The 55251-nt window shown below is 67.9% G+C and carries 58 protein-coding genes and 1 pseudogene (2 of these 59 cut by a window edge); 24 read left to right on the plus strand and 35 right to left on the minus strand.

The window, feature by feature from the left end; all coding sequences use genetic code 11:
- The 3 genes and pseudogenes from MOQ72_RS01285 to MOQ72_RS01295 all read left to right on the plus strand — a co-directional run.
- A protein-coding gene (locus tag MOQ72_RS01285) for an NAD(P)/FAD-dependent oxidoreductase (RefSeq protein WP_242179898.1) crosses the window boundary here: on the plus strand, window positions 1-324 show its final stretch. The gene continues 1071 nt to the left of window position 1, outside the view; 324 of the gene's 1395 nt are visible here — the last part of the coding sequence; its start codon lies beyond the left edge, outside the window; the stop codon is at window positions 322-324.
- 24 nt (window positions 325-348) lie between these two features.
- Window positions 349-1575, plus strand: coding sequence for a cytochrome P450 (locus tag MOQ72_RS01290; RefSeq protein WP_242179899.1), 1227 nt, complete (start codon window positions 349-351; stop codon window positions 1573-1575).
- Window positions 1576-1721: 146 nt separating this feature from the next.
- A pseudogene (locus tag MOQ72_RS01295) lies at window positions 1722-2468 on the plus strand (RibD family protein); the annotation flags it as partial.
- A 21-nt stretch (window positions 2469-2489) separates the two neighbouring features.
- Here MOQ72_RS01295 and MOQ72_RS01300 read toward each other — a convergent pair.
- From MOQ72_RS01300 to MOQ72_RS01320, 5 genes are all read right to left on the minus strand, one after another.
- The gene (locus MOQ72_RS01300; protein WP_242179964.1) at window positions 2490-3521 is read right to left on the minus strand and encodes a lysylphosphatidylglycerol synthase transmembrane domain-containing protein; all 1032 of its coding nucleotides are present in this window, start codon (window positions 3519-3521) and stop codon (window positions 2490-2492) included.
- Window positions 3522-3686: 165 nt separating this feature from the next.
- Window positions 3687-4499 (minus strand): class I SAM-dependent methyltransferase, encoded by an 813-nt coding sequence (locus tag MOQ72_RS01305; RefSeq protein ID WP_242179900.1) that lies wholly within the window; start codon window positions 4497-4499, stop codon window positions 3687-3689.
- Window positions 4496-5572 carry a glycosyltransferase family 4 protein gene (locus MOQ72_RS01310; RefSeq protein ID WP_242179901.1) on the minus strand — a complete coding sequence of 359 codons (1077 nt, stop codon included), beginning with the start codon at window positions 5570-5572 and terminating at the stop codon, window positions 4496-4498. Before MOQ72_RS01310 ends, MOQ72_RS01305 begins: the two co-directional genes overlap by 4 nt.
- The gene (locus MOQ72_RS01315) at window positions 5569-5967 is read right to left on the minus strand and encodes a 6-pyruvoyl trahydropterin synthase family protein (protein WP_242179902.1); all 399 of its coding nucleotides are present in this window, start codon (window positions 5965-5967) and stop codon (window positions 5569-5571) included. Before MOQ72_RS01315 ends, MOQ72_RS01310 begins: the two co-directional genes overlap by 4 nt.
- A gap of 12 nt (window positions 5968-5979) precedes the next feature.
- Window positions 5980-6957 carry a zinc-dependent alcohol dehydrogenase gene (locus MOQ72_RS01320; RefSeq protein ID WP_242179903.1) on the minus strand — a complete coding sequence of 326 codons (978 nt, stop codon included), beginning with the start codon at window positions 6955-6957 and terminating at the stop codon, window positions 5980-5982.
- Between the two features lie 69 nt (window positions 6958-7026).
- Between MOQ72_RS01320 and MOQ72_RS01325 the strand changes: the two genes are divergently transcribed.
- A complete protein-coding gene (locus tag MOQ72_RS01325; protein ID WP_242179904.1) occupies window positions 7027-7812 on the plus strand; it encodes a CDP-alcohol phosphatidyltransferase family protein in 786 nt (261 codons plus the stop codon).
- A gap of 40 nt (window positions 7813-7852) precedes the next feature.
- Here MOQ72_RS01325 and MOQ72_RS01330 read toward each other — a convergent pair whose 3' ends face one another.
- The 4 genes from MOQ72_RS01330 to MOQ72_RS01345 all read right to left on the minus strand — a co-directional run bounded on the left by MOQ72_RS01330 (window position 7853) and on the right by MOQ72_RS01345 (window position 13138).
- Window positions 7853-9076 (minus strand): phosphodiester glycosidase family protein, encoded by a 1224-nt coding sequence (locus tag MOQ72_RS01330; RefSeq protein ID WP_242179905.1) that lies wholly within the window; start codon window positions 9074-9076, stop codon window positions 7853-7855.
- A gap of 361 nt (window positions 9077-9437) precedes the next feature.
- Entirely contained in the window at window positions 9438-10529 is a 1092-nt protein-coding gene (locus tag MOQ72_RS01335) for a tartrate dehydrogenase (RefSeq protein WP_242179906.1), read from the minus strand.
- A gap of 122 nt (window positions 10530-10651) precedes the next feature.
- Window positions 10652-11548 (minus strand): LysR family transcriptional regulator, encoded by an 897-nt coding sequence (locus tag MOQ72_RS01340; RefSeq protein ID WP_242179907.1) that lies wholly within the window; start codon window positions 11546-11548, stop codon window positions 10652-10654.
- A 96-nt stretch (window positions 11549-11644) separates the two neighbouring features.
- Window positions 11645-13138, minus strand: coding sequence for a hypothetical protein (locus MOQ72_RS01345; protein ID WP_242179908.1), 1494 nt, complete (start codon window positions 13136-13138; stop codon window positions 11645-11647).
- 154 nt (window positions 13139-13292) lie between these two features.
- Here MOQ72_RS01345 and MOQ72_RS01350 point away from each other — a divergent pair, with 154 nt between their 5' ends.
- Both MOQ72_RS01350 and MOQ72_RS01355 read left to right on the plus strand, forming a co-directional pair.
- Window positions 13293-14093: an FHA domain-containing protein gene (locus tag MOQ72_RS01350; RefSeq protein WP_242179909.1), complete on the plus strand. Its 801-nt coding sequence runs from the start codon at window positions 13293-13295 to the stop codon at window positions 14091-14093.
- A 44-nt stretch (window positions 14094-14137) separates the two neighbouring features.
- A complete protein-coding gene (locus MOQ72_RS01355; protein WP_242179910.1) occupies window positions 14138-14524 on the plus strand; it encodes a VOC family protein in 387 nt (128 codons plus the stop codon).
- A gap of 150 nt (window positions 14525-14674) precedes the next feature.
- Here the strand turns inward: MOQ72_RS01355 and MOQ72_RS01360 are convergent, their stop codons facing one another.
- From MOQ72_RS01360 to MOQ72_RS01375, 4 genes are all read right to left on the minus strand, one after another.
- A complete protein-coding gene (locus MOQ72_RS01360; protein ID WP_242179911.1) occupies window positions 14675-17056 on the minus strand; it encodes a serine/threonine protein kinase in 2382 nt (793 codons plus the stop codon).
- Between the two features lie 252 nt (window positions 17057-17308).
- Window positions 17309-19348 carry a hypothetical protein gene (locus MOQ72_RS01365; protein ID WP_242179912.1) on the minus strand — a complete coding sequence of 680 codons (2040 nt, stop codon included), beginning with the start codon at window positions 19346-19348 and terminating at the stop codon, window positions 17309-17311.
- On the minus strand, window positions 19345-20721 hold the full coding sequence (locus MOQ72_RS01370; protein ID WP_242179913.1) for a hypothetical protein: 1377 nt from the start codon (window positions 20719-20721) through the stop codon (window positions 19345-19347). Before MOQ72_RS01370 ends, MOQ72_RS01365 begins: the two co-directional genes overlap by 4 nt.
- Window positions 20722-20730: 9 nt before the next feature.
- A complete protein-coding gene (locus MOQ72_RS01375) occupies window positions 20731-21381 on the minus strand; it encodes a hypothetical protein (protein ID WP_242179914.1) in 651 nt (216 codons plus the stop codon).
- A 493-nt stretch (window positions 21382-21874) separates the two neighbouring features.
- Between MOQ72_RS01375 and MOQ72_RS01380 the strand changes: the two genes are divergently transcribed.
- Window positions 21875-22843: a DivIVA domain-containing protein gene (locus tag MOQ72_RS01380; RefSeq protein WP_242179915.1), complete on the plus strand. Its 969-nt coding sequence runs from the start codon at window positions 21875-21877 to the stop codon at window positions 22841-22843.
- A gap of 69 nt (window positions 22844-22912) precedes the next feature.
- Here MOQ72_RS01380 and MOQ72_RS01385 read toward each other — a convergent pair whose 3' ends face one another.
- The 3 genes from MOQ72_RS01385 to MOQ72_RS01395 all read right to left on the minus strand — a co-directional run bounded on the left by MOQ72_RS01385 (window position 22913) and on the right by MOQ72_RS01395 (window position 24859).
- On the minus strand, window positions 22913-23254 hold the full coding sequence (locus tag MOQ72_RS01385; RefSeq protein ID WP_242179916.1) for a VOC family protein: 342 nt from the start codon (window positions 23252-23254) through the stop codon (window positions 22913-22915).
- Between the two features lie 171 nt (window positions 23255-23425).
- Window positions 23426-24016 (minus strand): DinB family protein, encoded by a 591-nt coding sequence (locus MOQ72_RS01390; protein ID WP_242179917.1) that lies wholly within the window; start codon window positions 24014-24016, stop codon window positions 23426-23428.
- A 48-nt stretch (window positions 24017-24064) separates the two neighbouring features.
- Window positions 24065-24859: an SDR family NAD(P)-dependent oxidoreductase gene (locus tag MOQ72_RS01395; protein ID WP_242179918.1), complete on the minus strand. Its 795-nt coding sequence runs from the start codon at window positions 24857-24859 to the stop codon at window positions 24065-24067.
- A 148-nt stretch (window positions 24860-25007) separates the two neighbouring features.
- Between MOQ72_RS01395 and MOQ72_RS01400 the strand changes: the two genes are divergently transcribed.
- Entirely contained in the window at window positions 25008-25400 is a 393-nt protein-coding gene (locus MOQ72_RS01400) for a MerR family transcriptional regulator (RefSeq protein ID WP_242179919.1), read from the plus strand.
- A 10-nt stretch (window positions 25401-25410) separates the two neighbouring features.
- Here the strand turns inward: MOQ72_RS01400 and MOQ72_RS01405 are convergent, their stop codons facing one another.
- Both MOQ72_RS01405 and MOQ72_RS01410 read right to left on the minus strand, forming a co-directional pair.
- Window positions 25411-25860, minus strand: coding sequence for a DoxX family protein (locus tag MOQ72_RS01405; protein ID WP_242179920.1), 450 nt, complete (start codon window positions 25858-25860; stop codon window positions 25411-25413).
- Between the two features lie 133 nt (window positions 25861-25993).
- A complete protein-coding gene (locus tag MOQ72_RS01410; RefSeq protein ID WP_242179921.1) occupies window positions 25994-27469 on the minus strand; it encodes an APC family permease in 1476 nt (491 codons plus the stop codon).
- A gap of 642 nt (window positions 27470-28111) precedes the next feature.
- Between MOQ72_RS01410 and MOQ72_RS01415 the strand changes: the two genes are divergently transcribed.
- Entirely contained in the window at window positions 28112-28399 is a 288-nt protein-coding gene (locus tag MOQ72_RS01415; RefSeq protein ID WP_242179922.1) for a hypothetical protein, read from the plus strand.
- A 40-nt stretch (window positions 28400-28439) separates the two neighbouring features.
- Here the strand turns inward: MOQ72_RS01415 and MOQ72_RS01420 are convergent, their stop codons facing one another.
- Entirely contained in the window at window positions 28440-29357 is a 918-nt protein-coding gene (locus MOQ72_RS01420; protein WP_242179923.1) for an NmrA family NAD(P)-binding protein, read from the minus strand.
- Window positions 29358-30013: 656 nt separating this feature from the next.
- Here MOQ72_RS01420 and MOQ72_RS01425 point away from each other — a divergent pair.
- Window positions 30014-30238, plus strand: coding sequence for a hypothetical protein (locus MOQ72_RS01425; RefSeq protein WP_242179924.1), 225 nt, complete (start codon window positions 30014-30016; stop codon window positions 30236-30238).
- A 103-nt stretch (window positions 30239-30341) separates the two neighbouring features.
- On the opposite strand, the gene MOQ72_RS45075 is transcribed toward MOQ72_RS01425, so the two are convergent.
- On the minus strand, window positions 30342-30947 hold the full coding sequence (locus tag MOQ72_RS45075; RefSeq protein ID WP_242179925.1) for a CGNR zinc finger domain-containing protein: 606 nt from the start codon (window positions 30945-30947) through the stop codon (window positions 30342-30344).
- A 60-nt stretch (window positions 30948-31007) separates the two neighbouring features.
- On the opposite strand from MOQ72_RS45075, the gene MOQ72_RS01435 reads away from it, so the two are divergent.
- The 6 genes from MOQ72_RS01435 (at window position 31008) to MOQ72_RS01460 (ending at window position 36345) form a co-directional block, all read left to right on the plus strand.
- Window positions 31008-32270 (plus strand): CynX/NimT family MFS transporter, encoded by a 1263-nt coding sequence (locus tag MOQ72_RS01435; RefSeq protein WP_242179926.1) that lies wholly within the window; start codon window positions 31008-31010, stop codon window positions 32268-32270.
- 406 nt (window positions 32271-32676) lie between these two features.
- On the plus strand, window positions 32677-33099 hold the full coding sequence (locus tag MOQ72_RS01440) for a cold-shock protein (RefSeq protein WP_242179927.1): 423 nt from the start codon (window positions 32677-32679) through the stop codon (window positions 33097-33099).
- Window positions 33100-33476: 377 nt separating this feature from the next.
- Window positions 33477-33728, plus strand: a complete 252-nt coding sequence (locus tag MOQ72_RS01445; protein WP_242179928.1) for a Smr/MutS family protein — start codon at window positions 33477-33479, stop codon at window positions 33726-33728.
- A gap of 411 nt (window positions 33729-34139) precedes the next feature.
- A complete protein-coding gene (locus MOQ72_RS01450; protein WP_242179929.1) occupies window positions 34140-35174 on the plus strand; it encodes a hypothetical protein in 1035 nt (344 codons plus the stop codon).
- Between the two features lie 14 nt (window positions 35175-35188).
- Window positions 35189-35911 carry a class I SAM-dependent methyltransferase gene (locus tag MOQ72_RS01455; RefSeq protein ID WP_242179930.1) on the plus strand — a complete coding sequence of 241 codons (723 nt, stop codon included), beginning with the start codon at window positions 35189-35191 and terminating at the stop codon, window positions 35909-35911.
- Between the two features lie 116 nt (window positions 35912-36027).
- Entirely contained in the window at window positions 36028-36345 is a 318-nt protein-coding gene (locus tag MOQ72_RS01460) for a hypothetical protein (protein WP_242179931.1), read from the plus strand.
- Window positions 36346-36481: 136 nt separating this feature from the next.
- Here the strand turns inward: MOQ72_RS01460 and MOQ72_RS01465 are convergent, their stop codons facing one another.
- Complete coding sequence (locus MOQ72_RS01465; protein WP_242179932.1) at window positions 36482-36970, minus strand: hypothetical protein; 489 nt, start codon at window positions 36968-36970, stop codon at window positions 36482-36484.
- Window positions 36971-37551: 581 nt separating this feature from the next.
- On the opposite strand from MOQ72_RS01465, the gene MOQ72_RS01470 reads away from it, so the two are divergent.
- The gene (locus MOQ72_RS01470) at window positions 37552-37953 is read left to right on the plus strand and encodes an SSI family serine proteinase inhibitor (RefSeq protein ID WP_242179933.1); all 402 of its coding nucleotides are present in this window, start codon (window positions 37552-37554) and stop codon (window positions 37951-37953) included.
- A 273-nt stretch (window positions 37954-38226) separates the two neighbouring features.
- Here the strand turns inward: MOQ72_RS01470 and MOQ72_RS01475 are convergent, their stop codons facing one another.
- A complete protein-coding gene (locus MOQ72_RS01475; RefSeq protein WP_242179934.1) occupies window positions 38227-38658 on the minus strand; it encodes a hypothetical protein in 432 nt (143 codons plus the stop codon).
- Between the two features lie 64 nt (window positions 38659-38722).
- Here MOQ72_RS01475 and MOQ72_RS01480 point away from each other — a divergent pair, with 64 nt between their 5' ends.
- The 3 genes from MOQ72_RS01480 to MOQ72_RS01490 all read left to right on the plus strand — a co-directional run bounded on the left by MOQ72_RS01480 (window position 38723) and on the right by MOQ72_RS01490 (window position 39989).
- Window positions 38723-38902, plus strand: coding sequence for a hypothetical protein (locus MOQ72_RS01480; protein ID WP_242179935.1), 180 nt, complete (start codon window positions 38723-38725; stop codon window positions 38900-38902).
- 219 nt (window positions 38903-39121) lie between these two features.
- Window positions 39122-39400: a hypothetical protein gene (locus MOQ72_RS01485; RefSeq protein ID WP_242179936.1), complete on the plus strand. Its 279-nt coding sequence runs from the start codon at window positions 39122-39124 to the stop codon at window positions 39398-39400.
- A gap of 274 nt (window positions 39401-39674) precedes the next feature.
- The gene (locus MOQ72_RS01490) at window positions 39675-39989 is read left to right on the plus strand and encodes a hypothetical protein (protein WP_242179937.1); all 315 of its coding nucleotides are present in this window, start codon (window positions 39675-39677) and stop codon (window positions 39987-39989) included.
- 324 nt (window positions 39990-40313) lie between these two features.
- Here MOQ72_RS01490 and MOQ72_RS01495 read toward each other — a convergent pair whose 3' ends face one another.
- The 4 genes from MOQ72_RS01495 to MOQ72_RS01510 form a co-directional block, all read right to left on the minus strand.
- Complete coding sequence (locus tag MOQ72_RS01495) at window positions 40314-40589, minus strand: hypothetical protein (RefSeq protein ID WP_242179938.1); 276 nt, start codon at window positions 40587-40589, stop codon at window positions 40314-40316.
- 105 nt (window positions 40590-40694) lie between these two features.
- Entirely contained in the window at window positions 40695-41009 is a 315-nt protein-coding gene (locus tag MOQ72_RS01500) for a hypothetical protein (RefSeq protein ID WP_242179939.1), read from the minus strand.
- A 237-nt stretch (window positions 41010-41246) separates the two neighbouring features.
- The gene (locus tag MOQ72_RS01505) at window positions 41247-43361 is read right to left on the minus strand and encodes an MGH1-like glycoside hydrolase domain-containing protein (RefSeq protein WP_242179940.1); all 2115 of its coding nucleotides are present in this window, start codon (window positions 43359-43361) and stop codon (window positions 41247-41249) included.
- Between the two features lie 114 nt (window positions 43362-43475).
- Complete coding sequence (locus MOQ72_RS01510; RefSeq protein WP_242179941.1) at window positions 43476-44075, minus strand: hypothetical protein; 600 nt, start codon at window positions 44073-44075, stop codon at window positions 43476-43478.
- Window positions 44076-44366: 291 nt separating this feature from the next.
- On the opposite strand from MOQ72_RS01510, the gene MOQ72_RS01515 reads away from it, so the two are divergent.
- Window positions 44367-44579, plus strand: coding sequence for a hypothetical protein (locus MOQ72_RS01515; RefSeq protein WP_242179942.1), 213 nt, complete (start codon window positions 44367-44369; stop codon window positions 44577-44579).
- 40 nt (window positions 44580-44619) lie between these two features.
- On the opposite strand, the gene MOQ72_RS01520 is transcribed toward MOQ72_RS01515, so the two are convergent.
- Window positions 44620-45486 carry an alpha/beta fold hydrolase gene (locus MOQ72_RS01520; RefSeq protein WP_242179943.1) on the minus strand — a complete coding sequence of 289 codons (867 nt, stop codon included), beginning with the start codon at window positions 45484-45486 and terminating at the stop codon, window positions 44620-44622.
- A 38-nt stretch (window positions 45487-45524) separates the two neighbouring features.
- A complete protein-coding gene (locus MOQ72_RS01525; RefSeq protein ID WP_242179944.1) occupies window positions 45525-45929 on the minus strand; it encodes a hypothetical protein in 405 nt (134 codons plus the stop codon).
- 232 nt (window positions 45930-46161) lie between these two features.
- Here MOQ72_RS01525 and MOQ72_RS01530 point away from each other — a divergent pair, with 232 nt between their 5' ends.
- Window positions 46162-46881: a hypothetical protein gene (locus MOQ72_RS01530; protein ID WP_242179945.1), complete on the plus strand. Its 720-nt coding sequence runs from the start codon at window positions 46162-46164 to the stop codon at window positions 46879-46881.
- A 65-nt stretch (window positions 46882-46946) separates the two neighbouring features.
- Here the strand turns inward: MOQ72_RS01530 and MOQ72_RS01535 are convergent, their stop codons facing one another.
- Window positions 46947-47252 (minus strand): hypothetical protein, encoded by a 306-nt coding sequence (locus MOQ72_RS01535; RefSeq protein WP_242179946.1) that lies wholly within the window; start codon window positions 47250-47252, stop codon window positions 46947-46949.
- Window positions 47253-47560: 308 nt separating this feature from the next.
- On the opposite strand from MOQ72_RS01535, the gene MOQ72_RS01540 reads away from it, so the two are divergent.
- Window positions 47561-48235 (plus strand): GntR family transcriptional regulator, encoded by a 675-nt coding sequence (locus MOQ72_RS01540; protein ID WP_242179947.1) that lies wholly within the window; start codon window positions 47561-47563, stop codon window positions 48233-48235.
- Between the two features lie 10 nt (window positions 48236-48245).
- Window positions 48246-49418, plus strand: a complete 1173-nt coding sequence (locus tag MOQ72_RS01545) for an MFS transporter (protein ID WP_242179948.1) — start codon at window positions 48246-48248, stop codon at window positions 49416-49418.
- Here MOQ72_RS01545 and MOQ72_RS01550 read toward each other — a convergent pair.
- The 6 genes from MOQ72_RS01550 to MOQ72_RS01575 form a co-directional block, all read right to left on the minus strand.
- Complete coding sequence (locus MOQ72_RS01550) at window positions 49375-50388, minus strand: asparaginase (RefSeq protein ID WP_242179949.1); 1014 nt, start codon at window positions 50386-50388, stop codon at window positions 49375-49377. The two genes, MOQ72_RS01545 and MOQ72_RS01550, sit on opposite strands and share 44 nt — an antisense overlap.
- Complete coding sequence (locus MOQ72_RS01555) at window positions 50385-51821, minus strand: amino acid permease (RefSeq protein ID WP_242179950.1); 1437 nt, start codon at window positions 51819-51821, stop codon at window positions 50385-50387. Before MOQ72_RS01555 ends, MOQ72_RS01550 begins: the two co-directional genes overlap by 4 nt.
- 4 nt (window positions 51822-51825) lie before the next feature.
- Window positions 51826-52497: a FadR/GntR family transcriptional regulator gene (locus tag MOQ72_RS01560; RefSeq protein WP_242179965.1), complete on the minus strand. Its 672-nt coding sequence runs from the start codon at window positions 52495-52497 to the stop codon at window positions 51826-51828.
- A 207-nt stretch (window positions 52498-52704) separates the two neighbouring features.
- The gene (locus MOQ72_RS01565; protein WP_242179951.1) at window positions 52705-53526 is read right to left on the minus strand and encodes a bifunctional allantoicase/(S)-ureidoglycine aminohydrolase; all 822 of its coding nucleotides are present in this window, start codon (window positions 53524-53526) and stop codon (window positions 52705-52707) included.
- Window positions 53527-53674: 148 nt separating this feature from the next.
- On the minus strand, window positions 53675-54391 hold the full coding sequence (locus MOQ72_RS01570) for a M15 family metallopeptidase (protein WP_242179952.1): 717 nt from the start codon (window positions 54389-54391) through the stop codon (window positions 53675-53677).
- 198 nt (window positions 54392-54589) lie between these two features.
- Window positions 54590-55251, minus strand: partial view of a phosphotransferase gene (locus MOQ72_RS01575; protein ID WP_242179953.1) — the 3' portion only. Its footprint extends 325 nt past the window's final position; the window shows 662 of its 987 coding nt (coding positions 326-987); its start codon lies beyond the right edge, outside the window; it ends in the stop codon at window positions 54590-54592.

Raw genomic sequence — 55251 nt, forward strand, 5'->3', positions numbered from 1 at the left:
GTGCCGTCGATGGCCGACGAACTCGTCGTGCCCCAGGGCGCGCTGGCCGACTGCGGGTTCGTCGCCGCCTACGGCTATCAGGGGCGGGTCGTCGCCGCGGTCGGATTCGACCACGCGAAGTGGATGGGCTTCTACGCGCGGCTGATCGAGCAGGCCGCTTCGTTCCCGCCCGATTTCCCCTGCGTGGGGCAGCGATCGGAAGGGCTGCGGCCGGTGCCTGCCCGGTTCCCCGACCCAGCACTTCCCACCCACGGCCCCACCGTCACCCTGACCGGCCATTCGCCCAGCGATCGGCGAGTCGTCTTCACGCCGCTGCGCGCCTGACCGGAATCGCGAGGAGGCCGTCCCATGTCGTCGACCAGCCCGGTGCGAATGATCACCGATTACGCCATCCGCGCCGATCCCTACCCGACCTTCGCCGAACTCCGCCGGACGCCGGTGGTGCGGGACGACAGCGGTGCCTACCTGGTCACCACCTACTGGGAGATCCGCAACCTGCTGCACGATCCGCGGATCAGCTCGGATTCCCGCAACCTCGCTCCCGGCACGCAGCCGCTGCTCGCCACGGGCGACGACGAGACGCTGCCGCCCAGCTTCATCAGGCTGGACCCGCCGGAGCACGACCGGCTGCGCCGCCTGGCGATGCGGCCGTTCGGCCCGCCGCACAGCCCCCGGCGCATCCACGACATGCACGGTGAGCTCGTTCGGACCGTCACCGACCTGCTCGACGGGCTTGCTGGCAAGGACCGGTTCGACGTGGTGGACGACTTCGCCTACCCGTTCCCGGTCACGGTGATCTGCCAGCTGCTGGGCGTGCCGAGGGAGGACGAGCCGCACTTCCGGAAGCTGGTCGACGTCGTGGTGGCTGGACTCAGCCCGGCCGAGGATCCGGTCGAGCAGCAGCGCTCGGTGCAGCGCGGCCGACTGGAACTCGGGCAGTACCTGGCCGGGCTGATCGAGGAGCATCGCCGTCACCCCGGCGACGACATGCTCTCCGCGTGGGTCACCGACGAGGGGCCGGAGGGACGGATGTCGCTGGTGGAGCTGATCAGCACCGCCATCCTGCTGCTGATCGCGGGTCACGAGACCACCGTCAACCTGATCAGCAACGGGATGCTCACCCTGCTGCGCGAGCCAGCGGCCCTGCAACGGCTGCGGGACAACCCGCTGACCGCGGCGGGCACCGTGGAGGAGTTGCTGCGCTACGAGCCTCCGGTGCAGATGCTGCCCCAGCGCACCACCTTGGCCGACATCGAAGTGGCGGGCACGATCATCGCCAAGGGCGCGCAGATCTGGCTGCTGCTCGCCTCGGGCAACCGGGACCCGGTGCGCTTCGCCGACCCGGATCGCTTCGACCCGGCGCGCCAGGACAACCAGCACCTTGGGTTCGGCTTCGGCGTGCACGCGTGCTTCGGCGCACCGCTGGCCCGGTTGGAGGCGCAGGTCGCGCTGACCGAGATGACCCGTCGGCTGCGCGAGCCCGAGTTGGTCGTGGACCCGCCGCCGTACCGGCCGAGCCCGATCCTGCGCGGCCCCCGCCACCTGCCCGTGGCCTGCAACGGCATCACCGCCTAGAACTCCTGACGGCGCGCACGAAGCCCACTCGTTGTGGTTCGTTCCGCGCGACGGCGGGGGACTGCCGATTTCGCCGAAATCGGCACCGCTGCTGCGGTGGCTCGATCTGCTCGCAGCAATCCGAACGGCAGATCGCCTACGCTGGCATGGGCACTTCCGTCCGGACGAGAGGTTGTCATGCGCCGATCGATCGCTGCCACCAGGGCCTGGGTCGGCGGGTCGGGCGCTGGCTTGCGTTGTCGGGTCGCGCCGTGACCAGGCCGGTCGAGCTCGATGCGGCCGAGGCGTGGACGCGACTGCTCGGTGTCCGCACCGAGCAGGACGCCCTGGCAGCCGGACTCGTCGAGGACTCCGAGGGCGAATTGCGGTGGGCGCGCAGCGCTTCGCCGGAGGCGGTGCGGCTCGCCGAGCTCTACCTCCCGTTGTGCCTTGCCGGTCCGCGATACGTCATCGCGCAGCTCGGCCAGAGCTTGGACGGGTGCATCGCGACCCGCACCGGCGATGCGGTGTTCGTGACGGGTGAAGAGGATCGCTGTCACCTGCACCGCTTGCGGGCGCTGTGCGACGCGGTGGTCGTCGGTGCGGACACGGCGATCACCGACGATCCGCGGCTGACCGTGCGGGCCTGCACCGGCACGAACCCGGTGCGCGTGGTCCTCGACCACCGCTGCCGCGTTCCGCACGACAGGCAGGTGTTCACCGACGGTGCCGCACCGACGCTGTGGGTGGTGGGCTGCGGAGATACCGCTGAGCGCCCGGAGGGTGTCGACATCGTCCGGATGCCGTGTGACGACGATGGTCATGCACCTGGCCGCATCCTCGACGTGCTCGCCCAGCGTGGCCTCGGCCGCGTCCTGATCGAAGGCGGCGGAGTGACCGTCTCGCGTTTCCTCCAGGCAGGCGCGCTGAACCGGTTATACGTCACCGTCGCGCCGGTGTTGCTGGGCGACGGCGTGCCCGGCCTGCACTTCCGGGGCACCGAACGGATGCGAGATGCGTTGCGGCCGCCGGTGCGGCGAGTTTCCCTCGGCGCCGACACGCTTTTCGAGCTCGACCTGGGGTCGCCCGCGGCGGAGCAGTAGCACGCCAGCGCCGGGCAGGCTCGCGACGAAGGCGAGCACCCCGTACACCACGGCGACGGTCAAGCCGTGCGTCGCACCCAGGCCTGCGGCGCCGAAGGCCCAGGCGGTCACGCCTTCGCGAGGTCCCCACCCGCCGACGTTCACCGGTAGCCCCATCGCCAGCAGCGCCAACACCATCAGCGGCACCAGTTGGGACACCGGTGCCGAGACTCCTGCCACCCGTGCCGAGACCAGGAACAGCGCGAGGTGCCCGAGCAGGGTCGCTGCGGACAAGATCGCGATACCTGGCCAGGTGTCGCGTGCGAGCACGCCGCGTATCTCGGTCACGACAGTCGCAACGGCCTGCCGACCCCGCGCGGAGCTGCGGGCCCACGCGATGAACGCGACAACGGCTGCGAACAACCCCACCGCCACCGGCACGTATGAAGGGGCAACGATTTCGTGGAGCCAGGAGGGCTGGCTGAGCAGCACCGCCGCTGCGGCCGCGAAGACGACCACTTGGCCCGCGGTCCGTTCGAGAACCACAGCGCGCACACCACGCCCCAAATCGTCGGCGTGCTGGCCGTGCCGCACTCCGCGGTGGACGTCGCCGAGCACCCCACCTGGCAGCGTCGCGTTCAGGAACAGCGAGCGGTAGTAATCCGCCACAGCCGTGCCCAACCGCAGGGGGAGTCCGACGCGGCGTGCCACGAGACACCACCGCCACGCGCTGAACACGGTGGTCAGCAACCCGATTCCCAGCGCAGCGACGACGGCCCCGGCATCGATCACCCGCAGTCCCTCGACGAACGCCCCGGTGCCCAGCCGCCACAGCAGTGCCGCCAAGATCGCCAGCCCACCCAGCACCTGCAGCACCGGCCACATCCGCCTGAGCACGGGACGGAGACCTTCGCACCTGTTAGCAATGCCCGCCTGCCCGACAGCGGCGGTCTTGCCTTCGGACGCGCCGGTTCTGCTGGGCTGGAGCGGCAGGTCGTGCGGAATGCTTCGGATGGACCCACCCTAGCTCGGTTCGAGACCGGCGAGGTTTCACGACGGGAGCGCCAGCAAGTCGCGGTGGTGCACCACTACGCGCAGTTCACCCGCCGCGCATTCCGCGCGCCGACGACGCAGATATCCCCGAGCCTCAGCTCCCAACGCGGGCTGCTGGTCGCAGGCCGCGCGGACCCAACCCTCCAGCCACGCCACCAGCAGCGCACCATCGGCCGAACCGAGTCGCCACGGGCTGGGGCAGGTGCGCACTATCGCTCCACGATGCTCGAACGCCTCGGTAGTGGCGTCAACGGCGTCCGGCCCCAGCAGTCGACGGCCCTGCACGGTTCGGCGCTGATGTGCGTTGAACGCCGACATGAGGACCGCATCGAGTGGGTCAGCGGGATGCAGTTCGACCTCGCCCACCACGGACAGGGTCAGCAGTGCCGGGCATCGGGCGGTGACGCATGCCGTTGCGAGTCCGTCGACCTCGGCGCGGGTGAGCAGGTCGAGCAGCGCGGACGCGGTCACCAGTGCGGTGTCGGCGAAATCGGCGTTGTTCAGACTGGTGATGTCGACCTGCTGCGCTTGGACCGCCACCGGAACTCCGCGAGCATCGCGGAACGTGGCCTGGCTGGCGCGCCGGAGCAGTTCGGGGTCGCGGTCGTGCAGGATCCAGCGCTGCGGTCCGGGTAGCCGTCCGGCCAGCCATCGACCCAAGGACCCGGTGCCGGAGCCGAGGTCGCGAACCACCATCGGTGTTGGGAGGGCGGCGCGCAGCGGGGTGAGCAGTTCTGCCGCGCGGGCCGCGGAGTCGGCGCTTTCCCGCAGTGCGAGCCAATCAGGGGCGAACTCACCGGAGGTGTTCACGACGACGTCCGGTGAAGTGTTTCCAGCACACCGGCCAGCGCCCGCGTTGTTTCCGCCCACCCGCTCAGCGTGTCACGGCGGGACCGCGCGGACGCTCGGAGGCGGTCCCGCAGAGCGGGCTCGGTGAGCCAGCGCCGGAGCGTTCGCGCGAGCGCTGCGGTGTCGTCGGGCGGGACGAGCAGCCCAGGCACGCTGCCATCCGGTGCGCGACCAAGCGTCTCGGGCACCGCGTCGACGGCCGTCGCCAGCACCGGAATCCCTCGGGCCAGCGCCTCGGTCACGACCATGCCGTAGGTCTCCGCGCGGGAGGTCAGCACCACGAGATCGGCTTCGTCGTAGGCGGTGGCCAGTTGCTCGCCCGACAGCGGCCCGACGACCTGAACGCGGTCACCAACGCCGCTTCGGTCGATCAACCGCCGCAATCTCTCGACGTAGCCGAGGTCGCGGCGCACCGCTCCGGCACACGCGCAGGTCCAGCGTAGGTCGCTGACCTGCGCGAGTGCCCTGACCAGCAAGTCCTGTCCCTTGCGGGGCGTTACGGCCGCTGGGCAGAGCAACCGGGACGCGCCGTCCGTGCCGCGGGCGAGATCGGCTCGATCGGTGCCCGGAGTGACGACGTGGACTCGCAGCCCGTGCTCCGCAAGCCGTGCCGCCGCCCACGGGCTGGTCACCACTACCGCGCTCACGGCGCGCAGCGTCGCTTTCTCCCTCGTGTCCAGATCCGCCGCGACCGCCGGAGCCAACCCGGTCTCGTCGGCCAGCGGAAGGTGCACCAGCACGGCCAAGCGCAGCCGACGTGCCTGCGGGATCACCACGTCGGGGACGCCGCAGGCCACGAGTCCATCCAGGAGCACCACAGCGTCGTCGGGCAGTGCGGCCAGCGTCTTCGCCAACGCCGCACGGGCGACGTCCTCGGGTTGTGGCCACGAGCCTGCGAGGGCGACCAGGTGCACGCGCCAGCCGTGCTGTTCGAGGTCCCGGCACACCCGGAGGCCGTAGACGTTGCCCCCGCTCGGCACCGTCGCGTCGTGGACGTCGCCGGGCAAGACGACGTGGACCTCGGTCGAGTTCAAAGCGTTCGTTCGTAGCTCGCCGAGGCGACGTGCGACTCGTGCAGCGTGACCGTGATTCCGCCCAGCCCACGGGCTCCTTCGCCGAGCGCGCCCGCATGCACCCGATCCACGAGCCGGTCAGCGATGACCTTGGCGAGGAACTCGGTCGAGGTGTTGATCCCCGCGAAGGCGGGCTCCTCGTCGAGGTTGCGGTAGTTGAGTTCGCCGAGCACGGCGTGGAGTTCCTGGGTGGCCAATCCGATGTCGACGACGATGTTGTCCGCGTCGAGCTCGGCGCGGCGGAACGTCGCGTCCACCACGAACGTCGCGCCGTGCATGCGCTGCGCGGGACCGAACACCTCGCCGCGGAAGCTGTGCGCCACCATGATGTGATCGCGGACGGTGATGCTGAACAACGATCCTCCAGGTCAGTCGGGATAGACGATGCGGTGGCACAGCGCCGGAAGCGCGCCGCTGGCCAGCCGAGGCAGCACCTCGGGCAGGTCCTCGAACTCGCTCTCCCCGGTCAGCAACGCGTCGAAGCGGGGATCAGCGAGCAGCTCCAGGGCCAACGCCATCCGATCGGCGAACGTGCGACGTCCGCGCCGGGCGGGTGACACGGTTCCCACCTGGCTGCCGCGCACCGCCAGGCGTCGGGAGTGGAACGCCTCGCCCAGCGGCACGCTGACCCGCCGGTCGCCGTACCAGCTGAGCTCGATGACCTCGCCCTCCGGGACGAGCAGTTCCAACGACCGCGCCAGTCCTTCCTCGGTGGCGCTGGCGTGCACGACCAGGTCGCAGTCGCCGACGGCCGTGTCCGGAGTCGCGAACTCGACGCCAAGCGCTTCGGCGGTACCGGCGCGCCGGGGATCCACGTCGATCAACTGCACCCGCGCTCCGGGCAATTCGGCCAGCAGCGCGGCCACGCAGCAACCGACCATCCCGGCGCCGACCACCGCGATCCGATCGCCGAACAGCGGTGCCGCATCCCACACCGCGTTCAGCGCGGTCTCCACGGTTCCGGCCAGCACTGCTCGCGCCGGAGGCACCGAATCCGGCACCGGGGTCACGGCGGTGCTCGGGACGACGTAGTGGGTCTGGTGCGGGTAGAGGCAGAAAACGGTGCGGCCGAGCAGATTCGCGGGCCCCTGCGCCACCACACCGACGTTGAGGTAGCCGTATTTGACCGGACCGGGAAATTCGCCGTCCTGGAATGGCGCACGCATCGCCGCGTACTGGCTCACCGGCACCTCGCCGCGAAACACGAGTGCTTCCGTACCGCGGCTGACGCCGGAGCAAAGGGTTCGCACCAACACCTCGTCGGAGCCGGGGAAGGGCAGCGCCACCGGTCGGATCTCGCCCTCGCCGGGGCAGCGGAGCCAGAAGGCACGCGCGTCGGGCTCCATCGGCATCCTCCAAGGACGAGGTGACGCAGCTTCACGGGGCCTGCACCGGAACCCGCAACTACGATACGTGTGCACATTTTGGCCGCCAGCACGATCGGGGGCGCGGTGATAACGCGGGTCGGGCGTGGCACGGGCCTGTTCAGCACGGAACTGGCCGCGGGAGCCGCCGCGCAGTTCGCGCTGCTGGCTTTGCTGACCGCAGCCCTGAACCTGGGGGAGCGCGGTTGGCTGGCCGGGACCGCCTACGCCGCAGGTCTCTGGACCACCCTCGCCGTCGCCGGTCACCGCTCGCCGACCCGAGCGCTGGGACCGGCCAACCGCGTCACCCTCGCCCGCGCGACGCTCGTCGGCTGTGTGACCGCTCTGGTCGCGGACGGAATCAGCGCGGGCACGCGCACCGCGGTCCTCGTCGCGCTCGCGACGGTCGCGCTGATCCTCGACGCAGCCGATGGCTACGTGGCCCGCCGCACCGGAACGGCGTCGGCGCTGGGGGCGAGGTTCGACATGGAAGTCGATGCCTTCCTCATCCTCGTGCTGAGCATCTTCGTCGCGATGTCCCTGGGTGCATGGGTGCTCGCGATCGGTGCGATGCGGTACGCCTTCGTAGCCGCCGCGTGGCTCATGCCTTGGCTGCGTGCTCCGCTGCGGCCGAGCTTCGTGCGCAAGACCGTGGCCGCAATGCAGGGAACGATCCTCACCGCCGCCAGCGCGGACATCGTCCCCCGGCTCGGTGCGGTCGTCGCGGTCGCAATGGCACTCGCGCTGCTGGTGTGGTCGTTCGGACGAGATGTCGTATGGCTGCACGAGAACCGTGCGAATCGCGGCGAAACGCAGCCCATCGACGACTTGCGCTGAAACGCCGGTGACGGTGTGGCCGCCACCGGCGTTGGGCACGTCAGCGCGGGGTCGAGAAAACCCCGATGCCGTTGGCCACCGCGCGCGGAAGGCCGTCGGAGGGCACGTTCTTCACAGTCGCGAGTTCCTGGCCGGGGTCCCGCACGGCCATCGTCGTGGAGCCGCCGCCATCCAGGTTGACCGCATCCGCCGCACCGAACGAACCCATCAGGTCGGCCATTTCCTGGACGCTCATGCCGGTGCTCGCCGCCGATCGGCCGTCCACGGCCAGCAGGTACACGGTCTTTCCGTCCGCGCTGACTCCCGCCGAGGTTCGCGGCGCCAACGTCGCGGCGTCCAAACCGGGCAGCGGCGAACCGGCGCGCAGGATCGGGAAACCGCCGACCGCGAACTCCAGCGGCGGCGCATCCGCTGCCACCAAGTGGGATTCGACCTGGACGCGGTCACCTGGATTGAGCTTTTCCAGCTCTGCGGCGCCGTTCTCGCGCCCGACCAGAACCACCGTGTTCTCGGCGATGGCACCGGAGCCGGGCTGGTCCTGCTCAGCGCTGACCACGCCGTCGCGGACGACCACTTCTTCGGTATCGGTGCTGCACGGTGCCTCGCGGTCCGTGTCGGTCCCGCAGACCGATCTGGCCCTGGAGACCGCACCCCAGTCCGAGGTGTACATGCCGATGCCGTTGACCGGCAACGCGTACTGGTTCAGCCCCGCAACCTCGGCGGTGAGTTTCGGACTGCGCACGACTCCCGTCAGGTTCAGGCTCGACACGCGTGCGCTGTGGTCGGCGCCCACGCCGAAGACGTCCTCGGTCGAGGTGCCCGCGGGCAAGCCGGGCCCGAACCGCTGGCCGTTGGGCACCGCGGCTTTCAGGTCTTCGCCGTCAGCGATCTCCGGGCCGACCGACGAGCCGGTCGCCGCGACGCCTTCATGCGTCTCGCTCACGTGGAAGAAATCGCCGTTCACCCCGGCGACGGCCCGTTGCGCGTTGGCCATGTCGGCGATCTCGTCCCGAGCGGCCACCGAGGCCGGGTGCAGCAGATCCAGCTCGACGCCGGGATTGCGCAGGTCCACCGTGACCAGATGACCGGCGACCGGACCGTGCACGGTGGACATCGAGAAGGGCCGGTAGGTCACGCCGGGAGCGATCTGCTCGTCAGCGGTGCCCAATTCGTCAGCGGCGGCCGAGGTCGCCGGTAGCAGCAATGCGGAGGAAAGCAGCACAGCGCCAAGCGCCCGTCGGCGCACCAACCCAGCAGACGGCATCGTCGACTGCCTTTCGGAGAAGATCGAGTTCGGCGCTACCGAGCGCCCGGCCGGAGGTACAACATCATCCGTGGATGAACGGCCGGTGTGACCGGGGCGAACTCTCCGTTCCGCGAACGAGGCAGGTGGATGCGCATCCGCAATCTCCCGCGTTTTCGGGAGTTGGCGGCGAGATTCGGCACACCGGGTCAACCGGATGCGCCAAGCTGATCACGGAGCGCGAGGTCCTGGGCGAGCCGTGATCGCATCGCCGAGCAGTTGCGCGCGGCGGTCGAAAAGCCGCGTACGTCGCAGGTCTCACGTTGGAGCGGGCAGAACTGCAGCTGCGCCGGTCAGGAGTCCACTCAGGACTACCGCGGATCTACGGCTTGGTGTGCCCGAGGTTGTTGATGATCGCGGTGACGACCTCTTCGGTCTTGGCGTTGCCGCCGACGTCCGCGGTCAGCACGCCGGATCCGGTAGTGGCGTCGATGGCCCGTTGCACGCGCGCGGCTTCGTCGTTCAGCCCGAGGTGCTCCAGCATCAGCGCCGCGCTGCCGATCGCGCCGATGGGGTTGGCCAGGCCCTGCCCGGCGATGTCGGGTGCTGAGCCGTGGACGGGTTCGAACATGGACGGGAAGCGGCGCTCCGGGTTGAGGTTCGCGCTGGCGGCCAATCCGAGGCTGCCAGCCAGCGCCGATCCGAGGTCGGAGAGGATGTCGGCGTTGAGGTTCGAGGCGACGACGACCGACAGGTCCTCGGGCCGGAGCACGAACTTGGCGGACATGGCGTCGACGAGCACGCTCTCGGTCGCCACGTCGGGGTAGTCGGCGGCGACGCGGGCGAAGACCTCGTCCCAGAGCACCATTCCGTACTGCTGGGCGTTGCTCTTGGTCACCGACGAGACCTTCTTGCGCGGCCGGGTGCGGGCCAGGTCGAAGGCGAACCGCATGATCCGTTCGCAGCCTGACTCGGTGAACAGCGCGGACTGGACGGCCACCTCGTTGCCCGGCCCGCGGCTGGCGAAGTTGCGCCCGCCGAGCCCGGCGTACTCGCCCTCGCTGTTCTCCCGGACCACGATCCAGTCGAGTTCGGTGTGGTCGGCCTTGCGCAGCGGGGAGACGACACCGGGGTGGAAGTGCACGGGGCGGACGTTCGCCCACTGGTCGAAGTTCTGGCAGATCTTCAGCCGCAGACCCCAGAGGCTGATGTGGTCGGGGACCGAGGGCCAGCCGACCGCACCGAAGTAGATGGCGTCGAAGTCCTTGAGCACGTCGAGTCCGTCGTCGTCCATCATGCGTCCGGTCTTCTCGTAGTAACCGCATCCCCACGGGAATTCGGTCCAGTCGAAGGCGAACGCGCCCCCGGAATCGGCGGCGAGCGAGTCGAGGACGGCGCGGCCTGCGGCCACGACCTCCACGCCAACGCCGTCAGCGGGGATCGCGGCGATCTTGAAGGTGCGCGCTGCGGTCATCGACGCCACTCCTCGGTTGGTCTTCGGGGGTGAATCGAGTGAAGCCCGAAGGTCGCCGCAGTGTCCAACAAGCGCTGCCAATGCGGCGCATAGGAATGGCCTATCAGAGCAGTTCGCGCTGGTCAGGCGAGGTGGTCGACCGGCGTGTAGGTGCGTGCGGTGGCTAGGAAGGCGCTGGCCGCAGGCGTCATCGGGGCCGCTCTGCTGAGCAGGGCGACGTGCAGGTACGCGGGTGGGTCGATGCGGACGGTGCGCGCTCCCGCGCGGCGCGCCAGCGGCGCCCACGCGGCGGGGAGGACGGCCAGCCCGACACCTTGCAGCACGAGTGGCAGGATCGAGGTCCGGTGCGCCACCTCGGCGACGATCTGCAGATCGCTTCCCGAAGCGAGGATGTCGTCGACGATCTGGCGCATCTGACTGCCCGGCGGCGAGACGATCAACCGAGTGCCGCCGAGGGCGGTACGCGGCACCGGATCTTCGTCCGGGAGGTCGGCTTCGGGTGAGCCGACTAGCACGAAGACCTGGTCCTCCAACGGCAGCACGTCCACACCCGGCGGTCGCAGCGGGCCGGACGTCCCGACGAGCCCGAGCTCGCATGCGCCCTGGCGCACCTTCGCCACGACCTCATCCGGCGTGAAAGCGGCCTCGGCGCTGAGGGTGATGCCGGGGTGGTGGCGAGCGAACATCCGGGTCAGGGCACCCAGCGGCTCGATGCCGGGGGAGGGCATCGTCACCAGCTCGACCCGGCCGCGCTGGATGCCCTTCACCGAGTCCATGGTGGCCTGCGCGGTGCGCAGATCCCGCAGCACCTGCCGAGCAGGGGCGACCAGCTCGGCACCCGCGTCGCTGAGCACCACGCCACGGCCGATCCGGTGGAACAGCGGCACCCCGAGCTCACGCTCCAAACCGGCGATGGCCTGGGAGAGCGAGGGCTGCGCGAGGTGCAGCTTGCGGGCGGCCCGCCCGAACCCGTCGTGGTCCACGATCGCCAGGAAGTATTCGAGCTGCCGCGCGTCCATACCGCCTCCACATCCGCAGCTACCTGTGACCGATAGGCAAAACCTACCAGCGGGAGACCACCCGAACGGGAGGTGCGGCGGGTGGCCGTTGGCGGATCAGCCGGTTCCGGTGAGTCGCCTGCCGATCTCTTCGCTCACCCGGCGTTGTAGGTCGGCGAGTTGCTGGTCCGTCAGTTGGCCGAGGTCGGTTGGGATGCCCGCATCGGGTTGGCCGGTTCCGTACTCGGTACCAACGCTGTTGCCGTTCTGGTCGGCCACCGAGCCGCAGCGGATCAGCGAGTTGTCCGCGCGGTAGAGGCAGGTCGCCTGGTCGCCTTGGAGGTTGCCGGTGCCCTGCACCCGGTAGAGCAGGTTCTGGTCGTTGCCGATGGACGCCACCCACCGGTCCCCGGAAATCGGCGCTACCTCCAGGACCTTGTAGTTCTGCCAGTTCGGCAGGTCCTGGTAGTCGGCCTTGATGCGCGAGTCGATGGCTCCCGGCGACACCCAGCTCGGGTTGAGCCGGTGCACGGTCAGCGGTGCGAGTTCGGTGCCCTGGGCCTCGGTGGTGACAGTGGACAGTGCACTGATCGAGGTCGCCGAGCCGCGCCCGGTGAGCAACGTGGTGTAGACAGTGCGGTTGTCCTTGGTGGGCAGTGCGAACTCGGCGTTGTTGGCGGAGTTGGTCTCGTCTTCGTCGGTGTCCCAGCCCGCCCGGTTCCACACCCAGTCCCAGAAGCCGCCCAGCGCGTGGGTGGATTCGCGTTGCGCTTTGGCGAGGCTGAGCGGGTAGGAGTTTCCCGGCAGGCCCTTGGCGGTGTCTTGGAAGGTGACCGCACCGGTCTTGCCGTCGTAGACGGCGACTCCGGCCGGGCGTTCGGTGACCACCAGCCAGCCGACTTGGCGCACCAGCGGCACCACGACCTTCGGCGTGTCGCCGTCGCAGTAGCCGTAGACGTCGGCGGCGTCGTAGAGCACCCCGCGCTGCTGCGACCCGATCAGCCGTCCCAGGTTGTGCCACCACCAGCCGCCGATGCGGCGGTCGGCTTCGGCGGCGAACTCGCAGGTCCGGCCGGTGCCTCGGCCGGTGAGCGGGATGTTCTGGGTCAACGCGACCTGGTAGCCGGAAAACCACCCGCGCCGTTCGACGAGGCTGGTGAACTCGTCGTGCTGCGGCTGGTAGGTGCCGTTGACGAGATCACCCGGCGCGTCACCGAGGTTAGGCCGCGCCTGCGCCTGTGCGACCGGGAACGGCGCCCGCTGCCCCAACTCCGGCACCTGCTGGTCCACCACGTGCACCGAACTGGCGTAGTCACGCGCCTGGGCGTAGCTGTGGTAGCCGAACGCCCAGAACCCCAGCGCGGCGAGACCGCCGATGCCGATCAGCGTGGCCAGACATCCGGCGCCCGACCAGCCGCGTTCCTCGTCGAGCACGGCCAGCCCGATCACCACGACGGCCAGCACGGCGAGCGGCACCAGCACGAACAGCGCGGATCGCACGCCCCACAGCACATTCGTCCAGAAGTACGGCGCGAGCCAGAGCCACAATCCGAGCACCCCGCCGACGACCAGCACCCAGACCACCGCGGAGACGCTCCGATCGTTGTTCATGGTGCCCTCCAGACGCGCGGGTCCCGTTGTCGATCCCGATCATCCCGGAGCAGCCGCGGGACCCCTCCTCGCGCGGCACGCGGGTGCGTGCGGCAACGGCCGGGTGCGGTCGCATAATTGGCGGCGGTTTCGTCTTGGCAGGAAGGAACGCGACGTGGCGGTGCAGGATTTCGTCCCGCAGGTACTGCCAGGTTGGGTGCGCGGCCTGGCCGCCGGGGTGCCGAAGCCACCGCCGGGCGAAAAGCCGATGCCGCCCGCACCGCCGGGCACCATCTTCGTGCTGGCCGACGAGGGCGGCTACGCCGTGCCGCCACGGCGGTTCGAGCTGTTCTTCGGACGCGGCACGCCGAACGTGCACGTGCCCATCGGGATCGGCGATTCCCGCGTCAGCCGCCGCCAGGGCGTGCTCACGTGCCAGGGCAGTGAGTGGTGGATGCGCAACGAGGGCAAGTTGCCGATCCAGTTGCCCGGCGACGCGCTGCTGCTGTCCGGGCAGGAGATGCCCGTGCCGGACGGCTACCTCCCGCTGTTCATCGGCGATCCGGCCAGCCGGACGCACCTGCTGGAAGTTCGCGTGATTAGCGCCAAACGCCTCGATCCCGCTGTCGAGCCGGACAGCCCGACGGCGATCCCGCAGACCGACGAGCTCAGCGAAGCGGAGCGGCTGGTGTTGACCGCGCTCGCGAAGCGGTACCTGCACGGCCAACGGCACGCCCAGCCCGCGACGTGGAAGGAGGTGGCCGACACCCTGAACCGGCTCCCCAGCGGCAAGAAGTGGACCGAGAAGACGGTGGCCAACACGGTCGCCCCGGTGCGCCGCCGACTCGCCATCACCCGCGACGACCTGCCCGAGCCGCTCGGCAACGCGTTGAACCACAAGCTGATCCAGGTGCTGCTCCGCAACGCCACGCTGACGCCCTCGGACCTGGAGCAGCTCGGCGACGCCGACGACTAGTACGGCAGCGCTGAGTTGTCGGTGGCCGTGGGTATCTTCCCGGCATGATCGATCACATCGGTGTTCAAGTGGCCGACGTCGAGGCGTCGCTTGCCTTCTACCTGCGCACGTTCGCCCCGATCGGCATCCGCGAGGTGGTGCGGTTTCCGCACGGCGACAGTATGGTCGTCGGCCTATCCGGCCCGGTCGGCATTCCGGACTTCTGGCTCAGTCGCGCCACCGGCACCGAGACCCGGGAACTGCATCTGGCTTTCCGCGCCGACGACCGCCAGGCCGTTGACGCGGTGCACGAGGCCGCCGTGCGGGCGGGTGCCGAGATTCTGCACGCTCCGCGCGAGTGGCCGGAGTACCACCCCGGCTACTACGGGGCGTTCCTGCGCGATCTCGACGGCCACAACATCGAGGCCGTGCATCACGGCGCCCAGGACTAACGCCGGTCAGTGCCATTCGTTTCTGGCGGCGAAGTGGGCGGTGGCTTCACAACCGACGGCGAGTTCGTCCAACCCGTTGGCCACAGCGCGCCCACCCGCCGCCGCAATCGGGAACCGCGCTGCTCGGCGTGGCAGTGGCCGGTTGGGGGCCTAGCCCGGAATCGGTCCGGCTTGCGATCGCCACCAGTCGAGCAGCACCGGCGGGTCGCTGCCCTTGAAGGCGAAGGTCAGGATCTTCTGCTGGTCGTCGGTCCAGATCAGGAACGGGTTGCCGGTGTCGTTCATCGCGCACGACAGCCGCCCGGTCGTGCCGTTGCGCGCGTACGGTGCGTTGCCGCGGAAGTCCGGCGGTCCGGTGTTGCAGTCCGGTCCGGTGATGTCGGTGTTCCACTCGTAGCTGCTGTTCATCGACGCGGTGTCGGGCAACTGGTAGTAGAACACGATGCCAGCACCCCGAGTCGGCCCGCACACGACCGCGGCGACCGGTTGGTCCTGGACGTTCAGTTCGATCTGCTGCTGCGGCGGCCGCATGCAGTCCACTCTGGACGCTTCGGGGATGCGGTTCAGCAGCGCTTGTTCCTGCGGGGTCGGGAAGGCCGGTTTGGCGTTCGCGTTGATCGCTTCGATGACCTGCCCCGCGAAGGGTTCGAAACCGTAGTACTGCCGCCACCAGCTCGCGAGCGCTTCCGGTTCCGCGCCGGTGCCTCGGGTCATCAGCAGCAGCGGCTCGATGGTCCATTCGATGACCGGCGTGTCCTGCGGTCCCCGGTAGCACAGCAGTCCGCCTATTTCGATGCTGCGCAGGTCCAGCCGGTTGTTGCCGAGGAAGCCGCGCGCGGCGCCGTCGCCGCAGTAGACCTCCGACGGTGCGCCGACTTCGTTGACGTGGCTGTTGTAGGTGTGCTGGAGCCCGTCGAGATCGGCGAACCGGTAGTAGGAGATCGTGTTGGCACCGTCGTCCGGCGAAGGGCAGTCGATCGCGGCGAGCACGTTGCGGAACGACTCAAGGCCACCGCTGGGTGCCCGGCGGCAGTTCTCCAGCCCGACCAGGTCGATCAGCGATTTCTCTTCAGCAGTGGGAAAACTCGGCAGTCCGACCCACGTCGCCCACGAGCTCGCCAAGCCCACGTCGTCGATGTCCCGGCGGCTGGCGCGCGCCACCGTGCGCGCCGCGTTGTCCGTCCACACCACGGAAGTGCTGCCATCGCGGGAGTAGCAGAGCACCCGGCCGAGCGTCGGGCCCGCGCCCGGATAGCGGTGCTCCGCCCCAGCCGCGACGGTGCAGTCCCCGCTGCCGCGAGACACCTCGGCCCGGTTCAGCGCGTCGGCATAGGACCGGTCCATGTCGGGTAATTGGTCGAACAGGCTGAACGTCACCTGTTGGCTTCCGTCCGAACAGGACACCACGTCGGATGCTGCCGGTGCACCCGTTGCCGGGTCGGCGATCTGGCAGCTCGCGCGCAATCCCGCGGGGATGCGCGCCAACAGGTCGTCGCTCGGCTCGTCGCCCACGTCGGTGCCGAGTTGGGGCACGATGACGGCAGTCAGGACGACCACCAGCGCGGCCGCCGCAGCGGAGACCACCAGTCGTCGATTCGTCCGCCAAATTCGGGTGAGCCGTTGCTGCACCTGATCGGCCCAGCTGAGCCGAGTGCCTTGCGTCGCCACCGCGGCGGCCAGCGCTTCGGCCAGTTCCGTGCAGCTGGCGTAGCGTTTGGTGGGTTTCGGATCCAGCGCCTTGCGCACCACGTGGTCGAGCGCCTCCGGCAGGCCGTCCCGCAGCTCGCTCACCCGTGGCAGGTCCCCGCGCTGCTGCGCCGCCACCACCGCGCTCATGTCGGCGAAGTCGAAGGGCCGCTGACCGGTCAGGCAGTGGTACAGCAGAGCACCGAGCGAATAGACCTCGCCACGCCGATCCAGCGCCGGATCGTCGCTGTCGGCCTCGCTGAGCCGTTCCGGTGGTGCGTAGTGCACAGTGCCGTAGAACTCCCCGGCTTTGGTGAGGTTTTCGCCGGAGAGCTCCTTGGCGATGCCGAAGTCGCAGAGGTAGACGTGCCGCGCCGCGCCGGTGAGCAGGATGTTGCCCGGCTTGACGTCCCGGTGCACGACGCCGTGGTCGAGCGCGTAGTCCAGCGCGGCGGCGACCTGACCGATGATGTGCACGGTCGTCGACAGGTCGAGCGGGCCGTCGTTGAGCAACCTCTGCAGGTCGTGGTCGGCGAAGGGCATGACCAGGTAGAGCAGGTCCGCATTCGGGGTGGAGGCGGTGTAGACCTCGACGATGTTGGGGTGCGACAGGGTCGACAGCACCCGGACTTCCCGGAGGAACCGTTCCCGGAACCTGGTGTCCTCCGCGAGGTTGCGATCCATCACCTTCACCGCGACCCGGCGGTTGTACAACCGCGGCTCGACCGCCGGGTAGACCTGGCTCATGTTGGTCTGGCTCAGCGGCAGCGGAGCGAGTTCGTACTCCGGCAGCAGGTCCGCCACCTCGTGCTGAGACGGGAACGCCGGGTCGGTACTGCCTTCCAATGCGGAACTCCTGGTGTCTGGCGGACAGCGCGGTGCGCGGTGTCGGAGGCGCCGGGCCGGTCCTGATCTCAGCCCCACGAGCATGAAACCAAACAGCTGCTGGTCGCGGGCACCAACCCCGCCAAGAAGCCGAACCGTAACCGGGCCGGGCTGCCGATCGGGGCCGCGTTCGAGGACCAGCGGGACGCCTGGCACGACGCTAGCCGCGCGACGCGGGACCAGTCCCGAAGGTCGCGTACCGGGCCTGGGCCGTCACCGGGCGCGCTTGGACAGGTCGTGCGGGGTGGGGCGGTTTCCTCGGACGACGCCGACGATTACCGCGCGATCGTTGGTGGCGCCGGGCGGGCGGTGGCGGGTGAGCCACACCGATTCGTCGATGCGCGGTGTGCCCTGCGGATGCGGCGTCAGGTCCAGCACCAGGAGCTGGCCGAAGGGCACGTTGGTGTTGCTGTACTCGGCCGCCTGGTGCAGGTATTTCGCCGCCAGCCTGGTGCGCGACGCGTCGGTCAGCTCGCGCTTGATCTCGGTCGCGTACCGGATCGAGCCGAACGTCGTGATGACATCTGCTCGCCCCATCGCGATGTCGGTCGCCTCGACGGTGACCAGACCGCCGAGCTGTCCGGTTGCCAGCCACTGGTAGTAGTCCTGCTGCAGATCCTCTTCGAGCGGGCGGCGCTCGCCCTTTCCCAGCAGGCGGCGGTAGTCGTAGTCCTTCCGCCGGTGCAGTCCCCACGTCTTGGTGGTGAGGTCCGCGCGGCTGAAGAGGAACCGCAGCGTCTGTTCGAGCAGCAACCCGAAGGTGGCGCGGACCTGGCTGGTGAACTGCGGCGACTCGCCCAGCTGACCGAGGAGGCTCTCCAGGAGCGGATCCAGCACGGGGTGCGCCGTGCTGGAGCGGGCGAGATCGCCGCTGTGCACGACGCCGTCGAGGATGTTCAGGTCGTCATCGCTGATCCCAGCGGTCAGGTTCGCGGCTTGGCGTTCGCCGAGGGCGCGCACCAGCGCGGGGGCCAACCGGTGCAGTCGGCCGGTGTCCGGCTGGTGGGGATCGCCATCCTCGGGTGCCCGCTCGCGGCTGGTCTGGTGGTTCCCGGCTGCTGCCTCGATGCGGGTGAGGAGGAGTTCCGCCGTGCTCGCATCGAGTGGCGGGGTGTCCATTTTGGACGACTCGGTGACCGATCGGCGCAGCGCGGCGAGCAGGCTTTGCTGGCGGAGAATGGCGTTCTCGATGGTGGGTTCGACCACGACGGCGAGTCCTGGCGTGGCTCGCACGCCCGGTAGCGGCTGCGAGGTTCGTGCCTGCGTGTAAACCTCCAGAACGGCACCGAGCGCTTCCCACACGTCCATCCAGATCGTCTCCGAGATGCGGATGGACGCGGCCTGGAGCAGCAGCACGAGCCGTCGCCAGGCGAATTCCGCCGCCCGCCGGGGCCGCAGCCACGACGGCTGGTGCAAGCCGCTCAACCACGCCGACCGCTGGTCCAGCGCCGTGGTGAGCCGGTCGGCGGCATCCCCGAGACGCGCCTGGTCCTGCGCGGCGAACGCGAGAATCGCGTCGCAGGCAGCGGCATGCGCCTTCGCGTCATGACGGGCTTCCTCAGCGGCGTCCACGGTGGCGAAGCGGGATCGAGCGGACGTGAGCGAGTCCATGACCGCGGGCATGGTCGTCGCGGTGAGCGCTGATCTCAGGTGGTCGCACGCCAACTCGAAGGCCGCGTCAACGGTTGCGGCAGCGGCGTGCCGGAGCCGGTCCAGGGTGCTCCGGAGCGGGGCGATGATGGTGGGCTCGCTCGCCCAGCGGTCCATCGCGGCACCGACGAGTCGGGGCAGGCTCTCGACGAACTCCTCCGTGGTGTGCTGCGGAAGCGTGGTGAGCTGGCCCAGAACCGTGAACGGCGGGACAGCGTCGGCGACGGCGAGGCGCACGGCGCCTTCGAGCCGACCGGCCGCCACCGACGGGTTGGACTCGATCATGGTCACGAGATCCCGCAGCAAGACGTCGTGCAGACGCGCGGCGTGCGCCTCGACCGCCACGGGACTGGAGAGCAGCTTGTCCACGCTGCTGGCCAGCGCCAGCAGGCTTTGCTGAGCGGTGAGGCCGTCGATGAAGTTGGCGAGCGCGGCCCGCCACCCGGTGACATCGCGGCTTGCCGCTTCGATCAACGCCTGTGCCAGCACCGGTGCCAGCGGACCAGCAGCGACTTCGGAGACGTCCGCGAGCACCGACTCGGCGTCCAGTCCCGCCAGCTCGGTCGGACCGCCCGCGGCCAACTGCTCGGCGAGGTCGGTCATGAACAGCACCATCCCGGCGGAAAACCGCGGACCACGACGAACGTCGAAGCCGACGTCGCCGCGTGCACCGGCTCAGCGGGGTCGGCCATGCGCAGTTGCTCCTGCGCTTCGGCCAGTTCGGCGCCCAGCCGGGCGAGGGCCGATTCGGCGGCTTCCAGGTCCGCCAGCGCCAATTCCTCGGCCGCCCGGCTCGCCTCCAACCGCGCTTGCGCGACGGCCTCGACATCTCGGCCATCCGTCGTTTCAACGACGATCTCGCTCGTGCACACCGCGCACCGGTTGCCCTCGCGTTCCGCCCGCAGCCGCTCATCGGTGATCGGAGTGTCGCAGCGCGGGCAGGCACTGGGCTGCAGGCCGTGGAAGAGCAGCCGGGCAACGCCCTTCTCCTTGGTGTCGTTGAGGACTTTCTCGTCCGTCTGGCGTTGCTGGCGTGCCATGCGGTAGGCCCGGTTGCGGCGACTCCACTCCTCTTCCGCTTCGGCCACTTGCCTCGCCAGCAGCGCGGCGGTCTCCGCCAGGTCGGTCAGTGATCGACCAGAGGCTGCCCGGCGGAGTTGATCGAGTTTCGCCTGTGTCGCTGCCAGCGCCTGCTGGACCCGTGCACGATCTTCTTTTGCTCGTGTCATGTGCTCGTGCCGCTGTCCGATCTCGGCACGCAGCAGATCACGCGCGGCCTTGACCCGCGCGAGCACTGTTGTCGTGGGATGTTCGAGGAAAACGTGCAGCAGCCGTCCGGCCAGGCCTGGCGTCGGTCGGTCGCCGATGTGGGGCTCGTCCGGCCCGGACGAGTAGTGCGCGGGCGTCTGCTGATCCTCGTCCGGCGGATCGAGGCGGTCGAGCATGAAGTCCGCGACCTGCGCGGCGAAGTCGTCCTCGTCGCAGGCCCGGAGCAGCACCGAAACCCCGTGGTCGTCGAGCCGCGCGAAATCGTCGGCCGCCAACACCGTGCCGCTGACCAGACCGCCCTGGTGCAGCGAAAGCCGGAATCCGACCGCCTGTCCGCCGATGGTGACGTCGAGTTCGACCTCCGACAACCAGCGCCGAACCTCCGCCCGCAGGCCGCTCGGCGATCCGCGGAGGCACCACGTGATGATCTCCAGCAGGCTGGTCTTGTCCCGAAGGCTGGACGCGACCAGGACCGTGAAATCGGCGTCGATGCGGAAAGTTCGGTCGAAGGCATCTTCGGCATCCGCTCCGCCGCGCAGCCGGAGCCGGTGCACCCGCACCCGGCGCCACGTCGGATGATGGGCCAGCGCAATGCCATGCGAGGCGAAGACCGCCGCGACCGCGTCTTCGGAAATCTCGGCCGCTGCGGCGATTTCGGCCACCAGCGAGGTTGGGTGCTCGGCGTCCGGAAAGTCCACGCCGCTCATGCCGACCTCCTATGCGACATGGACCGCGGCTCGGAGCTGGGCAAGCCGCCCGCGAGCCCGGTCGGTGATGCTCGCGATCCGCGTCCCACGCGCCGCGGTCGCGTATTCGATCTGCAGGTACTGGCGGTTCTTCAGCTGGTTCCCGCCTCGCCCATCGGCCAGGTCGAGCACCAGCTGCACGCGCTCGACGTAGTAGCGGAACGCCGGAGCCTGGGCTATGACGGTTCGAGCGACCTCGCGACCGCGCGCGAGCAGGTAGTAGTCGTGCCGCATCGTGTGGCCCAGGCGGCCTCGGCGACGCCGCACGATCAGTCCGGCACTGCGCAGCACCGCGAGCGCGTCGTCGAGCGGTTCGTAGGCGCCGAAGTGGTGGCGCAGCATCGGATATCGGCGTACTTCGGGTTCCTCGGAATCCAGGATCTGCCCGGCCAACTCCAGCAGTCTCGGCTCACAAGTGCGCTCGTAATCGTTGAGTAGCTCGTCGGCCAGGAAATCCGGGCTGCGCAGCCAGAAATCCAACTTCTGCAACCGCAGTTGCCCGGTAACCACGCCGACGGCATCGACCAAGGCCGAGTCCTCGGCGATCGGGGCAGGAAGCGGGTCAGCCGCACCATCGATCAGCAGCAGGATCCGCACCGCGTCCTGCTCCCTGCTCGTCACCGGCGAGTCAAACTCAGCGTCTGCAATGTCACCGCTAACGTTATGCACGATTGTTCAGCGTGCGGCCCGGGGGAATAATCAAAATGTCATGCAGGATAAATGAACATGTCATTTTCCGAACCATTCGGTGCAAGACATTGAGCCGCACCGAAACTCATTACCCGATCGGCCCAGTCGGAAGTCACAGTAGCAGCCGGTTGGCCGAAAGCGCGACTACGGAATGTTGTGAGACGCACCGCATGCTATCGGTGTCCGACAGTACTGCGCAACTGTTGGAGGAGAACGGGTAATTCAATCGTCCAGTAATCTGGCGCGCCGGGTGAAAACCCGTACTCGTGCCGAGTTCGGTGGTGCACCGGCCGGTTCGGGCGTTCGAGCGGACAGGGCTTGATCTGGCGTCGGAGCTTGGGCAAGCTGATCCGTGCAGAACGGGCGAGTCGGGGTCCGGCGTGCGCCGGGTATGCGTCCGAGAGCAGGCGAACTGGCTGGAGGCATGCGGATGCTCACCCCCGACGAAGTGCACGACGTCGTGTTCGCCAGGACCCGGCGACGCGGACGCGGCTACGACGAAGCCGAGGTGGACGATTTCCTCGATCGCGTCGCGGCGGCGTTGTCCGGGCGCGGTGTGGTAACCGCACGAGAGGTGCTCGCGGTCGAGTTCAGCCCGCGCAGACCGGGCCGACACGCCTACAAGAAGACGCAGGTCGACGCGTTTCTCGACAAGGTCGCGCTGACCCTGATGAAGCGCGAGGTCCGGGAGTCCGGCGGAGATCGGGGGCGGAGACCGGTCCGCACCCGACCGGCGCGGGTCGCGTACCGGCCCCCGGAGGCGGTCGAGCCGGTCGCTGAACTGGTCCCATCCGGGCACGTCGATGTTTTCCAGGGCGCCGCGCCGCAGCAGCCCGCTTTGGACAAGGCCGAGGTCGACGCGTTCATGGACCGCGTCGAGGCGACGCTGCGCGGAGAGGACACGCTGACCGCTCAAGAGGTGTTGAGCGTCCGGTTCAACCCGCCCGGACCGGGAAAACCGGGCTACCAGGAGGCCAGCGTCGTCGCGTTCCTCGTCATGGTCGCCACCAGCATCAAGCACCTGGCCTCCCGGAAGCAGCTCGTCCCCGCGCAGCGCATGCCGATCGCCCGCGCCTTCCGGCGCGAATCGCGCACCGGGACCCCGCAACTCACCGCGGACGCGATCGGCAACCTCGTGCTGAGCACCGCAACGCCGGGTGAGCCCGGCTACGACGAGGACGAGGTAGACGACTTCCTGGACCGCGTCGAGGCGACGCTGCGCGGCAAGGACACTTTGACCTCGCAGGACGTGCAGACCGTCGCCTTCCGCGAGTTGGCCGACTCCGACGGCGGTTACGACCGGGAGGAAGTCGATTCGCTGCTGGACCTGATCGAGGAACGCCTGGACACCGACGCGTTGCGCGTCCGACGACCGGTGCGCGAACACCGCTGACCGATTTCCGGCCGGTGCGCTAGCCGTTGACTCGGCCTACGGCCACGCCCACGAGCTCGGCAGTTGGCGTCAGCCCGGTCCGCCGCCGAAGCTGATCTCATTGCCCTCCGCGTCCCGGTAGGTCACCTTGGTCACGCCACTGTCGTAAGTCTCGCGCTTCGCGGGCTCGATGCCCCGCCGGGCGATCTCGGCGATCCGGTTGTCGAGGTCGTCGACGAACGACAGCACCAGGGCGTTCCCCGCCCGTTCCGGGTCCTGCACGATGTAGACGTATCGGTGCTCGGCCACCTCCCACACCGCCTCGATGTCGTTCGGCAAGAACGACGGATGCCGACCGAAGAACTGCTCGTACCACGGCAACGCCGTGGCGTAGTCGGTGACGGGGATGCCGACGAAGAGGTCCAGTGCCATGTCGTCCTCCGCATGCAGTCGATATGTCGCCGGTACTGACCTCGGCAGCGTCGGAGACTCATCGTTGTCCGCCTCGCGATGACCCGACTTCATGCAATTGGTTTCCAGCGACGACCGCGATCTTCTTGTTGGACAGTTCGCTGCGGTTTCGTTGCTGGTTGGGCGGATTGGTCAGCGCTGGGCGGCTACTCGCGCTGCGCGCGAGAGCTTTTCGCGGTAGTTCTCCCACCACTGCTGGTCGCCGGGTGCCATGTTGTCGTTGCCCTGCTGCAGCCCGGCAGTCCCGTCGATGAGTTCCCGGACGATGTCGGCGTGCCCGGCGTGGCGGTGGGTTTCGGCGATCACGTGCACCAGGATCTGTTGCAGGGTGACCTCGTTGCGGTCGTCCGGCCACCACGGCACCCGACCGGCCGCATCCAGCGCGAGCGCGTCGATCGTCGCGTCGGAGTGCGCCCACGCCCGGTGGTACAGCCCGACGATGTCGTCGCGCGACTCGTCAGCGGTCGCCCACATGTCCGCGTTCGGTTCGGCGTCGTCAGCCAACCACGGAAATGGCTGCTCGAACGGCCGTCCGAAGGTTTCGCCGAAGTACCCCACCTCGACCCCGCTCACGTGTTTGACGAGTCCCAGCAGGTTGGTGCCGGTCGGCGTCAGCGGGCGGCGGAGGTCGTATTCCGAGAGCCCGTCGAGCTTCCACAGCAGCGCTTCCCGGCCGTACTGGAGGTACTTGTGCAGAACCGCTTTCGGGTCTGGTCCGGTCATGCCGACAGCCTCTCATCCAAACACCGCCAAGCCGAACGAGTTCGGTGCTCAGGGCAGGATGGAGTCGACGTAGCCGCCGTCGACTCGGACCGCCGCGCCGGTGGTGGCCGAAGCCTGTTCGGAGCTGAGGTAGACGACCAGGTTGGCGATCTCCTCCGGCTCGATCAGGCGCTGGAGCAGCGATTGCGGCCGGTACTCGCGCATGAAGGCGCGCTGCGCCTCGTCCCACGGCAGATTCTTGTCGACCAGCTCGTAGACGAAGCCCTCCACGCCGCCGGTGTGGGTGGGACCGGCGATCACGGAGTTGATGGTGACGCCGGTTCCGGCCGCTTCCTTGGCGAATCCGCGGGAAACGGCCAGCAGTGCCGTCTTGGACATGCCGTAGTGGATCATCTCCGCCGGGATCACGACCGCCGAGTCGCTGGCGATGTACTGGATGCGGCCCCAGCCCCGCTCGACCATGCCGGGCAGGTAGGCGCGGGTGAGGCGGATCGCCGCGAGGACGTTCACCTCGAAGTACCGCCGCCATTCGTCGTCGGTGATGTCGAGCGGGGACTGGGCGCCGAAGATGCCGAGGTTGTTGATGAGCACATCGACATCCGGCACGGCTTCGACGACCTGGGCGGCGCCCTGTTCGGTCGCGACGTCGGCGGCGGCCGGGATCAACTGGGCCTCGGGCACTTCGTCGAGAATCCCCCGCATCGCCGCCTCCACGGTTTCGGCTTTGCGGCCGTTGATCGCCACTCGCGCGCCGGAGCGGGCCAGTGAGGCGGCGATGGCTGCTCCGATGCCTTGCGTGGACCCGGTGACCAGTGCCGTCTTACCGGTGAGAGCCAACTGCATGTATCGAACCTTTCCCAGTGGTGGTTGGCCAGAATACGGTCTGATCAATGGTGCCGCCGACCCGCGGACTCCGGACCAGCGGCCCGCAGGGTGGCATGCCGTCGCGTATCCTCAACCATCACATGGACGTGAAGGTTGAGGTCGAGCCATGCGAATCGGAGAGCTGTCGGAGCGCACCGGCACGTCCCGCCGACTGCTGCGCTACTACGAGGAGCAGGGATTGATCCTGCCCAGCCGCTCCGCGAACGGATACCGCGAGTACGACGAGTACAACGTGGATCGGGTGGTGCAGATCCGGGGCCTGCTGGACGCCGGGCTGCCCACCCGGATCATCAAGCAGATCCTGCCCTGCCTCGACAAGCCCCGGATCATCTACTTCTCCGACGCGACGCCGGAGATGATCGCCACGCTGGAACACGAGCGCGATCGGATGACCGAACGCATCCGGTTCCTCACCCGCAACAGGAATGCCATCGCCGACTACCTCGACGCAGTGCGCGACAACCGCTCGGAAACCGCCGTCGAAGTGGCCACCGCATGACCCGCGCAGCTCACCGCTCGCGCGTGTGCGCCTCGACTCGTTCGGGAGGCTGCCGGAGCTGGTGGCGCAACGCATCGAGCGCGAACGGACCGGCACCCAACACCGCGATCAGCAGGAAGATCCAGGAGTAGAGCGCGGCCGGAACCCCGCCGTTCTGGATCGGGAATAGGCCGCGGGGTTGGTGCACGCTGAAGTACGCGTACGCCATCGCACCCGAGCACAGCAGCGCGGCTGGTCTGGTGAACAGGCCGAGCAGGACCAGCCCGCCAGCGACGAACTGGATCAGCCCGGCCCACCAGGACGGCCACTGGCCGATCGGCGCGGCCGCGCCCTGCTGGCCGAACGCGCCACCGAGCACGCCGAACAGGGTCGCCGCGCCGTGCAGCACGAACATGAACGACACGACGATCCGCACCACCGACAGCGCGATTCCGCCGAGCTGATCAGCAGAACTCCGCATCATGCCCGTCGCCCCCCATCGACGCCTGCGGGCATCCGGTCTGGTGTCCGCATCGCGAAACTCTCAACTTGATCCGGATCGGGCTAGGGCAAAACGTCCTGTTCGACTGGTTCGAGTCAGGTGGGGCGCGGCATCACGGCTGGGGGACCGGTACGGCATCACCGGCCGGGGCGTTGCTGCGGCCGTAGTGGTGCGTGGTGAACATGTAGACCACGCCGATCGCGATGACGATGCCGCCGGAGAGCAGCACGATGTAGTTGTCGTACCAGGCGGCTTCCGGCGTGCGCGGCCACGAGATGTTGACCATCGCGCCAACACCGTAGGCCAGCGCGAGGACGTTGACCGGCAGTGCCCACCGGCCGAGGTTGAACTCGCCGGTCGGCCGCCAACCCTTCAGTCGGGCGCGCAGCGCGGCGAACACCACCATCTGGAACGCCAGGTAGATCCCGAGGATCGCGAACGAGACGATCTTGGTCAGCGCGTCGGTGGACACCAGCGAACCCACCGCGATCAGCGCGGGCACCACCCCGGCCAGCAGCAGCGCGTACGGCGGTACGTGCCGGGCGTGGGAGAACCGGCGCAGCACCTTGAAGCCGATGATCATCTCGTCGCGGGCGTACGAGTAGGTCAGCCGACCGGCCGCCGCCTGCAGGCTGATCGTGCAGGACAGGAACGAGATCAGCACCACGGCCATCACGACTCGCGCGCCGGGCGCGCCGAACGCGCTGTTGAGCACGTTGATCAGCGGATCGGGGTCCTCGCCGGAGATGACCTTGCCGAAGTCGGGCACCGCGAGCAGCAGCGTCAGGCACGCGAAGGTCGCCGCGGCGCCGCCGATGTAGATGGTGCGCCGCATCGCCTTCGGCACGTTGCGGCCCGGCTGCGGCACCTCCTCGGCGGTGTCGCCGCACGCTTCGAAGCCGTAGTACTGGTAGAAGCCGATGATCCCGGCCGCCAGGAAAACCGGCAGGTAGGACCCGGTCCCGGCGGTGCCGAAGTCGTCGAAGAGCACCCCGAGGCCGTGGTACCGGTGCGTGGTCAGCAACCAGATTCCCACGAACAGCGCGCCGAGCAGTTCGGCGGTGAAGCCGATGATCGCCGCCATCGACAGCACCTTCGTGCCGCCGTAGTTGATCAGCGTGGCCACGATGATCAGCGCGATGGTGCACAGCACGTTGTTGATCACGGTGGGCGGGAAGCCGAACAGCAGCGCGATGTAGGGCCCGGCGCCGTAGGCGACGCTGGTGATCGTCACCAGCAACGCCATCAGGTAGACCCAGCCGGACATCCACGCCCAGCGCTTGCCCCACAGCCGCCGCGCCCACGGGTAGATCCCGCCAGCCAGCGGGTATTGCGCGACGATCTCGCCGAAGACCAGGGCGACCAGGAACTGCCCGGCCCCGGCGAGCAGGAAGCTCCAGATCATCGGCGGTCCGCCGGTGGCCAGCGCGACTCCGAACAGCGTGTAGGTGCTCACCACGGGCGACAGGTAGGTGAATCCGAGCGAGAAGTTCGCCCACAGGCTCATCTCCCGGCGGAACTCGGAGGTGTAGCCGAGCTCGCTCAGCCGAACGTCGTCACTGCTGGTTGCGTGGTCCGAAGTGGACATGTCGGCCCCCCGGTTTCGGTCAGGTTCGGGTCCGGCGGGCCGTGCTGGGCGGGTCGTGAGTGCGAAAGTGGCCTGGAGCCCGGTTCCGCACTCACGACCACGAACGGCTCGGAGCCGGATCACCCCCCGAAACGGATGCCGAAATCGTCCCTCAGCACGACGGGAGCGGCGACCTGACCAGCCCCGCACCGGTCACGTCAGTGTCAGGTGGGACCAGTGGGGTGCACTCGGCGGTGTTCTGGGGTGCACCCCGATTTCGTTCATGCCATTCTCGGCGGAGCATGATCGTTTCGGGCGGGGAGAGGTTGCGGTGCCAGCAGTTCGACGCGGTGGTTCGGTAGTTGTGCTGGTGGCGGCGTTGGGCGCTGGGCTGCTCGCGCCCGTGGTTTCCGCGCAGCCGAATTCCGCTCAGGATCTAGGAGTTCTTTTCGTCGGAGCACATCCGGACGACGAAGCCTGGCGACCAGCGGCGCTGGTCGGCACTGCTACGCCAGGGATGCCGACAACCGCCAAGGGCCGGGCGAGGCAACCGCACCAGGGGTCGCACTCGCGGCCGAGCCGCGCGCGGGCGGATATGCGGACCACCGTGCTTCCCCTCGACGCGTTGTCCTCTGTGGACCCCTGCATTCCGTCGAGCAGGCCGTGCGATTGCGGACCTCATTGGGCGGTGCCGCGCCATCCGGGGACGCGGCAACGCGACTCACCGGCGTCGAGGCCCGGCCCGGCGCGGTGCACGCGCGCTTGGCCGTGAACGGTCCGGGCGAGGTCCACTTGTTCGTGCTGGACGCCGATGGCGTCGTCTTGGCCGACCAACGGATCGACGTGAACAGCCAGGCCGATCGCGAGGTGCCGATCCCCGTGGGCAGCGGCGTGACATCGACGGCCACGTGCCTCGACCGGCTGCGCGGCCCCGATTTCCCGCACAGCTGATTTCGCTGCTAGCCAAAATGATTCTGCGCAGCTGCGGCGCTCAGGGCGTGAACAGGGCGGCTCGTTCGGCGACGAACTCCTCGATGGTTTGCGCGGGCTGCCCGGTGACCAGTTCGACGTCGCGGGTGAACCGGTCGTAGCGGTTCTCGCGCTGCAGGCGTGTCATGGTGGCGATGTGCTCCTCGACGTGCGGCGAGAATCCCGCGGCTGCGAGTACATCGTCGGACCACTCGTCGAACGGAACATCCACATAGGACACCGGCTTGCCCAGTGCGCGCGAGTACTCCGCGGCGATACCGGTCATGTCCTGGGTGCGGGGACCGGTCAGCTCGTAGACCTTCCCGCGATGCGGCTGCGGATCCCGCAGCACGGTCGCCACGACGCGGGCCACGTCGCGGGCCGCGACCGGTGAGGTGCGCCCGGTGCCGAACGGGAGCCGGATGGTTCCGCTGTCGGTGATGGATCGCGCGGCGAGCGTGGTGAACAGCGGGTTGTCCAGGAAGACGGTTGGCCGGACGTGGACCACCGGGAGCCCGGACCAGTCCAGCACCTGCTCGGACAACCAGTGCAGGCGCTGCTGGTGGGATTCCCCGACGCTGGTCGCGGTCATCTGCGACACCGTCATCTGCGACATGCTGACCAGCGCGTCGAGCGCGCCGACCGCACGGGCCACCGTCGCGACGACCGTGGCCGCCTCCAGGTAGTCCGGTGACACGGCCATGCTGAAGAACATCCGTCCGGCACCGTCGAGCGCTTCGGCCACGTCGGTGGGGTGCGTGAGGTCACCCACGACGACTTGGGCTCCCATGTCGCGCAGCGTCGCCGCGCGGTCGTCATCGCGACGCACCATCGCCCGCACCGGGAGATCGTGTTCCCGCAGCAGCTTGATGGCGGTGCGACTCACCCCGCCGATGGCTCCGGCGGCACCGGTGATGAGGATGGGACTGTTGTCGGCCATCAGGTTGCTCCTTGCCCCCGAGTAGTGCGCTTTCCACCTAAGTTGCGTTATTGAACTCAGTCTACGTTACTCGCGGATCCGGAGTGCAGCCTGGGCGCTAGCGCCGTTGCCAAGCCTCGGCGGAGATCCGAACGCCCTTGGCGTTCCGCGGCATGCGCGATGATTTGTTGGCCGAGGAGGCGGTCGCGGCCCGCGCTGGGGCTTGCCGGTCAATGACCACGAACCGGGTTCTCGACATCTGCTGATCGATCCTTTCGATTGCCTTTCCCGCTATGCGAGCTCGCCACGACCGCAGGTGCGGCCGGTGCACGATGACGAAGCGCCGTCGGCCGACTCGTGCCACGAGTCTAAGAAATGGTTTTCCGGCCGCCAATGGTGCCCGTTCGGCATTGTCGAACGCGCTGAGTTGCACCTATGTCGTACTAATCGGCGCAGCGTCGCGGTCCTCCGCCGCAAGTCGCTCGATCGAGTGACTGCGTTTTCCGTGACGTGCGAGATCTTGGTGGACCCTGTTGACTGCTGGGCGCGTTGGTATCGTGCGGCGCAGCACCGGTCGGCACGGGCTGGCGAGAGGGTCGAATCCCGGAGTGGCTGCGGCTGACCAGCGCTTGCGGTGGTGAACGGGCCGTGGTGGCTGTCGAGTGTGGAGGGCGGCAGTGGCGGCGAACGAACCGCATGGCGTCGGTGGGATGGTGCCGATCTACGACGCGATGCTCGAAGAACTGATCGATCCGGCGAGCATTGACTGGCAGGTGTCCGCGCCGCCGTGTTTCGTGGCTGAGCTCACCGAGCGCGAGCCGGAAAGCGACGCCGAGCAAGACGAAGTGGATCGCATTGCTGAGCCGTCCGTCGAAGCGGCCAATGCGGCAAGCGATTCATGATTGATTCCCAAGCCGGTCATGGCGCGACGACGATTTCGCGATCGCGCCGAATAGTGATCATTTCCCCGGCCATTTCGACGGGCGTTGCCGTTTCGTTCGTCGATCAACCTCGCTGGCGTTGTTGGCGGCGGCGTTCGGTGAAGTGCCGTTTCTTCGACGCCGCGCCGCAGGCGGCCATCGAGCACCAAGCGCCCGAGCGATTCTTCGACGAGTCGTAGAAGACCCAGCGGCAGGCCGGATCGCGGCACGCCTTCAGCCGGGACAGCAGACCAGCGGACCGCGCGGTGACGACGTCCGCCAGGAGACCGGCCAGCGCGTGTTCGAAACCGGGCGGGCCTGCGGGGCCGAGTACGGGCTCGGCTCCCGCGCCGACGCTTACTCGTAGCGGAAACATGGCGGCCGCTTCGTCGAGCGCTCGTAGCGCCTCGGCATCGGTCGCCTCGCTCGCGTCGTTGTTCCGGGCGAGCATGGCGCGCAGCCCCTCGCGGACCGCGATGGCTCGGTCCAGATCGTGCTGACCCAGCTGTGCGCGCCGCGGCAGCAGACCACGCGCGCTCAGCCAGTCGCGCAGCGCGGTGGGCGAGGCCAGCTCATCCCGGAAATCGCCGGTCTCGCGGAGGTTGATCCGGGTGTTGATGAACTCCTGCACCCGGTCGAGCGGGGCAGGCGCGGCGGGCCGGTCCTCGGGGCGTTCATAACCGAGTTCCACGACCGAAGGTTACCACCGAAACCCATTGACTGGACACATGTGACCAGCTACAAAGGATGGGTGGTCACTACGACGAACTTGCGGCTGGTCAGCAGCGGCACTCGTCTCACCCGCGGCCTCGTGGGCATCGGGATCGTGCTGACCGCGCTGAACCTTCGATCCGCGGTCACCAGCCTGGGGGTCGTGCTCGACCAAGTGCGCGAATCCCTGGCGATGAACGCGACGCTAGCCGGGCTGGTCACCGCGCTACCGGTGATCTGCTTCGCCGCGTTCGGCGCGCTCGCCCCGGCGGTTTCCCGCCGCATCGGGGAAGTGCGGCTGGTGCTCGTCGGAGTCATCGCCATCGTCGTCGGCTTGGCTGGGCGGGCCGTCGCCGTCAATTCGGCGAGCTTCGTGCTGGGCAGCGCCCTCGCGCTGGCGGGCATCGCCGTCGCCAACATCATGATCCCGGTGTTGATCAAGCGGTTCTTCCCGCGCCGGGTCGGCCTGATGACCGGGGTCTACTCCATGAGCGCAGCGGCCAGCGTCGCGCTGCCCGCTGGAGCGAGCGTCGCGATCGGGGAGGCGACCGGGCACGGCTGGCGGGGCGGTCTCGGGTCGTGGGCGGTTTTCGCGGCGTTCGCGGTGATTCCGTGGGTGATCATGCTCGGGCGCGGGCGGCGAGCACCTGTCGAAGAGTCGGGGCCGCGCCAGATGCACTCGACGATGGCGTTGCTCCGCAGCCCAACGGCGTTGAGCCTGGCCGCGTTCTTCGGGCTTCAAGCGCTCAGCGCCTACGCCATGATGGGCTGGCTTCCGGCGATGCTCATCGGCGCTGGGATCGACGCTGCCACCGCGGCCCTGATGCTGTCCGCGTCGGCGCTGCTCGCCATCCCCCTGAGCCTGGTGTTGCCGCGGTTCGCCGCGCGCAGCGCGAACCAGCGGCCTTACGTAGTCGGCATCGTCACGGGTGGACTCGCTGGATATGCCGGTCTGCTCTTCGCCCCGGCGGCCGCACCCTGGCTTTGGGTGGTGCTGCTGGCCAGCCTGCACGGTGCCTTCCCGTTGGCGGTAACACTCATCTCGCTTCGAGCGCGCGAAGCGTCGACCGCCACGCAGTTGTCCGGCTTCGTGCAGAGCGGCGGGTACGTGCTGGCCGCGCTCGGTCCGCTGGCGATCGGTGCTCTCAACGACCTGACGGGCGGCTGGACGGCGCCACTGCTGTTGCTGATCTGCTGCCTGGTGCTCGAACTGTTCGCTGGGCTCATCGCTGCGCGGCCGGGATTCGCCGAAACCGAGATCGAGAAGCGTTCTGCGCGCCCGACAAATGTCCGTTGTGGATGATCGGACTCTCCTCCTGCGCGGCTTCTTCGCGGCTATGCGGTGAGCCATTGCCGAGACTGATCTATTGTGGATAGATGGAAGATCCGGTCGGATGATGGACCGTGACGCACGTGCGACTTGGTTCTGATGTGATTCGACGTACGCGCGGGGCGGATGACACCGCTGTGCGCTCCGTTGCTCGCGGCGGCGCTGGGGCCGCAAGCGAGTGCACACGATGCGGACGCAGGTGGAAGTCGGCCAGTCGCAGCAGGTCGGATTTCGTTCGCGTTTACCGGGTTTCGCATAGCGGCGCAAATCCCGATCGGCCGCCGCTTCGCGTTTTTGCGCCGGTTGGGAGCTGCTATGCTGCGGGTGCAGTTGTTGGTGCTGAGGGAATTTGCGCTAGCGGGTTTGAGGGGCTGAAGCGGTGGATACGGGTACGATTGTTCGATTTGACAGCAGCAAGGGTTATGGCTTCATCACGCCCGACGATGGCGGCGAGGACGTCTTCCTGCACGCGTCGATTCTGGATGACGCGGTTAAGCAGACCGTTCGCGGCGGCATGCGGGTGGAGTACGAGGCGATGCCCGGCAACCAGGGTTCGAAGGCCATGGTCGTGCACCTGCTCGAACCCACTTCTGGGGTGACAGTCAGGACGGCGCAAGCGTCGGGCGCGGAGGGCAGACGAGACGACGACGAGTTGTGCGACGTTCTCCCCGCGTCCGAATTCGCGCAGAAGATCACCGATGTGCTGATCGAGGCAGTGCCCAGCATGACAGGCGGTCAGATCGTGCAGGTGCGCAAGCAGCTCGTGGGGTTCGCGCAGCGCCACGGCTGGGTGGACGCCTGACGGCGGCCGGATCGGCAGCGGCGCCCGAGGTGGTCGGTCCGCTGCTCGCTGACGTCACACCCGGTCGGGATGCTCGGCAACCCGGCCGGGTGTCGTCTTGTCCCTGCCCCGAAGCAGCGCGCACCAGGGCCTTCGTGCTCGCGCGACGCGCTTTGCTCGGGTGCGAATGGCAAATTCCCACCGGCTTCCAGTGCCCGAAATTCCGCACGTGTTGACGTGCTCAAGAACAGCTGTCGTCAAAATCGGGTCGCGGTATTGTGCCGATTCGATCGCGGCCAACCGGTAGCGATGACAGGTGTTCCCCAAGGTGCATTCCGGTCGGATGGGTTGTGGGCTAGCATCGTCGCTGTGATCGATCCGCGAGCCGGGGAGCCGCATTGCCCGAGAAGTTGACGGTGGATCTGCATCCGATCTTCCGGAGTGATCGGGATATCGACAAAGCCGTGCGCACGGCGATCTTCCGCGCGGTCCGGGAGAAGATCATGCTCGTCGAGATCATCCCCGGCAAAGGCGCTGGCAAGCTGAAGCACCGCGTGTTGGCCATGCTGAAACAGCCGCATCTCAGGAAGCTCTACCGTTCGGTGGAAGCTGACGACAGCAACGAAGGACGCGTGCTGGTCCACTTCTGAGTGCTCCCGTCTGCCCATCTTCTCCGGCCGGATGTCTTGGTACGAACGGAAACAGCTCGCAAAGTCCACAGTGGATGTTGTGCTGGGCGGACGCGAGCCGACCGTGACTGACCGCGCTGACGGTCGCCGTGCCCAGAGCCGGTGATGTTGCGGGCGGTGGCTTGTTGCCGAGGATCTTCGACGGCTTGCCGCTGGTTCGCCGAGGCCAGTAATTGTGCCGCCGCGGGCTGCGGGCAGTGGTCAATTGCCACATCCGAGCGAGGCGGGGACGAAGATCGTCATTCGGTGGCCCGGTTGCTCCAAAGTGGTGTAAACATGGGTGCGTTGTGGACGACTGGAGACCGTCGATGTGCGGTCGATTTCGAGTCTGTGGGTCTTGGCCACCGGGCTCGATCTGGCTAGGAGCACGACATGACCACACCTGATCAGCTGGCGAAGGCCGCCATGCACGACCTGCTGCTGAGGCTGGCCGGTATCGCGCCGGACGAGGTGGTGGCCGAGGCACGCGGCTGGCTCGCCGAAGACCGGCTGGACGACGTCGCCAGTTCGGTGACGTTCACCGCCATCCGGTACAGCCTGCCGCTGACCGAAGAAGATCTGGGCCTGCTGATGACGGTCCTCGAAGCGGACCGCGCGAAGCTCACCGCGTTGCGGGGCATCGAGCCAGTGCGCGACGACCCGCCGATGGTGTGGCGGTTCAGCACCCAGAGCCCTGGCGACATCAACGACGATTCCGCGGTGGCGGCGTTGATCGACGTGCTCCGCGCGGAGCCGGACGCGCACGGCTTGTGGCGGACTTGGCGCACGCCCGCCGACGACGCGCCGTATCCGCCACCGCGCGCGGTCTACGTGGTCGAAGCCGACGACGGAGACCTGCCAGCGCTGACCGCCCGGCTCCAGCAGGCGCTTACCTCGCTAGGCGAGGTCGCACCGCAGATCGAAGTCACCCCGGTCCGTGGCGACGCGCCCGGATACCAGCGCTTGGCCCGCGCGTACGGTGCGCTCCTCTGGGCGGCCACCGAAGCGCCGGAGATCAAGGTGGCGCGGGTGTTCGACTCGGTGGATCCCACGACCGGGCCGAGCTTCGACCCGGACCACCCGCGGATTCTCGATGCGGCTGAGCGCGATCAGGTGCTCGACTACCTGCGAGCTGGCACCGCGCTGATGGTCACGACGGCCACTTTGGACGACGTCGTCGACACCACTCGCGGACTGGTGGTGCCGATGAGCCTCCGCACCGACGGCACCTGGATCTGGCCGGACACCGTCACGTACTACCTGGAGCACCACCACCTGCAACCGGAGCAGGAGTTGCTGGCGCACATCAGGAATTCGGGTCTGCTCCCACCGGAGTTGGACGCGGTAGCGCTGCACCGCGCGATGGAAGCGCTGCGCGAACCGCCGGAACCGGAACCGGAACCGATCTGGACCACGAGCAACCTCTGACCTGGTTCCTGCGTATGTCACGTCAGCAAGTCAGCCTCGGCCTGATCAAGGAGACGGCACTGTTCGCCCTGCACGCGTGGGCACTGGACAGCGCCTCGGCCAGTCCGATCCTCGGTGACGAGCTCTCCGCCGACATCGCCGACCAGATCGACTACGACTTCGCCAAGCTCAAGCTGAAGCCCAGCGTGATCACCAGCACCGCGCTGCGCGCCAAGAAGCTGGACGCCGCGGTGCGGGCGTTCGTCGGCGCCCACCCCGACGGCGTGGCGCTGGATCTGTGCTGCGGTCTGGACACCCGGCTCGTCCGGTGCGACCCGCCCGCCGGTGTCGACTGGTACGGCGTCGACTTCGCCGAGGTCGTGGACCTGCGCTCGCGGTTCCTCCCGGACCGCTCGCACACCATCAGCGCCGACCTGACCAAACCCGACTGGCTGGACGCGTTGCCCGCCGACGAAGAACAACTGCTTACTCGCGCCCGAAGTAGCGCAGTTCCCGCAACCGCTGCGCGGGCTGACCCGCCTCACCGGGCTCAGCACCGCGCTGTCCCGGCAAGGGGCCCGCACGCTCCGGTACCGGTTCTAGCAGCTCGGTTGCGAATGATCAGTTCAAACGCCCCCACACCCGCTGCGAACGTATGTCTGCGGTCCGGACACTGTGGACGTTCGGCCGACCGCAATCACTACAATGGTGTGATCACCAGCGATTCAACTTGCCGCGGGACGTCGCCGCACCGGTAGGTTCCTGGTGCCTCTTCGTTCTGAAGGGGCCAGGAAGTCAGAAACCTGAATCCGTTGTCTATTTCGGGGCTCGGCGTCCTGTTGTCCGAACAAGACCTCTGTGAAGGGAACGGTCCATGGGTATCGCGAAGCGCGTTCTCGCGGCAGTGGCGGTCGGATTGCCGCTCCTGCTGGGCGCAGCAGGTACGGCGCTGGCCGTCGACGACGAGGAGCGCCCGGCGAAGGCGCCGAAGCCCGCCGCTATCCACGAGGCGGCCGAGGACCAGGCTCGCAAGCAGGTTGCGCAGAACGGCACGGTGCAGAACAACATCAACATTTCGCCGATCATCCAGATCCACAACGGTGATGACAGCGACCAGTCGGCGATGACCTGGACCCATCAGGACAACACCGACGAGACCGAACAATCCGAGACCGCCTTGCAGCACGACTAGGTCGAGCCCCTGGTGCACGGTGCTGGCTGCAGTGCCGGTTGACGAATTGCGATTGGCACCACTTGGCCCGGCTATCTCGTCGCCGGGCCAAGTGGTGCCTTGCTACTCGCTGTTCAGGAGTACTGCCGGGAAGGCGTCAGCTCTCGCTCCCGCTCCCGCTTTCGCTCCCGCTCCCGCTCCCGCTCCCGCTCCCGCTCCCGCTCTCGTCCTCGTAGGTGCCCTCGTCTCCGGACGCGGTTCCGTCGTCGTAGGTGCCCCCGTCCTCGGACGCGGTCCCGTCCTCTTGGTGGTCCTTGTGCTTCTTCTTGCCCTTGTTCTCCTCCTGCACGGCGACCTCGGTTTGGTCGGTGTCACTGTCATTGGACTGGTTGGTCCAGTTCAGTGCCGACTGGTCACCTTTGCTGCCAACGCTCCACTGGTAGATCGTCGACTCGTTGTCGTTGCTCTGCTCGGTGTTGCTGTCCTGGTCCTGGTCGATCTTCTGGCCATCCTTGTGGCACTTCTTCGAGTGGCACGGCTTTCCATCGCTGCCGTGATCGTCGTTGGCGAGCGCCATTCCGGGGACGCCGAGCAGGAGAGGGAGCCCCAGAGCGGCTGCAGCGATGACGCGCTTGAGAGAAGGCATAACAGAAATTCCCTTTCTTAATGATTTTCGCGAATGACACCGCAGTGGATTCGACTGCCGCGGAGGGACGCGTCGGCAGTGGAATACTTTTCGGGATTTGTTACGGCCCCGTCGCTGCGGGACCGCATCAAACATATCGACGGCGGATGATCGTGCAAGCCGAGGTTGTCGCTGCTCACCTCATGTGATGATCCCAGAAAAGATGATCTAGGTTCGGCAACCCTGATGTTGCCACCGCCCAGGTTGGCCACGCTGCACTGCGCTTTCGGACATCGCTGGGTAGTGATCGAAACGTTCATACGATCGGCGATCACGAACCGTTCGGTGCGATATCGGAATCACTTTCCGTCCATTCAAATCGGCACGAATTCGACTTGCGGCAACGCTCCCGAAGTCCGGTGTGGACGGTTCGGTCGATTAATGGACATATTGAGGTTGGGTTGGTGTCGGCTGTCCTTCGTAGACGACACACCGTCGAGGGACTTCGATCGTTGATTGTTTCGGGCTCGCCCGGAGGGATCGCCGGAGTTGGGGTAAGGAGGACAAGGGTTTTCTCTCCTAGGCAGGACGGAGGATTACAGATGGCCGGTATTCGGTTGCTCGGCGTTGTCGTGGTGGGTCTTTCCTGCGGTGCGGCACAGCTGGTTCCGGTAGGCGCTTCGGCCGCATCCGGTGGAGGCGAGCAGGAAAGCACCCTCACGTTGACGGTGACGGAATCTCAGGATTCCCGAAGTGTGACGCTGAAATGCCACCCCGCTGGCGGAAGCCATCCACATGCGACTTCCGCATGCGACGAGTTGCGGGCAGCCGATGGGAATGCGGAGCTGCTTGATCGAGACAAGTCCAGCAGTTGCACCAAGGACAACCCCCGAGTCCGCGCAACCGCCGAAGGGACCTGGCGTGGTCGGCAGGTGGGCTACCAGGTGTCGGTGGCCAATCCGTGCGAACTCAAGGCCCGGACCGGCTCGGTCTTCGATTTCTGAGCTCCTCGGAGCGCAAGCGGCCGATGCTGGTTCGAGCAGGTTCGTGCACTCTACGAGGCGGAACCAAGGCGGGTTCGATGTTGAGGGGCTTGGTTCTGGCTCTTCTACCCGCTTGCACCCAGTGGCGGTGGCTTTACGAGACTACTGATGAGACCACTGCTTTCTCTCGCCGGAGCAAGCATGACGATGCGTCGGGGAGCGGGCACCACCGCTTCCCGACGCATTCGTCGTTCGGGGCATTTGTCGTTCGGGTTCGCTGAACTGATCAGTGCGTTAGCAGCGCCCCGCGACCATCGTGTCGAGGACGACAGTCGAGCCGCTGGTCACGACGATCCGCGAGTCCTTGTCGCTGGCGATAGTGACGCTGTTGACGGACTTTCCGCCGCCACTGACTGATCCGCTGGATCGCTGCTCACCGTCCACAGTGACAGTGAAGTCCGCTTTCTGGCCGTCCCGGGTAGCACTTCGGAAGGTGAGCTGCACCGTGGCAATCGCAGCTCGGTCGCCCAGCTTGCCCGGGAAGAGATCTGCTCCTGCCACGGTGCGGTGCAGATCGCCAGGGCGGAAGCACTTGGCCTCGCTCACTTCGACGTGCAGCGGCGGTCCGGCCGCAGCATTCCCCAAGGCGGTCGCGGCCACGGAGGCCCCTGCGGTCAAGGTTCCCAGCGCAGCCAAAGCGACCACGGTGTCGCGTTGAATTGCCATGTCGTGCCTCCTGAGACGGCATCCGGTGCGGCAGTAGCTAAGAACGCTATGGGCGGGCCGGGCGATGTGCGCGCTGATCGGCCACCTGTTGACCAAAACGAGCGATGCGAACCTGATTCCTTTCAGCGGCGCAAACCCCGGTCGTGCAATGGGATTCGGGTTGATCTGTGTTGACCGCGAGCTTGATCGCGGCGGTTCCTTCTTGATCTACCTTGTGGTGATCTTGTTTTCTCCGACCAGTTGAGTTGTCGGCTCCCTCGCGTGCTCGGCATTGGCCGGAACACCCTGTGGTCGTGCCTCCTCCGAGTGGCTGGCGATTCTCTTTGGTGTGCCCGACATGGCAGACCGAGCAGAGTGATGCGACCGTCTCCTTGCCGGTCGGCGCACCCCTGCTCCGGAAATTCCGAGAATCCAACATGCCGACCGGGCACAGTCCAACATGGATGGGAGTTGTAGAATGCGTATGTCCATTCGCCTGCTCGGTGTTACCGCGGCCGCGGCCACCCTGCTGGCCATGGGATCGCCAGCCTTCGCCGATGGCAAGAAGGACAAGGACGATGAGGAAGTCACGTCTGTGGCCTCGGGCGGCGACGGCGAGGGTGGTGACGGCGGTTTCGGCGTGAACCTCATCTGCGGCATCGGCATTGGCCTGCTGGGTGAGGGCGAGGGCTCTTGCGGCGGCGCTGGCAACGGTGGCGACGGCGACGGTGGCGACGCCGAGTCGTCCGTGGGCGACGATTGACGTCACTGCCGTGACAGCGGTCTGAACATCATGTGGTGGCGTGCCGATCGAGGTGTCCCCGGTCGGCACGCTGTCTTTTCAGCGGAAAACGGAACTGCGCATACCCTCGAACGCACTACTGGGTGACTGGCCGTCCAGTCGGCGTGTCGATAGGTGCGACCCGCTGGCTCCGGTGAAAGGGTCCACGCGTTGATTTCGATCAGCCCTGCCGCTTTTCTCGGCGAGGTGCGGATCGAATCCGAACAACTGGAACCTATCGAGATCGGAGTCTGCTGTGCGCAGTTCTGTTCGTGCTGTGTTCATCGGTATCGCTGCGGCCGGGTTGCTCACCGCTGGGGCCGCACCGGCTCTTGCCGCCGAAAGCGAGTCAGATGACGACTCCACTGTGACGGCCGCGAGTGAAGGCGGCAACGGCGGCAACGGGGGCAAAGGCGGATTCGCCCTGATTGTCTGTCCTTCGATCGCGTTGCTGGCACCGGCCAGCGCCGACTGCAGCGGCGGCAACGGTGGCAGCGCCGACGGCGGCGACGCCGACGCTACCGCCGAAGATGACAGCAAGGACAAGAAGTACGAGGACGACGAGGACTGACAGAGGCGTATTCTGGGTGTCCCGGTCGTTCCGCCGCGAAACCGGTGTCGGCCTCGGATACGGAGTCGACACCCCGCGTGCTGGATCGGTGCTGGCGGCGGGCAGCCCGCGGCAGACGAGGTCCCGTGGTCTGTCCGCCGCTCGGGCGCAGCGCCGCTGGTTCTCGGTCACCTCGCGGAAACCTGGATCGGGACAACGGTCCATAATGGATCGTTTCTTCCTGCTCACAGGGACCGCGTACGTCCTGGGAGCTGCGCGGCGAAAGTGCCGACCTCCGAGCGGAGGCCGACACTTTCGGCGTTTGGTCCGCGGTGGCGGTGGACGTCAGAAGTCGACCTCGCCGTCCTCGGAACCGTCGGCGCTCTCGCCGTTCGGTGCGACCGAGCACTCGACCGTGATCTGGCCGGTGAGTGAAGTCGGTCGACAGCCCGTCAGCACCTGGCCGAAGTAGTCGGGGAGTTGGAATTCGTCGGCGGTGCTCCCGGGAGTGTCCGCAGTGCGGGTATCGGCCATCGCAACAGCCTGGGGTAGCACACTCGTCGCCAGTACGCCGACCACGAGCGCGGCGGCGGAACCCAGAAGACGAACAGAATTGGTCACTCGTACTCCGTTCCACGTCGTCGATTCGCCGCAGCGGTGCTGATCGCCTTTGATCGACTTTCCCGATCTGGAAGAAGGTCTCGCACCAGAGCTGGCTCGGCGACGTCAGTTGTCGTTGGCTTGCTCGCTGTCTCGGCTGTCGTCCTCGGCTTCGGCGTTGGCGTCGCCGCCGTCTGCGTCGCCGCCGTTGCCGCTATCGCAACTGGCCTCGCCCTTGGCGAGAATTCCGATTGCCGGGCAGATGCTCAGACCATGGCCACCCTCGCCGCCGTGGCCGCCGTCGCCGCCTTCGCTCGCGGCGGTCACAGTCGAGTCGTTGTCCGATCCGGTTTCGGTTGCGGCGATGCCGGGGGAGGCGCCCATCACGAGTATCCCGGTCGCGGCGACACCGGCGAACAAGGCACGAACAGAACTGCGCACGTCGACACTCCGATCTGACTAGTTTTCACTTGCGCCAACCGGAATCGACCCGGGAACCGATCCCGAACCGTGCGATTGACGCGGCAAACCTTGCACCGGGGTCGCGAATCGGTGAACCCAACACGCCGGGCACACCGAGCGACCACCCATTCGGTGATCGAGTCCAGCGGGTGCGGTTCGCAGGAGCGAGCGTCCGATATGGACCACGAAGTCGGCATGCTCGGCATGTCGGTCGTCCTATCTGGACGGACACCAACATTGCACTTCGGCGATGGCGAAATTCGTTTGCGGCTGCGGGCACATGACCAGGCGTAGCTCGCGGAGCGCGATGGCGGGGAAAGTCGCGCGGTTGAGGTCGTTGGCCACGGCGTGGGCGGGCTCGATCAGCTGGTCCGGCACCCGCCGCCACTGGCCGGTGCTGTCGCAGCGCTCGACCCACCAGCTCGCCGGTGGCTGGAGCGTGGTTCCGTTGCCGTGGAAGAACACCCGGACCTCATCGAGCGTCCTGGTCGCGCCGAAGTCCAGCGCCAGCCAGTCTTCCGGATTCGGCGAACCAAGCGTGCTCCACCGCGTGCTGGGCAGGTCGAGGAAGTGCTTCTGCCCGTCGACGGCCTTGGCCGGGTCGAATCCCTCGGCCGAAAACGACGCGGTCGCCTTCGGAAATCCGGCAGCAGGGTCGAGATTGGTGGCCAGATCGACTTTGGCGCGCAGTTCGGGCATCCGTGCTGCGGGCATCCCGATGGTCACCGGTGCGAGCGTTTCCTGCCGATGTTCGAGGGAGCCGTTGATGAACACCGACAATCCCGCGCCCTGGCCGTAACGCGAGCCGCCGCGGTCCCACAGCACCGTGACGTTGTGCCCGTGGTACGGCACGTTCTCGACGGCGAAGTGGTCCCATTCCGGCGGTGCCAGCGGGTGCAGGACGAGGGTGTCGTCGGATTGCGGTCGGAGCCCGAGCAGGCCGGAAAGCACCAGATCGGCGAACGTGGAGTGGTTGTAGTCCTCGCTGTGCGCCCTGGCGTCGTAGATCCACACAGGTGCGTCCGGGTCGTGCGCCTCGGCCACGTAGGGCTGACCGTCGCGGTGCTGGGTGCGGGCGTAAGTCCGCAGCAACCGGATGTAGTCCGCCGCGTCGACGTGCGGTTGCGGTGGGTAGTCGATGAGCAGGTCGGCGAGTGCGGTGAGTGTTTGGCTGGTGGCGTACGGCCAGCTAGGGCCGTCCCACCGGCAGCAGCCCTGGTTCGCCTCGTGCATGAACCACAGGCTGCGACGTTCCACCGACGTCGGCCCGAAATCGGCGGCGAATCCCTGCGGGTCGTCCAGCTGGCGCCAGGCTGCCGCGTGTTCGGGCCCGGCGAGTCCGAACATCCACGGCACGAAGCCGATCTGCTCGCGATCGACGAGCAGCGCCCGTCCTGGGTTGTCGTCCCGCATCATGTGCTTGAAGAACTGGGCCTCGGCGTCCCAGAGTTGCGCGTGCGCGGCCCGGAGTCGATCGGCGTGCTCGTCGAACCGGGCGGCCAGCGCGTTGTCACCAGCGAACCGGGCGAGCTCAGCGATCCGCCGGGCATCGGCGTACTGGTAGCTGTTCACCGTCGGCCGGAAGCCCTCGCCGCCGCGGAAGGGATCCTTGCTCTGGTAGGAACTGGCGCTGTACTCCATCCCGTCCCAAACCGGGCTCTGCCAGTACAACCCGAGCCCGGCGTCGTACTGCGGCGCCCAACGCTCCCACTGCCGCACGAGTTCGGGCAGCAGATCGCGCGCGGCGGCCCAGTCGCCGGTGACCGAAGCTCGTTTCCAGACGGCGTCGGCCGCCCAGAACGAGTACTGGTGCGCCCAGTCCGAGGCGTACCGGTTGAGCTCCAGCGACGGCTCCTTGTAGCTCGCACCCGAGCCTCGCAGCCAATACCGGAGGTAGTCGTCGAGGTAGCGGCGGTCGCGCAGCCAGCGGCCCTCGGTGAGGTGGTGCCCGGCGGCGGCCGCGATGGCGCCGCCCGGCGCGGAGTAGCCGACCGGCGCGAGGAACTCGGTGACGATCCAGCCCTCCGCGGGCCCGGTGTACTTCAGCGCCTCGTAGAACACCCGCCAGCGGTAGTAGTAGACCTGCTGGATCTCCGGCTCGGGTACGTCGACCAGCGGGATGTTCGCGGCGAACCAGCCTGGTTCTGGCAGACCGTCCAGCAGCGCGGCGTGATCGAGGAATTGGGTGCCGGGACCGACTTCCGGGTACGGCGACGAGGGCGCATGCGATTCCCCGTCGCCCGACGAAGCCGGAGCGACTTCGCCCGCGAACGCGGTAGTCCCGGCGACGGCGGACCGCAGCAGCGCTCGTCGGGAAAAAACGAAGTCCACAGGCGATCTCCCCCTAGCTCGTCCTGGTCGCCCCATTGTCGGCAACGAGGGCGCAACACACCTGCTCAGCTACCCGAAAGGGACGCCGGGCCACCGGTTGCACGTCGGGTGCGGTCAGCCCGGATAGCCGGGCGGGAGCGGGGTGGGTTGCACCGCGCGGCTCATACCCTTGGCGACGAATTCCGAAACGGCCCGCACCGCGTGCTGCCTGAGCAGCATCACCGTTACGGGATCCGATGATGTCTCGTTGATCCGGATGCCGTTCGGCAAGCGCTCGATCTGCAAGTCGACCAGTTGGTGGTGGGCGAAGATCTCCGCGAACAGCGGGTCCAACTGGCGAATCGCCGCGCCCCGTTGCAGGCGCAACTTCATCTGCTCGGCGTGCGTGCGGATGCGTTCGGCGAGATCGCGGTTGGAACTCGTGGTGGTCGCCCGGATGCCGTAGGAGAAGTGTTCGACCGTCCGCACGATGTCCTGGTGGTGGACGAGCAGATCGCGGATCACTTCGATGTCACGCATCAGATCGGCGTCCGCCACGTTGTTCGGCGTCAGCATCCAGTCCGGGATGCATTGCGGCGGCACCGCAGCGGATTGGATCCCCGTTGGTGGCTGGCCTTGTGCACACCCGGCCAACAGGCCGGGCAGGGGTGTCGCGACAGCGGCTGCCCAGAGGAGGAACTGGCGTCGCGGGCATTCGTGCTGCGCACCGACCATTTGCCGACCCTGCTGCGGAGGAACTCCTGCCCCCACGATGGCTCTGGCGTCGGTCGGTCGCAAGATGCGGCCGCTTTCGCGGAAATCCTGTCACACGGGTCCCAAAAACAACGCCAACACCTTGCGGCACAACAGCTGTCGCGCTGGGAATTCGGTTGGTCGCGAAGGCGACCCTATTGCACCGGCTGGCTATACTGATCGGAAAACTCCTGGTCAGCCGTTTTGGACACGGCATTCCCGGCTGCCAGGTGAGATCGCCATGTTCCCCGAAACGCATCAGGTGGCGGCACCATGAGTCTGATCAAGTGCGAAATCTGCCGTGGCTATTACGACGACAGCGAGGGAGACCTCGGGCACCGCTGCACCGGACTGCGGTCGGTGGACTGGGAGCACTTCGTGCGGTCGCTGCGGCACTGGATGGCGACCGACAAGAATGCCTTGTTCGAGGTCTATTACGCGCGCCGCAGCCGTGCCGGAAAGCACGACGACGACGCCCCGACCTGAAGGCTGGGGCCAGCTCTGCATTCAGCATGGCGGAACGGGATCAAGGCCCGACCCGCTGGCGCAGCTCGGTCTCGATCGTCTCAAGAGCTCGTTGCAGGTATCCCCGGAAGACCGGGTAGTTCTCGCTCATCGGGAAGTGCCCGATGTCGGCCATCTCGACGAACTCGGCCCCCCGGATCTCCGCGGCGGTCCGGCGCCCGTCTTCCGGCGTGGTGAGGTAGTCGTAGCATCCGGTGAGCATGACGACCGGGCAGCGCCGGGTGTCGATCTCGTGGAGTTGGCCGCGCAGATCGTGGTCTACGGAGTAGAAGTACAGGTCGCCGCGGAACGCCTCGGAGCCCTGCGTGTAGTAGAACCAGGTCCGGCGCCGATCCTGCTCCGGTGACTGCGGAGCCATCAGGTCCAGAACGCCGCTGGCGCACACCTGTGCCGCGTTGGCGTGCGGGTGCTGCCACCAGTCGAGGAAGAAGCCCGGCGAGTGGTCGGCCGCCTCGACCGGGATCACTGCGGCGAACCGGTCGGGGTGTCGCAGGGCCAATTGCAGCGCGATGTTCCCGCCGAACGAGGAGCCCATGAAGATCGGGTCGTCGAGCTCCAGCGCATCGCAGAACGTCACGATGAAATCCGCGAAGAAATCGGTGGTCAGCCGGTATTCCGACGTCCACCACTCCTGGTTGAGCGGCGGATCGGACTTGCCGTGCCGGGGCAGGTCGTAGGCGATGACCCGGTAGCGGCTCGTGATCTCCTCGTCCACCAGCAGACCGCGCCACTGGTGGTTGTGGCAGCCTGCCGTGTGCTGGCACACCAGCGGGCGGCCGGACCCGTTCTCCAGGAAGAAGACCTCGAACTGCCCGCCCTGCACGTCGAGCGTCACGTAATGCCCGGTGACCGGCGAGATCTGTGCCATGACGAGTTTCCTTTCACCGCACCGAAATCGGGGCGCCGCTAGACGGGGGAGCCGGTGGATCGCAGGAGTTCGAGATGGCGGACGACGCAGCGCAGGTTCTGCATCAGCACGAGCAGATCGCCGTCCAGCCGCATGTCCCGGCGGAAGGACGCCGCGAAGATCCCGTGGTACATCGGTTCGGGAATCGGCTGGGCGAACTTGCGCCACGTCTCGGCGCTCGCTCGGATGGCGAATTCGTACCGCTCGTCCAGCGGGCCCGGATCGACGAGGATGCGTTCGAGGTGGCCGCGGCTCATCCGGATGAGATAGCAGTGCTCGGCCATGTCGATCAGGAAGGCGCACGTGTAGTGCCTGCCGTGCGCCTGGATTTCGGGATCTTCGTTCGTGATCCGGCGGAAATCCTCGATCCAGCGCTGTTGAGCGGTTTCCGCGATGACGATCATGCCTTGCTCCTCGGCAATGTGCGCAACACGCGCGCGACGTCCCCGATCCGAAGTGGACCGCTTTGGCGGGCGAGCGAGGAAGAACGTTTTCCGGTTCTGCTGCCCTTTTCAACGCTAATCCCGGCGCATGGTCACCTCAAGGCACCGCGAACCACGCCAGTTCTCCGCACGCCTGTCGGTGCCTGCCGTTAGCATCGCGACGATCGGCGCCGAGACGGCTTGGAGGCCAGTGATGTCGTTCAAGGCCGAGCAGATCGCGGTGCTGGCCGAGTCCGGGTGGTCCAGGTGCGAGTCGGTGGCCGAAGCGGTGGCCAGTGCCGGGCTCCCAGCGGTGACGCCCGAGTACCTGGCAGCGGCCTTCTCCGCGCAGTCGTGGCAAGCCGCCGAAGCCGCGGTGCTCGCCCTGCGCGAGCACTTCGCGCCGGCGCGGTTCGCGGACGAGGTGACCTGGGGAATTCTCCTAGTACCGGATCCAGGGAAGTTGGACACCCGTCGCCCGATGGCCCCCACCACCAGAACGGACCAGCTCGGCACGCCCGCCGCGGACGTCTTCGACGAGCGACTGCCCGAAGGCGTCCTCGGATGCCAGCCCGGCACGCCGTGGACGATGGTCGCCACCGTCACGGGTGCCCGCGGGCCGTCCCTCGGCAGCTACGACCAGATCACCGGTGCGCCCGAGGAGGAGTTCACCGTGGCGGGCACGGACACCAGGAACCTGATGATCAGGCAGGTTTGGGGAGCCCGCGTCCTGCAAAGCGGACGCGACCTCCCGGACTGCGAATCGAACAAGCGTTGGACCTTCACCCTGTTCCCGGCAGAAGGTCTGACGGATGGATGCGCGGAATCGGGAACGGTGCTGAAGGGCAAGGTGCGCTATCGCCTGGGCAAACCGAACCGAGGCATCGGACCAGCCCGAACAGCCCCCGCAGTATCGATCCCCAATACCCGATGATGCACTGCTCGTCGCGGCGGCGGCCTGCTGCGGACAGCACGGCGCGCGGATTCCCAGCGACGATCTCACCGGTCCGGCTGCGTCGGTTCGTTCAGCGGGGCTGCGGCGCGGGCGCGGGCGAGGAGGCTCGCGACGGTGTTCACGAATTCGACATCGTGTGCGGCGATGCGCGCCAACGCCGAGTGCTCCTGGCTGTTGAGCTCCAGCTGCGCCAGCGGAGCGCGCAGTCGGTACAGGTTGGCGATGACCCAATTGCTGCGGAGCTGCTGGATCTGGTCGCCGGTGAGGCCCGGCGCCGACAAGATGGGCCTCTCGCGTGCGAATGCGGCGGGCGGCGGCCGTCGAAGCGCATCACCTCGGTCGTCGGGCATCGCGGACACCTCCTCGCTGCACACTTCTGCGTAGCAGGTGCCACATCGTCGCGATGCTGGCAAAAGTCCCGCGGGCTCAGAAATCAGCGGGAGGCGAGGTCTCGTACGCGGTCAGGAGTCAACTCACGGCACCGACCGAAGAGCTTATAATCTCTGCGAGCCAAGGGGTGGTCCACTCGACCGCTGGCCCGCGGAGTGCTGGAAGACCTTTGGTGGAAGGAAAATCGACCGGTGGCAGGTCGGCCCGTGGCTATCGCAGATGAGCGCCGGTGGGGACGCGGAAGGCTCGATGACAGGGAGCAGGTTGGATGACCCGACCGGTGGCGCCGTTGCTGACCAAGAGTGAGCTCGCGTACCACAGCGTGCGGGAGAAGATCCTGTCCGGGGAGTTCGCGCCCGGCTCGGTGATCAACCAGGCTCCGCTGGCGCGTGCGCTCGGTGTCAGCACGACGCCGCTGCGCGAGGCGCTTCGTCGGCTCAAGGCGGAGGGCCTGGTGGAACTCGACGCGCACCGCGACGCGCGGGTGACCGAGCTGAAGGCCGAGGAGGCCCGCGACCTCTTCGAGATGCGCCGATCGCTGGATCCGCTCGCCGCGTCCCTGGCCGCGCAGCGCCGGACGAAGGCCGACATCGCCGAGATCCGCGAGGCGGCCGAGGGGCTGGAAGCGCTGCCCGACGATCCCGAGTACGCCCACCTGCTGCACCACCGGCGATTCCACCGGGCGATCTACGTCGCCTCGCACAACGACCTGCTCGTCGAGACCCTCGACGGCCTCTGGGACAAAGCTGACCGCTACCGGCGCCTGGCCCTGGAGGTCGAGCGCGGCCCGGACGCGAAGGCTGAGAAAGTCCGCGAACACCAGCTGCTGGTGGACTCGGTCATCGCGGGCGACAGCGACACGGCCGCCGCCGTGATGCGCGAGCACATCGACACCAGCCTGGGGGCCCAGGCGGCGTGGCGGCTCAGGAAGTCCCGAGGATGATCCGATTCGCATGAACGACGGACGACGACAGCTCTGGATCCTCCTCGCGCATGCCACGTTGACCCAGATAGTGACGTTCGTGCTGCGACCCGCAACGTCCTATCGGGCGCTCGAACTGCACGTGCCCGCGTCGTGGCTCGGGGTGCTCTCGGGCAGCTTCGCGCTCGTGCCGCTGGTGCTCGCGCTGCCCGCCGGTCACATCGTGGACCGGGTGGGGGAGCGGCGGGTCATGATCGCGGGCGGGCTGCTGATGTGCGCGGGCGGCACCGTGTTCCTGATCTTCGGCGGCTCGATCCAGGGCTTGGTCGCCGGAAGCATCGTGCTCGGCACGGCGCACTTGTGCGCGGTCGTCGGCCAGCAGGCGCTGGTGGCCAACACGACCACAGCCAGCCGGATGGACACGGCCTTCGGCTACTACACCTTCGCCGCGTCGCTCGGCCAGGCGGCCGGACCCCTGCTGATCGTCCTGTTCGGCGGCACGCGAGCGATCCCCGACACGCAACCGATCTTCCTGGGCGCCACCGCGGTCGCCGTCGTCCTCTTCGGGTGTTCGTTCGCGATCTCCAGTGGCCCGATGACGCGTCAGCGGGCGACCGCAGCGCCGGTCGGCGTCGGCTCGTTGCTGCGGCTGCCGGGCCTGTTCCGGGCCTTGATCGCCAGCTGCGTGGTGCTCGCCGCAGTCGACATTTCGTTGGTCTACCTGCCCGCGCTCGGCACCGAGCGCAACATCGCCTCCGGACTCATCGGGATGCTCCTCGGCCTGCGCGCCGGTGCGTCGATGATCTCGCGGCTGTTCCTCGGCCGGAGCACCCTGCTGCTGGGCCGCCGTCGGCTGCTGATCGTGAGCATCGCGGCGTCGGCCGTGGGGCTGGGGCTCACCGCCGCGCCGATACCGATCTGGTTGCTCGCCATCGCGGTCACCGTCGCCGGGCTCGGGCTCGGCGTCGGACAGCCGCTGACCATGTCGTGGCTGGCCGAATCCACCCCGCCCGGCTTGCGCGGCCGCGCGATGTCGTTGCGGCTGACCGGGAACCGAGCCGGTCAGGTGATCGTTCCCGGCGCGGTCGGTCTGGTGGCCGCCGGACTGGGCGCGGCCGGGGTCCTGGGGGTGACCGCGGCGGGTCTGGCTTGGGCTGGCTTCATGGCGCGCAAGCTGTCCGTCGACCGTTCGCCGCCAGGCTGAACCGCGAGTTCACGCGGCGCTGAGTCAACTCGCCGACCACGGTGCGGCTCGGGTCGACGAACGGGGCGAGCAGGTCCGGTTCGACGCCCGCCAGGGCAAGCGCCGCGATGGTGGCCGGAAGCCGGGCCCGGTCGCCGCCGTCGGCGATCTTGATCGCGATCGCGGTGCCGCCGGGCAGCGCCGCGACCTGCACCGCCTCGAAGCCGTCCTTGGCGATCAGACCCGGCACCGCCGTCATCAGCTCGGTGGTGTCCCGCCGGGTCCCGGCGACCATTTCCGGGTGCGCGCGGATCGCTTGCGCGACAACGTTTTCCGCGCTTCCGCCCGGTGCTGCGGCGATCCGCCCCGCCGCAGCGGCCAGGCCGCGCAGCGAGACCGCGAACAGCGGCGCCCGGCAACCGTCCACGGCAACCTGGGCGACCCGCTCACCGGTCAGGTCCTGGACCGTAGCGGCGATTTCGCGTTGCAGCGGGTGCTCGGGGTCCAGATAGTCCGATGTGGACCAGCCGCGTTGTCTAGCGGTGTGCAACATCGACGCGTGCTTGCCCGAGCAGTTGTGCGCGAGCTTGCGCGCCGCGCGGCCCGATGCGACCCATTCGGCCCGCTCGACCGGGTCGAACGGCAGGTCTGCCGGGTTGCCGAGGTCGGCCTCGGTGAATCCGCCCAGGTCGAGCACCCGCTGCGCGCCGACGAGGTGGAACTGCTCGCCGGAGTGGCTGGCGGCGGTGAGCGCGAGCAGTTCCGGCGGCAGCGACAGACCGAGCCGGACCATCGCGACGGCCTGCATGGGCTTGGCCGCCGAGCGCGGGTAGCAGGCCGTGCTGCTGACGTCACCGGCCTGGAACAGCGTCGAGCCGTCCGGAGCGAGCACCACGACCGAGCCGTGGTGCACGCTCTCGGCGAGGCCGTCCCGAAGCACGTGCACGAGCGGCACGTGCGCGGGAACCCCGAGCGGGGCGGCAGACCTCAAGCGTCGGCCCTCTCGAACACCGAGGTGTCGATCTGCTTGCGAACGCGGAACCAGCCGATCACCAGCGCGAGGATGATCAACGGCAGTGCCATCAGGGTGATCCGGCCGGTCTCATCGAAGCCCATCAGCACGACCACCGACGCCAGGAACACGAGCGTGACGATCTCGGTGTACGGCGAGAACGGCAGCTGGTAACTGGGCCGGGTCACCTCGCCGCGCTGCGCCTTGCGGACGAACAGCAGGTGGCAGAGCAGGATGATGGCCCAGGTGGCGAGGATGCCGATCGAGGCGAAGTTCAGCACGATCTCGAACGCCTCGGCGGGCACCAGGTAGTTCAGCCCCACGCCGACCACGCAGACCGCGGCGGTCAGCAGGATCCCGCCGTAGGGGACGCTGGTCTTGCTCATCACACCGGTGAACCTGGGGGCCGACCCGGCCATCGACATCGAGCGCAGGATGCGGCCGGTGGAGTACAGCCCCGAGTTCAGGCTCGACATCGCCGCGGTGAGCACCACCAGGTTCATCACGTCACCGGCCGCCGGAACGCCGATGTGCGAGAGCACGGTGACGAACGGGCTCTCGCTCTTGCTGTAGGCGTCCCACGGCAGGAGCATCGCCAGCAGCACCACGGAACCGACGTAGAACAAGGCGATCCGCCACATGATCGAGTTGATCGCCTTCGGCATGATCTTCGCCGGGTTCTCGGTCTCGCCAGCGGCCACCCCGACCAGTTCGACGGCGGCGTAGGCGAAGATCACGCCCTGCATGATCAGCACCATCGGGATCACCCCGGCCGGGAAGATCCCGCCGTGCTCGCCGATCAGCTGCGGGCCCGGCGCGTTGCCGTCGATCGGGTGTTGGGTGACCAGCAGGAAGATCCCGATCACCATGAACAGCACCAGCGCGGCGACCTTGATGATGGCGAACCAGAACTCCATCTCGCCGAACAGCCGCACCGAAACCAGGTTGAGGGTGAGCACGATCGCCAGCGCGATGAGCGCGAGCACCCACTGCGGCACCGGGGTGAACGCCGACCAGTAGTGCGCGTACAGCGCGATCGCGGTGATGTCGGCGATGCCGGTGGTGGACCAGTTCAGGAAGTGCATCCAGCCCGCGGTGTAGGCGCCCTTCTCGCCCATGAACTCGCGGGCGTACGAGACGAAGGCGCCCGAGGAGGGGCGGTGCAGGATCAGTTCGCCGAGCGACCGGACGACGAAGAACGCGAACAGCCCGCACACCGCGTAGGCGATCGCGAGGGCCGGACCGGCCTGCGCGAGTCGCCCACCGGCTCCCAGGAACAGCCCGGTGCCGATCGCGCCACCGATGGCGATCATGTTGATGTGGCGTGCCTTCAGCGACTTGCGGTAGCCCGTGTCACCGGCGTCGGCGGGTCCGTGCTCCGGCCTGGTGGCCTGGAGGGTTCGGTCGGTCATGGAGTCAGGAATCCTCGTTCTTCTCGGCTGCGGTCTTGTGCCCGACGATGTCGGTGAGCGCGTTTTCGACGCGCGTCAAGTGGTGGGTCATCGCCTCGGTCGCGGCGTGCTCGTCGCCGCGCCCGATCGCGTCCACGAGCTGTCGGTGCTCGTCGTCGGACGCCGCGCGACGGTCGTCGCGCTGGTTCAGGAAGGCCGACTGCTTGGCCAGCGCGTCCCGGATCTCCTCGATGACCTTGCCGAACACCGGGTTGCCGGACGCTTGGGCGATGGTGATGTGGAACAGCGAGTCCAAGGCCACCCACGCCGTGTTGTCGGTTTCGCCCGACATCCGCTCCAGCAGGCCGGTGAGCAGGTCCAGGTCGTCGGGAGTGTGCCGCCGGGCGGCGTAGCCAGCGGCCGGGATCTCTACGTGGCGGCGGACTTCGAGGAGGTCGCGCGCCGAGTAGGGGCCGAACGTGGGGTTGTCGACCGGCCGGTTCGAGACCACGAACGTGCCCTTCCCGGTCCGCGACATGGTGAGGCCGAGGGCCTGCAGGCCGCGCAGCGCTTCCCGCACGACCGACCGGCTGACCTCGAACTCCTTGCCGAGGCTGGCTTCGGCGGGCAGCCGATCGCCGATCGCGTACTCGCCGCGTTCGATGGCGTCGCGCAGGTGGGCCAGCACGGCCTCCATCGCGCTGACCCGCCGGATGCCATGTCCGGCTGTCCGCCTGTCAGACAGCTCCATGGCAGGAAAGATTGGAGTGAATACACACCGTTGTCAAGTCTGTCGCCGATTAACCCGAAAGAGCCGTTTCGATACGTCCCGAATGCCCAGAGTAGCGGCGGGGCTGCTTCGCCCGTGAGTGCTCCGGACGCCGGAGCACTCACGGGCGAAGCGTCACGTCAGCTTGATCTGGCGGTTGACGTCCTTGTAGAGCAGGTAGCGGAACTTGCCGGGGCCGCCTGCGTAGCACGCCTGCGGGCAGAAGGCCCGCAACCACATGAAGTCACCGGCCTCGACCTCGACCCAGTCGTCGTTGAGGCGGTACACGGCTTTGCCTTCGAGCACGTAGATGCCGTGCTCCATCACGTGCGTCTCGGCGAAGGGGATCACCGCACCGGGCTCGAAGGTGACGATGTTGACGTGCATGTCGTGGGCCAGGTCGTCCGGGTCGACGAACCGGGTGGTCGCCCAGGCGCCGTTGGTGTCCGGCATCGGTGTCGGCGCCACGTCCTGCTCCTGCACGGCGAACGCCTTGGGAGCGGGGTGGTCCGCCAGCGGCTCGTACGCCTTGCGCACCCACTGGAAGGTGGCCACCGCGTCGGACTCGTTGGCCACCGACCACGTCCCGCCCGCCGGGAGGTAGGCGTAGCCACCTGGGGTCAGGACGTGCTCCTCGCCCTCGATGACGATGTTCAGGGTGCCGGTGAGCAGGAACAGCACCGACTCGACGCCGCGTTCGGGCTCGGGCTCCGCGCTGCCGCCACCGGGCGACACCTCGACGACGTACTGCGCGAACGTGGTGGCGAACCCGGCGATGGGCCTGGCGAGGATCCAGGCGCGGGTGCGGTTCCACCCAGGCAGGTTGCTGGTGACGATGTCGCGAAGCACGCCACGCGGGATGACGGTGTACGCCTCCTTGACGACGGCCCGGCCGGTCAGCAGCGTGGTCTGCGACGGCAGGCCACCTTCGGGGGCGTAGAACGTCGGCTCGCTCAAGGTGCAACTCCTGTCTTGATCTTCGTTCACCCGCTGCCGCCCGCGGCGCCTGCCGGGGATGCGCCAGGGGCGCAGCGTTCTGAGACGTCCACAGCGTAAGGCCCGGTGCCGGGCGCCACGTCGACCTACCGCCCCTGCTGGGGCACGGTCAGGGCAGCTCGAAGTGCTGGTAGTCGATCGGACTGGTCCACCGGCCGCCCCATCGCCAGCCGCGGTCGGTGAAGGCGCGCACGGCCGGATCGCCATCGTGCAGCATGCCCGGATCGCTGCGGGTGCGGTCCAGGAACATCGCCGCGTTCTTCGGCTGGACCGGGCCGGTGTTGTCGAGGTACGGGTTGATCAGCGGGTTGATGTCGACGGCTCGGCCGTACGCGTGGTAGGACCACTTGCCGCGGCCGGGGATGTCCCGGCAGTTGAACGCCGACGTGTTGTTGTCCTCCATGGACAACTCGTCCTCCGCGCCGGGGTAGTGGTCGACCGTGCGGATCTTCTCGATCGGGTACCGGATCCGGTAGAGCTGCTCGAAGGCGTCGATCACCTGCGGCACCCGGTCCTGGTTCACGACCAGCTGGCCGAGGTGCGTCCGGCCGTCGAAGCCGATGTGGCTGAGCTCGACCCTCCGCAGCTGGCTCGGCTCGACCGGACAACCCGGATGCCAGGTCGCGCCGAGCTCTGCGGCTGTGACCGGGTGGACGGTGGCGCTGAACTGCGGTGGGGATTCGGCCGAAACGCGTGGCGGCTCGGCAGGGGTGCGCGGCGGCTCGGCGGGAGCGCACTGCACGAGCGCGAGACCGACCGCGATCGTTCCCGCCAGCACGCCGACCGACCGACGCCTGGCGAACGGCGGATCGCGACGAGTCCGCATCGCTGGCTCCTCACCGGCACCAGATGCGCACCCGCGCACCAGTGACCTCGCGGCCCGGACGGGGAAAGCCCAACGCTACCCGCCGACGTCGCCGCGCCGCATTTGCGCACTGCCTGTCTCGCGTTGATCGTTCGGGATTGCATTGTCCACGTTGGCGCCGCCAACATCGCCATGCGGGGACTCGAATCGTTCGGGTTCTCATCGTGCGGTGCGGGTGAGGTCGTTGAGCGTTTCGGTGAAGCCCTGCCAAGCTTTTTCGGTGTCCGGGTTGCGGGAGTGCGGACCGCGGAACCACGCGACGAACTCGGCGACATCCACCAGACTCCAGCGCAGCCGGTAGAGGTCCAGCGCTGCCGCGTCCGGTGTGTGCCCCGTCGTTGCCGTGTAACGGGTGAACGTGGCCGGATCGTCGGAGAGGACCGACAGGTCGCGCTCCGGGATGGCCAAGCCCACGGTGTCCCAGTCGACCAGCGAGTATCCGCCGCTTCCGCGGAGCAGGTTGCCGGGGTGCGGTTCGCCGTGTGTCACGACGTGCTGCGCACCGCGTTGCTGCACCGCGTCGGCCAGGCGGTCGAAGTCGTGGAGACGGGTGCGGATCAGGTCTGCGTTCTCGGCGAGCAGTTCGCGCGCGGGTTCGGCGAACGGTCCGCCCTCCCACGTGCCGCGGAGTTCGTCCATAGTAGACTCCAGGCCGCTGCGCCCCAAAGGGGGCAGCGCGGTGACGGGAGTGGTCTCCGGAGGTGTGCTGCTGTGCAGTTCGGCGAGCAGGTCGAGGACCTGTACTCGCTGCGCGGCTGTCAGCTCCTGGTCGAAGTTGCCTGTTTCCCCTGTGGCGTAGGGAAATACACTCAGCGCGTAGC

It is taken from the genome of Saccharopolyspora soli (assembly GCF_022678645.1).
GTDB lineage: Bacteria > Actinomycetota > Actinomycetes > Mycobacteriales > Pseudonocardiaceae > Saccharopolyspora > Saccharopolyspora soli.

Coding starts and splice junctions, on each gene's coding strand:
- MOQ72_RS01290 (WP_242179899.1), top strand. CDS start 349: ATGTCGTCGACCAGCCCGGTGCGAATGATCACCGATTACGCCATCCGC.
- MOQ72_RS01300 (WP_242179964.1), bottom strand. CDS start 3,521: ATGTGGCCGGTGCTGCAGGTGCTGGGTGGGCTGGCGATCTTGGCGGCA.
- MOQ72_RS01320 (WP_242179903.1), bottom strand. CDS start 6,957: ATGGAGCCCGACGCGCGTGCCTTCTGGCTCCGCTGCCCCGGCGAGGGC.
- MOQ72_RS01330 (WP_242179905.1), bottom strand. CDS start 9,076: ATGCCGTCTGCTGGGTTGGTGCGCCGACGGGCGCTTGGCGCTGTGCTG.
- MOQ72_RS01335 (WP_242179906.1), bottom strand. CDS start 10,529: ATGACCGCAGCGCGCACCTTCAAGATCGCCGCGATCCCCGCTGACGGC.
- MOQ72_RS01340 (WP_242179907.1), bottom strand. CDS start 11,548: ATGGACGCGCGGCAGCTCGAATACTTCCTGGCGATCGTGGACCACGAC.
- MOQ72_RS01345 (WP_242179908.1), bottom strand. CDS start 13,138: ATGAACAACGATCGGAGCGTCTCCGCGGTGGTCTGGGTGCTGGTCGTC.
- MOQ72_RS01355 (WP_242179910.1), top strand. CDS start 14,138: ATGATCGATCACATCGGTGTTCAAGTGGCCGACGTCGAGGCGTCGCTT.
- MOQ72_RS01365 (WP_242179912.1), bottom strand. CDS start 19,348: ATGACCGACCTCGCCGAGCAGTTGGCCGCGGGCGGTCCGACCGAGCTG.
- MOQ72_RS01370 (WP_242179913.1), bottom strand. CDS start 20,721: ATGAGCGGCGTGGACTTTCCGGACGCCGAGCACCCAACCTCGCTGGTG.
- MOQ72_RS01380 (WP_242179915.1), top strand. CDS start 21,875: ATGCGGATGCTCACCCCCGACGAAGTGCACGACGTCGTGTTCGCCAGG.
- MOQ72_RS01385 (WP_242179916.1), bottom strand. CDS start 23,254: ATGGCACTGGACCTCTTCGTCGGCATCCCCGTCACCGACTACGCCACG.
- MOQ72_RS01390 (WP_242179917.1), bottom strand. CDS start 24,016: ATGACCGGACCAGACCCGAAAGCGGTTCTGCACAAGTACCTCCAGTAC.
- MOQ72_RS01395 (WP_242179918.1), bottom strand. CDS start 24,859: ATGCAGTTGGCTCTCACCGGTAAGACGGCACTGGTCACCGGGTCCACG.
- MOQ72_RS01400 (WP_242179919.1), top strand. CDS start 25,008: ATGCGAATCGGAGAGCTGTCGGAGCGCACCGGCACGTCCCGCCGACTG.
- MOQ72_RS01405 (WP_242179920.1), bottom strand. CDS start 25,860: ATGCGGAGTTCTGCTGATCAGCTCGGCGGAATCGCGCTGTCGGTGGTG.
- MOQ72_RS01410 (WP_242179921.1), bottom strand. CDS start 27,469: ATGTCCACTTCGGACCACGCAACCAGCAGTGACGACGTTCGGCTGAGC.
- MOQ72_RS01420 (WP_242179923.1), bottom strand. CDS start 29,357: ATGGCCGACAACAGTCCCATCCTCATCACCGGTGCCGCCGGAGCCATC.
- MOQ72_RS01450 (WP_242179929.1), top strand. CDS start 34,140: ATGACCACACCTGATCAGCTGGCGAAGGCCGCCATGCACGACCTGCTG.
- MOQ72_RS01455 (WP_242179930.1), top strand. CDS start 35,189: ATGTCACGTCAGCAAGTCAGCCTCGGCCTGATCAAGGAGACGGCACTG.
- MOQ72_RS01460 (WP_242179931.1), top strand. CDS start 36,028: ATGGGTATCGCGAAGCGCGTTCTCGCGGCAGTGGCGGTCGGATTGCCG.
- MOQ72_RS01465 (WP_242179932.1), bottom strand. CDS start 36,970: ATGCCTTCTCTCAAGCGCGTCATCGCTGCAGCCGCTCTGGGGCTCCCT.
- MOQ72_RS01470 (WP_242179933.1), top strand. CDS start 37,552: ATGGCCGGTATTCGGTTGCTCGGCGTTGTCGTGGTGGGTCTTTCCTGC.
- MOQ72_RS01475 (WP_242179934.1), bottom strand. CDS start 38,658: ATGGCAATTCAACGCGACACCGTGGTCGCTTTGGCTGCGCTGGGAACC.
- MOQ72_RS01480 (WP_242179935.1), top strand. CDS start 38,723: ATGTGCGCGCTGATCGGCCACCTGTTGACCAAAACGAGCGATGCGAAC.
- MOQ72_RS01485 (WP_242179936.1), top strand. CDS start 39,122: ATGTCCATTCGCCTGCTCGGTGTTACCGCGGCCGCGGCCACCCTGCTG.
- MOQ72_RS01510 (WP_242179941.1), bottom strand. CDS start 44,075: ATGGTCGGTGCGCAGCACGAATGCCCGCGACGCCAGTTCCTCCTCTGG.
- MOQ72_RS01515 (WP_242179942.1), top strand. CDS start 44,367: ATGAGTCTGATCAAGTGCGAAATCTGCCGTGGCTATTACGACGACAGC.
- MOQ72_RS01520 (WP_242179943.1), bottom strand. CDS start 45,486: ATGGCACAGATCTCGCCGGTCACCGGGCATTACGTGACGCTCGACGTG.
- MOQ72_RS01525 (WP_242179944.1), bottom strand. CDS start 45,929: ATGATCGTCATCGCGGAAACCGCTCAACAGCGCTGGATCGAGGATTTC.
- MOQ72_RS01530 (WP_242179945.1), top strand. CDS start 46,162: ATGTCGTTCAAGGCCGAGCAGATCGCGGTGCTGGCCGAGTCCGGGTGG.
- MOQ72_RS01535 (WP_242179946.1), bottom strand. CDS start 47,252: ATGCCCGACGACCGAGGTGATGCGCTTCGACGGCCGCCGCCCGCCGCA.
- MOQ72_RS01540 (WP_242179947.1), top strand. CDS start 47,561: ATGACCCGACCGGTGGCGCCGTTGCTGACCAAGAGTGAGCTCGCGTAC.
- MOQ72_RS01545 (WP_242179948.1), top strand. CDS start 48,246: ATGAACGACGGACGACGACAGCTCTGGATCCTCCTCGCGCATGCCACG.
- MOQ72_RS01555 (WP_242179950.1), bottom strand. CDS start 51,821: ATGACCGACCGAACCCTCCAGGCCACCAGGCCGGAGCACGGACCCGCC.
- MOQ72_RS01560 (WP_242179965.1), bottom strand. CDS start 52,497: ATGGAGGCCGTGCTGGCCCACCTGCGCGACGCCATCGAACGCGGCGAG.
- MOQ72_RS01570 (WP_242179952.1), bottom strand. CDS start 54,391: ATGCGGACTCGTCGCGATCCGCCGTTCGCCAGGCGTCGGTCGGTCGGC.